This window comes from Curtobacterium sp. MCJR17_055, from assembly GCF_003224335.1.
GTDB lineage: Bacteria > Actinomycetota > Actinomycetes > Actinomycetales > Microbacteriaceae > Curtobacterium.
This window is the reverse complement of the sequence record NZ_QKLF01000001.1, coordinates 458,242-513,303: the sequence shown is the minus strand read 5'-3', so window position 1 is coordinate 513,303 and position 55,062 is coordinate 458,242. Positions and strand designations below refer to the sequence as shown.

General features: G+C 72.2%; 62 protein-coding genes and 1 tRNA gene (2 of these 63 cut by a window edge). 36 read left to right on the top strand and 27 right to left on the bottom strand.

Annotated elements, in window-relative coordinates:
* Positions 1–377: the 5' portion of a MarR family winged helix-turn-helix transcriptional regulator gene (locus DEJ16_RS02420; RefSeq protein ID WP_110823533.1), read on the bottom strand. It extends 133 nt beyond the left edge of the window; only the first 377 of its 510 coding nucleotides appear in the window; its start codon is at positions 375–377; the stop codon falls past the left edge of the window.
* 163 nt (positions 378–540) lie between these two features.
* Between DEJ16_RS02420 and DEJ16_RS02415 the strand changes: the two genes are divergently transcribed.
* The gene (locus tag DEJ16_RS02415) at positions 541–1,431 is read left to right on the top strand and encodes an alpha-E domain-containing protein (RefSeq protein ID WP_181419418.1); all 891 of its coding nucleotides are present in this window, start codon (positions 541–543) and stop codon (positions 1,429–1,431) included.
* An 80-nt stretch (positions 1,432–1,511) separates the two neighbouring features.
* Here DEJ16_RS02415 and DEJ16_RS02410 read toward each other — a convergent pair whose 3' ends face one another.
* A complete protein-coding gene (locus DEJ16_RS02410) occupies positions 1,512–2,858 on the bottom strand; it encodes an MFS transporter (protein WP_110823535.1) in 1,347 nt (448 codons plus the stop codon).
* Positions 2,855–3,319, bottom strand: a complete 465-nt coding sequence (locus DEJ16_RS02405; protein WP_110823536.1) for a MarR family winged helix-turn-helix transcriptional regulator — start codon at positions 3,317–3,319, stop codon at positions 2,855–2,857. Before DEJ16_RS02405 ends, DEJ16_RS02410 begins: the two co-directional genes overlap by 4 nt.
* A gap of 150 nt (positions 3,320–3,469) precedes the next feature.
* Here DEJ16_RS02405 and DEJ16_RS02400 point away from each other — a divergent pair, with 150 nt between their 5' ends.
* Complete coding sequence (locus DEJ16_RS02400; RefSeq protein WP_110823537.1) at positions 3,470–4,222, top strand: SDR family NAD(P)-dependent oxidoreductase; 753 nt, start codon at positions 3,470–3,472, stop codon at positions 4,220–4,222.
* A gap of 161 nt (positions 4,223–4,383) precedes the next feature.
* Here the strand turns inward: DEJ16_RS02400 and DEJ16_RS02395 are convergent, their stop codons facing one another.
* From DEJ16_RS02395 to DEJ16_RS02385, 3 genes are all read right to left on the bottom strand, one after another.
* Entirely contained in the window at positions 4,384–5,322 is a 939-nt protein-coding gene (locus DEJ16_RS02395; RefSeq protein WP_110823538.1) for an acetamidase/formamidase family protein, read from the bottom strand.
* A 248-nt stretch (positions 5,323–5,570) separates the two neighbouring features.
* Positions 5,571–5,840, bottom strand: a complete 270-nt coding sequence (locus DEJ16_RS02390; RefSeq protein ID WP_110823539.1) for a hypothetical protein — start codon at positions 5,838–5,840, stop codon at positions 5,571–5,573.
* Between the two features lie 11 nt (positions 5,841–5,851).
* Complete coding sequence (locus tag DEJ16_RS02385) at positions 5,852–6,994, bottom strand: inorganic phosphate transporter (protein ID WP_110823540.1); 1,143 nt, start codon at positions 6,992–6,994, stop codon at positions 5,852–5,854.
* Between the two features lie 78 nt (positions 6,995–7,072).
* Between DEJ16_RS02385 and DEJ16_RS02380 the strand changes: the two genes are divergently transcribed.
* The gene (locus DEJ16_RS02380; RefSeq protein WP_110823966.1) at positions 7,073–7,945 is read left to right on the top strand and encodes an alpha/beta hydrolase; all 873 of its coding nucleotides are present in this window, start codon (positions 7,073–7,075) and stop codon (positions 7,943–7,945) included.
* 36 nt (positions 7,946–7,981) lie between these two features.
* Here the strand turns inward: DEJ16_RS02380 and DEJ16_RS02375 are convergent, their stop codons facing one another.
* The gene (locus DEJ16_RS02375) at positions 7,982–9,157 is read right to left on the bottom strand and encodes a S9 family peptidase (protein ID WP_110823541.1); all 1,176 of its coding nucleotides are present in this window, start codon (positions 9,155–9,157) and stop codon (positions 7,982–7,984) included.
* Positions 9,158–9,648: 491 nt separating this feature from the next.
* Between DEJ16_RS02375 and DEJ16_RS02370 the strand changes: the two genes are divergently transcribed.
* Positions 9,649–10,698: a biotin/lipoate A/B protein ligase family protein gene (locus DEJ16_RS02370; RefSeq protein ID WP_110823542.1), complete on the top strand. Its 1,050-nt coding sequence runs from the start codon at positions 9,649–9,651 to the stop codon at positions 10,696–10,698.
* A gap of 100 nt (positions 10,699–10,798) precedes the next feature.
* Positions 10,799–11,128 carry a hypothetical protein gene (locus DEJ16_RS02365; protein ID WP_110823543.1) on the top strand — a complete coding sequence of 110 codons (330 nt, stop codon included), beginning with the start codon at positions 10,799–10,801 and terminating at the stop codon, positions 11,126–11,128.
* A 10-nt stretch (positions 11,129–11,138) separates the two neighbouring features.
* Here DEJ16_RS02365 and DEJ16_RS02360 read toward each other — a convergent pair whose 3' ends face one another.
* From DEJ16_RS02360 to DEJ16_RS02320, 9 genes are all read right to left on the bottom strand, one after another.
* On the bottom strand, positions 11,139–11,423 hold the full coding sequence (locus DEJ16_RS02360; protein WP_110823544.1) for a GNAT family N-acetyltransferase: 285 nt from the start codon (positions 11,421–11,423) through the stop codon (positions 11,139–11,141).
* 136 nt (positions 11,424–11,559) lie between these two features.
* Entirely contained in the window at positions 11,560–13,872 is a 2,313-nt protein-coding gene (locus tag DEJ16_RS02355) for an MDR family MFS transporter (protein ID WP_181419417.1), read from the bottom strand.
* 213 nt (positions 13,873–14,085) lie between these two features.
* Complete coding sequence (gene pgm / locus DEJ16_RS02350) at positions 14,086–15,705, bottom strand: phosphoglucomutase (alpha-D-glucose-1,6-bisphosphate-dependent) (RefSeq protein WP_110823545.1); 1,620 nt, start codon at positions 15,703–15,705, stop codon at positions 14,086–14,088.
* A gap of 155 nt (positions 15,706–15,860) precedes the next feature.
* The gene (locus tag DEJ16_RS02345) at positions 15,861–16,181 is read right to left on the bottom strand and encodes a hypothetical protein (RefSeq protein ID WP_110823546.1); all 321 of its coding nucleotides are present in this window, start codon (positions 16,179–16,181) and stop codon (positions 15,861–15,863) included.
* A gap of 39 nt (positions 16,182–16,220) precedes the next feature.
* On the bottom strand, positions 16,221–16,889 hold the full coding sequence (locus DEJ16_RS02340) for a bifunctional 2-polyprenyl-6-hydroxyphenol methylase/3-demethylubiquinol 3-O-methyltransferase UbiG (protein ID WP_110823547.1): 669 nt from the start codon (positions 16,887–16,889) through the stop codon (positions 16,221–16,223).
* A complete protein-coding gene (locus DEJ16_RS02335) occupies positions 16,886–17,566 on the bottom strand; it encodes a DUF2064 domain-containing protein (protein ID WP_258365761.1) in 681 nt (226 codons plus the stop codon). The genes DEJ16_RS02340 and DEJ16_RS02335 overlap by 4 nt, the downstream gene beginning before the upstream one ends.
* The gene (locus DEJ16_RS02330; RefSeq protein WP_110823548.1) at positions 17,563–18,297 is read right to left on the bottom strand and encodes a glycosyltransferase family 2 protein; all 735 of its coding nucleotides are present in this window, start codon (positions 18,295–18,297) and stop codon (positions 17,563–17,565) included. Before DEJ16_RS02330 ends, DEJ16_RS02335 begins: the two co-directional genes overlap by 4 nt.
* Before the next feature lie 309 nt (positions 18,298–18,606).
* Entirely contained in the window at positions 18,607–19,677 is a 1,071-nt protein-coding gene (locus DEJ16_RS02325; protein WP_110823549.1) for an NAD(P)-dependent oxidoreductase, read from the bottom strand.
* A complete protein-coding gene (locus tag DEJ16_RS02320) occupies positions 19,674–20,534 on the bottom strand; it encodes an MTAP family purine nucleoside phosphorylase (RefSeq protein WP_110823550.1) in 861 nt (286 codons plus the stop codon). The genes DEJ16_RS02325 and DEJ16_RS02320 overlap by 4 nt, the downstream gene beginning before the upstream one ends.
* 124 nt (positions 20,535–20,658) lie before the next feature.
* Here DEJ16_RS02320 and glp point away from each other — a divergent pair, with 124 nt between their 5' ends.
* The 7 genes from glp to DEJ16_RS02285 all read left to right on the top strand — a co-directional run bounded on the left by glp (position 20,659) and on the right by DEJ16_RS02285 (position 26,867).
* Positions 20,659–21,918, top strand: coding sequence for a gephyrin-like molybdotransferase Glp (glp, locus tag DEJ16_RS02315; RefSeq protein ID WP_258365759.1), 1,260 nt, complete (start codon positions 20,659–20,661; stop codon positions 21,916–21,918).
* Positions 21,915–22,385, top strand: coding sequence for a cyclic pyranopterin monophosphate synthase MoaC (gene moaC / locus DEJ16_RS02310; RefSeq protein WP_110823551.1), 471 nt, complete (start codon positions 21,915–21,917; stop codon positions 22,383–22,385). The genes glp and moaC overlap by 4 nt, the downstream gene beginning before the upstream one ends.
* Positions 22,382–22,900, top strand: coding sequence for a molybdenum cofactor biosynthesis protein B (locus DEJ16_RS02305; protein ID WP_110823552.1), 519 nt, complete (start codon positions 22,382–22,384; stop codon positions 22,898–22,900). Before moaC ends, DEJ16_RS02305 begins: the two co-directional genes overlap by 4 nt.
* A complete protein-coding gene (locus tag DEJ16_RS02300; RefSeq protein WP_110823553.1) occupies positions 22,897–23,334 on the top strand; it encodes a molybdenum cofactor biosynthesis protein MoaE in 438 nt (145 codons plus the stop codon). The genes DEJ16_RS02305 and DEJ16_RS02300 overlap by 4 nt, the downstream gene beginning before the upstream one ends.
* Before the next feature lie 37 nt (positions 23,335–23,371).
* Positions 23,372–24,007 (top strand): hypothetical protein, encoded by a 636-nt coding sequence (locus tag DEJ16_RS02295; protein WP_110823554.1) that lies wholly within the window; start codon positions 23,372–23,374, stop codon positions 24,005–24,007.
* Positions 24,008–24,285: 278 nt separating this feature from the next.
* Entirely contained in the window at positions 24,286–24,684 is a 399-nt protein-coding gene (locus DEJ16_RS02290) for a PLD nuclease N-terminal domain-containing protein (RefSeq protein WP_110823555.1), read from the top strand.
* A gap of 314 nt (positions 24,685–24,998) precedes the next feature.
* The gene (locus DEJ16_RS02285) at positions 24,999–26,867 is read left to right on the top strand and encodes an ABC-F family ATP-binding cassette domain-containing protein (protein WP_110823556.1); all 1,869 of its coding nucleotides are present in this window, start codon (positions 24,999–25,001) and stop codon (positions 26,865–26,867) included.
* A 30-nt stretch (positions 26,868–26,897) separates the two neighbouring features.
* Here DEJ16_RS02285 and DEJ16_RS02280 read toward each other — a convergent pair whose 3' ends face one another.
* Positions 26,898–27,392, bottom strand: a complete 495-nt coding sequence (locus DEJ16_RS02280; protein WP_110823557.1) for a MarR family winged helix-turn-helix transcriptional regulator — start codon at positions 27,390–27,392, stop codon at positions 26,898–26,900.
* Positions 27,393–27,471: 79 nt separating this feature from the next.
* Here DEJ16_RS02280 and DEJ16_RS02275 point away from each other — a divergent pair.
* Both DEJ16_RS02275 and DEJ16_RS02270 read left to right on the top strand, forming a co-directional pair.
* A tRNA-Gln gene (locus DEJ16_RS02275) sits at positions 27,472–27,543 on the top strand.
* 378 nt (positions 27,544–27,921) lie between these two features.
* Positions 27,922–28,731 (top strand): PhzF family phenazine biosynthesis protein, encoded by an 810-nt coding sequence (locus DEJ16_RS02270; protein ID WP_181419416.1) that lies wholly within the window; start codon positions 27,922–27,924, stop codon positions 28,729–28,731.
* Between the two features lie 253 nt (positions 28,732–28,984).
* On the opposite strand, the gene DEJ16_RS02265 is transcribed toward DEJ16_RS02270, so the two are convergent.
* On the bottom strand, positions 28,985–29,329 hold the full coding sequence (locus DEJ16_RS02265) for a hypothetical protein (protein WP_146236254.1): 345 nt from the start codon (positions 29,327–29,329) through the stop codon (positions 28,985–28,987).
* 28 nt (positions 29,330–29,357) lie between these two features.
* Complete coding sequence (locus DEJ16_RS02260; protein ID WP_110823560.1) at positions 29,358–29,756, bottom strand: hypothetical protein; 399 nt, start codon at positions 29,754–29,756, stop codon at positions 29,358–29,360.
* A 288-nt stretch (positions 29,757–30,044) separates the two neighbouring features.
* Between DEJ16_RS02260 and DEJ16_RS02255 the strand changes: the two genes are divergently transcribed.
* The 11 genes from DEJ16_RS02255 to DEJ16_RS02205 all read left to right on the top strand — a co-directional run bounded on the left by DEJ16_RS02255 (position 30,045) and on the right by DEJ16_RS02205 (position 40,379).
* Entirely contained in the window at positions 30,045–31,754 is a 1,710-nt protein-coding gene (locus tag DEJ16_RS02255) for an MDR family MFS transporter (protein WP_375232104.1), read from the top strand.
* Positions 31,755–31,758: 4 nt separating this feature from the next.
* Complete coding sequence (locus tag DEJ16_RS02250) at positions 31,759–32,229, top strand: MarR family winged helix-turn-helix transcriptional regulator (RefSeq protein ID WP_146232785.1); 471 nt, start codon at positions 31,759–31,761, stop codon at positions 32,227–32,229.
* A 26-nt stretch (positions 32,230–32,255) separates the two neighbouring features.
* Complete coding sequence (locus DEJ16_RS02245) at positions 32,256–32,915, top strand: TetR/AcrR family transcriptional regulator (RefSeq protein WP_146232784.1); 660 nt, start codon at positions 32,256–32,258, stop codon at positions 32,913–32,915.
* 270 nt (positions 32,916–33,185) lie between these two features.
* Positions 33,186–33,926 carry a DUF1684 domain-containing protein gene (locus tag DEJ16_RS02240; protein WP_110823563.1) on the top strand — a complete coding sequence of 247 codons (741 nt, stop codon included), beginning with the start codon at positions 33,186–33,188 and terminating at the stop codon, positions 33,924–33,926.
* A 70-nt stretch (positions 33,927–33,996) separates the two neighbouring features.
* Positions 33,997–35,499 (top strand): ABC transporter substrate-binding protein, encoded by a 1,503-nt coding sequence (locus DEJ16_RS02235; RefSeq protein WP_258365758.1) that lies wholly within the window; start codon positions 33,997–33,999, stop codon positions 35,497–35,499.
* A gap of 33 nt (positions 35,500–35,532) precedes the next feature.
* Positions 35,533–36,495, top strand: a complete 963-nt coding sequence (locus DEJ16_RS02230; protein ID WP_110823564.1) for an ABC transporter permease — start codon at positions 35,533–35,535, stop codon at positions 36,493–36,495.
* Positions 36,492–37,427, top strand: coding sequence for an ABC transporter permease (locus DEJ16_RS02225; RefSeq protein WP_110823565.1), 936 nt, complete (start codon positions 36,492–36,494; stop codon positions 37,425–37,427). The genes DEJ16_RS02230 and DEJ16_RS02225 overlap by 4 nt, the downstream gene beginning before the upstream one ends.
* A complete protein-coding gene (locus DEJ16_RS02220; RefSeq protein ID WP_110823566.1) occupies positions 37,424–38,236 on the top strand; it encodes an ABC transporter ATP-binding protein in 813 nt (270 codons plus the stop codon). Before DEJ16_RS02225 ends, DEJ16_RS02220 begins: the two co-directional genes overlap by 4 nt.
* On the top strand, positions 38,233–39,018 hold the full coding sequence (locus DEJ16_RS02215; protein WP_110823567.1) for an ABC transporter ATP-binding protein: 786 nt from the start codon (positions 38,233–38,235) through the stop codon (positions 39,016–39,018). Before DEJ16_RS02220 ends, DEJ16_RS02215 begins: the two co-directional genes overlap by 4 nt.
* Before the next feature lie 192 nt (positions 39,019–39,210).
* On the top strand, positions 39,211–39,906 hold the full coding sequence (locus DEJ16_RS02210) for a YafY family protein (protein ID WP_110823568.1): 696 nt from the start codon (positions 39,211–39,213) through the stop codon (positions 39,904–39,906).
* 98 nt (positions 39,907–40,004) lie between these two features.
* Entirely contained in the window at positions 40,005–40,379 is a 375-nt protein-coding gene (locus DEJ16_RS02205; protein ID WP_110823569.1) for a VOC family protein, read from the top strand.
* A 230-nt stretch (positions 40,380–40,609) separates the two neighbouring features.
* On the opposite strand, the gene DEJ16_RS02200 is transcribed toward DEJ16_RS02205, so the two are convergent.
* From DEJ16_RS02200 to DEJ16_RS02180, 5 genes are all read right to left on the bottom strand, one after another.
* Complete coding sequence (locus DEJ16_RS02200) at positions 40,610–40,834, bottom strand: cold-shock protein (protein WP_220032676.1); 225 nt, start codon at positions 40,832–40,834, stop codon at positions 40,610–40,612.
* 53 nt (positions 40,835–40,887) lie between these two features.
* Positions 40,888–41,010, bottom strand: coding sequence for a hypothetical protein (locus DEJ16_RS15900; RefSeq protein ID WP_258365756.1), 123 nt, complete (start codon positions 41,008–41,010; stop codon positions 40,888–40,890).
* A gap of 273 nt (positions 41,011–41,283) precedes the next feature.
* Positions 41,284–42,999 (bottom strand): discoidin domain-containing protein, encoded by a 1,716-nt coding sequence (locus DEJ16_RS02190; RefSeq protein ID WP_110823571.1) that lies wholly within the window; start codon positions 42,997–42,999, stop codon positions 41,284–41,286.
* A 127-nt stretch (positions 43,000–43,126) separates the two neighbouring features.
* Complete coding sequence (locus DEJ16_RS02185) at positions 43,127–43,444, bottom strand: hypothetical protein (protein ID WP_146232782.1); 318 nt, start codon at positions 43,442–43,444, stop codon at positions 43,127–43,129.
* Positions 43,441–43,953, bottom strand: a complete 513-nt coding sequence (locus DEJ16_RS02180; protein ID WP_110823573.1) for a DUF427 domain-containing protein — start codon at positions 43,951–43,953, stop codon at positions 43,441–43,443. Before DEJ16_RS02180 ends, DEJ16_RS02185 begins: the two co-directional genes overlap by 4 nt.
* A 167-nt stretch (positions 43,954–44,120) precedes the next feature.
* On the opposite strand from DEJ16_RS02180, the gene DEJ16_RS02175 reads away from it, so the two are divergent.
* Positions 44,121–46,001, top strand: a complete 1,881-nt coding sequence (locus DEJ16_RS02175) for a family 43 glycosylhydrolase (RefSeq protein WP_110823574.1) — start codon at positions 44,121–44,123, stop codon at positions 45,999–46,001.
* A 19-nt stretch (positions 46,002–46,020) separates the two neighbouring features.
* Here DEJ16_RS02175 and DEJ16_RS02170 read toward each other — a convergent pair whose 3' ends face one another.
* From DEJ16_RS02170 to DEJ16_RS02160, 3 genes are all read right to left on the bottom strand, one after another.
* Positions 46,021–46,848, bottom strand: coding sequence for a DNA-formamidopyrimidine glycosylase family protein (locus DEJ16_RS02170; protein ID WP_110823575.1), 828 nt, complete (start codon positions 46,846–46,848; stop codon positions 46,021–46,023).
* Between the two features lie 110 nt (positions 46,849–46,958).
* Positions 46,959–48,569, bottom strand: coding sequence for a GMC family oxidoreductase (locus DEJ16_RS02165; protein ID WP_258365755.1), 1,611 nt, complete (start codon positions 48,567–48,569; stop codon positions 46,959–46,961).
* Positions 48,545–49,891, bottom strand: a complete 1,347-nt coding sequence (locus tag DEJ16_RS02160) for an alpha/beta fold hydrolase (protein ID WP_110823576.1) — start codon at positions 49,889–49,891, stop codon at positions 48,545–48,547. The genes DEJ16_RS02165 and DEJ16_RS02160 overlap by 25 nt, the downstream gene beginning before the upstream one ends.
* 274 nt (positions 49,892–50,165) lie before the next feature.
* Here DEJ16_RS02160 and DEJ16_RS02155 point away from each other — a divergent pair, with 274 nt between their 5' ends.
* The 10 genes from DEJ16_RS02155 to DEJ16_RS02110 form a co-directional block, all read left to right on the top strand.
* Positions 50,166–50,615, top strand: a complete 450-nt coding sequence (locus tag DEJ16_RS02155) for an Asp23/Gls24 family envelope stress response protein (RefSeq protein ID WP_110823577.1) — start codon at positions 50,166–50,168, stop codon at positions 50,613–50,615.
* Positions 50,612–50,803, top strand: a complete 192-nt coding sequence (locus DEJ16_RS02150) for a DUF2273 domain-containing protein (RefSeq protein WP_110823578.1) — start codon at positions 50,612–50,614, stop codon at positions 50,801–50,803. The genes DEJ16_RS02155 and DEJ16_RS02150 overlap by 4 nt, the downstream gene beginning before the upstream one ends.
* Entirely contained in the window at positions 50,800–51,117 is a 318-nt protein-coding gene (locus DEJ16_RS02145; protein WP_110823579.1) for a hypothetical protein, read from the top strand. The genes DEJ16_RS02150 and DEJ16_RS02145 overlap by 4 nt, the downstream gene beginning before the upstream one ends.
* Before the next feature lie 11 nt (positions 51,118–51,128).
* The gene (locus tag DEJ16_RS02140) at positions 51,129–51,704 is read left to right on the top strand and encodes a DUF6286 domain-containing protein (RefSeq protein WP_110823580.1); all 576 of its coding nucleotides are present in this window, start codon (positions 51,129–51,131) and stop codon (positions 51,702–51,704) included.
* Positions 51,701–52,264 (top strand): hypothetical protein, encoded by a 564-nt coding sequence (locus DEJ16_RS02135; protein WP_110823581.1) that lies wholly within the window; start codon positions 51,701–51,703, stop codon positions 52,262–52,264. The genes DEJ16_RS02140 and DEJ16_RS02135 overlap by 4 nt, the downstream gene beginning before the upstream one ends.
* A gap of 356 nt (positions 52,265–52,620) precedes the next feature.
* On the top strand, positions 52,621–52,890 hold the full coding sequence (locus tag DEJ16_RS02130) for a GlsB/YeaQ/YmgE family stress response membrane protein (RefSeq protein ID WP_110823582.1): 270 nt from the start codon (positions 52,621–52,623) through the stop codon (positions 52,888–52,890).
* Positions 52,891–53,003: 113 nt separating this feature from the next.
* Positions 53,004–53,969, top strand: coding sequence for a helix-turn-helix domain-containing protein (locus DEJ16_RS02125; RefSeq protein WP_110823583.1), 966 nt, complete (start codon positions 53,004–53,006; stop codon positions 53,967–53,969).
* A gap of 216 nt (positions 53,970–54,185) precedes the next feature.
* Positions 54,186–54,353: a hypothetical protein gene (locus tag DEJ16_RS15640; RefSeq protein WP_181419415.1), complete on the top strand. Its 168-nt coding sequence runs from the start codon at positions 54,186–54,188 to the stop codon at positions 54,351–54,353.
* A 109-nt stretch (positions 54,354–54,462) separates the two neighbouring features.
* A complete protein-coding gene (locus DEJ16_RS15635) occupies positions 54,463–54,723 on the top strand; it encodes a hypothetical protein (RefSeq protein ID WP_110823585.1) in 261 nt (86 codons plus the stop codon).
* Positions 54,724–54,810: 87 nt separating this feature from the next.
* Positions 54,811–55,062 carry the 5' end (the start) of an AraC family transcriptional regulator gene (locus DEJ16_RS02110; protein ID WP_110823586.1) on the top strand. The gene runs 954 nt beyond the window's last position, so only the first 252 of its 1,206 coding nucleotides appear in the window; its start codon is at positions 54,811–54,813; its stop codon lies off the right edge, out of view.

The following is a 55,062-nucleotide window of genomic DNA, read 5'->3' as shown; positions in this document are numbered from 1 at the left end:
ACGGCCAGGGCCCGACGCATCGAGCGACCCGTGGCGGTGAGGATGACCCCACGCCGGTCGGCCGGGTCAGCGTGCCGTTCGACGTGACCGGAACGGACGAGCCGGTCCACCAGCGCCGACGTCGACGCCGCGGTGATGCCGAGGCGCTCCGCGAGTTCCTTCGAGTTGACGGTCCGGCCGGACGTCTCGGCGTCGACGAGCACCCGCAGGGCCATCAACGCGTTCTCACCGATCCCGAGTTCCTCACGCACACGACGCTGGGCGGAGCTCTCGGCAGTGCGGTACCGACGCAGCGCGTTCAGCACGTCCACCGCGTCGACCCGGGAGTCCTCGCCGTACCAGAAACCCGGGGCTGCTGTCGTCACCTCGGAAGTCATGGGATCAATGCTAGACGGTCTAGTTAGTTTGTCTAGCGAGCGCGTCACATGCACGTCCACCGTCCAGGGAACGAAGCGAGCGACGGTCTGCAACACTCGGGACGTCATCCCGAAACACCCCGGCAACGCGCGGTCAGTAGGTTCGCCGCATGCAGGAGTCGCCGTGCTGAACCGACTCGCGCGGAGCGTCCACAGCGTCGGGGGCGCGGTCGAGCGGACGGACGTCGTCGCGCGTCTGCTGGACGTGCACCTCGCGCGCCGGGACCCCGCGGCCGAGACGGGCTCGATCGGCCGGAGCCTCCGCGGCGTCGTCGGCGCCACCGTGCCGGAGGACGCGGACCTCGGTCCGGACGCGACCCTGGAGGCCCTGGCGCTCGACCGCCACGAACCGGCCTCCATCGCCGCTGCGGTGGCGGTCGCCCGGGACGACGCGCGTCGTGCGCGTGACGTCGTCTCCACCGAGCTGTGGGACTGCCTCAACACGACGCGGTCGCGGCTGCCGCGCAAGATCGCGGGGGAGCGGGCGCACGAGTTCCTCGGCTGGGTCCGCGAACGGAGCGCCCTCGCGGTCGGGGTCGTCGACGGGGACGCCAGTCGCGACGAGGTGTGGGAGTTCTTCACCCTCGGTCGCTCGCTCACCCGGTTGACGGTGACCGCGCGGATGCTCGCGTCCGACCTCCTCGACCCGGCCTCGGCGGCGTCGTGGACGACCGCGCTGCGTGCCTGCGGTGCGGGGGAGGCGTTCCACCGCGAGCACCGGCGCGGCACGACGTCCTCGGAGGCGGCCACGTTCCTGCTCCTCGACGCGCACAGCCCGCGCTCGCTCCTCTTCCTCACCCGCCGCAGCGAGGAGTGCCTCGACGACCTCGTCGGCGTGCACCTGGCGGCCGAGGTCCGGGCGTTCGGCGATGCCCGCGCCGAGCTCGAGACCCTGACGCCGGACACCGCGGTCGACGCCGCCCGGTCCGCCGGAGCGCGGCTCGCGCTGGCCGCGGAGACGGTGACGGCGGCGCTGGACGCCCGCGTGTTCGCCGCACCCGAACCGGTCGGCTGACACCGGGCCGGACCGGGCCGGACCGGGCCGGACCGGGCCGGGCCAATCCGGGCCAGGGCCAGGGCCAGGGCCAGGTCAGGTCAGACGGCGCTCGACCGGTCCGCCACCACCTCGTCGTGCTCGAGGTCCCGGCGCACGGCCGCTCGGCTCGCCCGCGTCCCGACCACCGGTGTCGACCGCGTGACGGCGAGGTGCAGACGTGCGTCGGCGTCGTACCGCAGCCGGAGGTGCTGGGACCGGACGAGCCACAGGACGGCGATGGCGAGCGCGACGAAGCCCGCGAGCGCGCCCACGACGATCGCCCACCGCGGTCCCCAGGCGTCGGCGACGGCACCGACGACGGGAGCGCCGACGGGGGTGCCGCCGACGAAGATCGCCATGTAGAGCGCCATCACGCGGCCCCGCATGGCCGGGGTCGTGGTGGTCTGCACGAGGGCGTTCGCCGTGGTCATGAAGGTCAGGGCTGCGAGGCCGACGAAGGCGAGCAGGACCGCGAAGACCCAGTAGGTCGGGGCGAGGGCGGCCGCGGTGCAGGCGAGGCCGAACCCGCCGGCGGCGAGGACCAGCGTGCGCATCCGGGGAGCGTCGCGTCGTGCCGCGAGCAGGGCGCCGAGCACCGAGCCGACCGCCATCACCGAGTTGAGCAGCCCGAAGTCACCCGCACCCCGGTGGAACTCCACCCGCGCCATCGTCGAGGTGAAGATGGGGAAGTTCACGCCGAAGGTGCCGACCACGAAGACCATGGCGAGCACGACGAGGATGTCCGGCCGGGTGCGGACGTACCGGAACCCCGCGACGAGCTGCCCCTTCCCGCGGGCGGCCCGCGGGCGGTCGGCGAGCTGCCGTGGGTCGACGAAGCGCAGGGCCACGAGCACCGCGAGGAACGACCCCGCGTTGATGACGAACACCCACCCGGAGCCGATCGCCGCGATGAGGACCCCCGCGACCGCCGGGCCGACGAGCCGGGCGGCGTTGAACGACGCCGAGTTCAGCGCGACGGCGTTCGACACGTTCTCGCCCGTCACGACGTCGGACACGAACGCCTGTCGGACCGGGGTGTCGAACGCCGCGACGACACCGAGTGCGAGGGCGAAGCCGTACAGGGTCCACAGCGTCGCGGTGTCGGTGAGGACCATCACGGCCAGTCCGAGCCCGAGCAGTCCCATCAGGCCCTGGGTCACCATGAGCATGCGACGCCGGTCGAAACGGTCCGCGACCAACCCGGTCCAGGGCAGCAGGAGCAGTTGCGGACCGAACTGCAGCGCCATCGTGACGCCGACCGCGACGGCGTCGTCGTCGGTCAGCTGGGTGAGGACGATCCAGTCCTGGGCGGTGCGCTGCATCCAGGTGCCGATGTTCGACACGAGGGCGCCGGCGAACCAGATGCGGTAGTTGCGTCCCGAGAGGGACCGGAACACGGCGCTCACCGGGCGGCGAGCTTCCGCATGACGTCCGTGGCGGCGGCGAGGGTCCGTCGTTCCGCCGCGGTGAGGGCCGTGAGCCGGGGACTGAGCCAGTCGTCACGACGCTGCCGGGTCTCGGCGACCAGCTCTGCGCCGGCCGGGGTCGGGCAGAGCAGCACCTTGCGTCGGTCGTCCCCGTGGTCGTCCTTCGTCAGCAGGCCGCGACCGATGAGGACGTCCACGGTCTTCGTCATCGACGGGGGCGTGACGCCCTCGGCCCGGCTGAGGTCGGCGAGCGTCATCGGCCCGTCGCGGTGCAGCAGGGCGAGGGCGGAGAACTGGGCGTCGGTGACGGACGTGTCGGCCTTCTGCGCGCGGAGCGTGCGCGAGAGCCGGTTCACGGCCACACGGACGTCGGTCGCGAGTGCGGCGTGCGGAGCGGGTCGGCGACGCGCGGTGGTCGGGAGCGGGTCGGTGGCGGTCACGGATCGTCAGCCTACCTCATTAGTTCAGCGAACGAACCAGTTGGGCCGCCTCACCCCGCTGTCTCTGACCGCCAGGCGTACGATGGGCATCTGGACAACAGGTGTTGCCCAGATGAGACGGGCCGGAAGGCACCAGGAGGAGCAGGACGCATGAACGGGTTCGAGGGCAAGGTCGCCATCGTCACCGGAGGTGGCAGCGGGATCGGCGAGTCGATCGCGAAGGAGCTCGCGGCAGCGGGGGCCTCCGTCGTCGTGACGGACATCAAGCAGGAGGCGGCCGAGCGCGTCGTCGCCGAGATCGAGCAGGCCGGTGGCACCGCGGCCGCCGTCGCCGCGAACTCGGCCCTCGCCGCCGACAACGAACGTGCCGTGCAGTTCGCCGTCGACACCTACGGCGCACTGCACCTCGCCGTGAACAACGCCGGCATCGGTGCTGCCCCGCAGCCCATCGGCGAGTACGACGTCGAGGCGTGGGACCGCGTCCGCGCCGTCGACCTGGACGGGGTCTTCTACGGCCTCCGCTACGAGATCCCCGCGATCCTCGAGTCGGGCGGCGGCGCCGTCGTCAACATGTCGTCGGTCCTCGGCTCGGTCGGCATCGCGAACAACGCGGCCTACGTGGCGTCGAAGCACGCACTCGTCGGGCTCACGAAGGTCGCGGCGCTCGAGTACACCGCGAAGGGCGTCCGCACCAACGCCGTCGGCCCGGGCTTCATCGACACCCCGCTGGTCCGGTCCTCGCTGAGCGCCGACGAGCTCGCCGGCCTCGAGTCCCTGCACGCCGCCGGACGGCTCGGCACCGACACCGAGGTCGCCGCGCTCGTCCTCTTCCTGCTGAGCGACCAGGCGTCGTTCATCAGCGGCAGCTACCACCTGGTGGACGGCGGCTACTCCGCGCACTGACCGTCCGTGCACTGACCCTCACGCACCCGCCTCCGTGCACCGACCCTCCGTGCGGTCGCGCGGGCGGCCTCGAGCCGGTGCGCGTGCACCGGCCGGCGGACCGGCTGGGAGGCCCGATCGTCGTGAGCAGACCTGCTCACGACCGTCGGGCCTCCCGTCCGTCAGCGGGTCTGCGTGAGGATCGCGTCGTGTGCGAGCAGTGCGTGCACGCCCCACGTCCGGTTGGCGATCTGCGTGATGCGCATGCTCACCGCGACGCTCGCCATCGCGAGCGCCTCGGCGCGGCCGATGCCGTGCTCCGCCGCGATCCAGTCGATCATCCGGTCGAGGGCCGTCGTCGTCGCCGCGTTGAGGTCCGCGTCGAAGCCGAACGTGATGCGCCCGGCCGGGGTGTCGGCGTGGATGCCCGCGACCGGCGCCGTGTCGAGCAGGGACAGCGTCATCGTCGTCGTCATGCCGCACTCGACGGCCGTGCCGGAGACCTCGCCGTCGCCCTGGGCGGCGTGCCCGTCCCCGACCGTCAGCAGCGCGTCGGGCACCGTCACCGGCAGGTACAGCGTGGCGCCGGCGACGAGCTCGCGGCAGTCGATGTTCCCGCCACCGACGGCCCGGGGCGGGGTGGTCACATGCTCGCCGGTGGCCTCCGGCGGAACGCCGACGACGCCGAGGAACGGGGCGGTCCGGACGCCGAGTCCGAGCTGGTTGGAGGCGGTCCCCGCCGACGCGTCGATGTCCCAGAGGAGCGGCCCTCGCGTCGACGGGTCGGCGAGCCCGAGCGCTCGGTTCAGCGGGGTGTCCACCCCACCGGAACCGGTGTAGCCCCAGTCGTCCGGGACGAGGTCGTCGAACCGGACCGCCAGCACCTGCCCGGGACGGGCGCCCGCGACCGCGATCGGCCCGAGCAGGCAGTGGCCTCGTCGCGGACTGATGAGGGTCGGCACGTCGACGCCCGGTGCCGGCAGACGCTCGGTGTAGCCGGCGGCGTCGAGCGTGTGGACGGTGACGGTGTCGCCGGGCTCGACCGTCAGCACGGGCCGGCGTTCGGCGGTGAACACGTCGACGGCGGTGTCCGCGGTGGTCGCGATGCGGTGGTGGGTCACTCGGCGATCCTGCCAGGCCGCACCTGGCGGCGCCGTGGGGCGGGCCTCCCGGCCGGGCGCGGGACGTGGGCCGCGGGCGGGGTGGGCGTGCCTGCGAGGCGGGTCTGCCTGCCCAGCCTGTGAGACGGGCCTGCCTGGGAGACGGGCCCGTCTCCGGGTGACGCCGCACGACGGACGAGACGCCGCCGGAACCGGCGGCGTCTCGGGTGCGAGGTGGTGTCTCGAGCAGACGGTGGCGTCTCGAACGGTCAGTGGAACTGGGGGATCGTCAGCCAGATCCCGTACAGGACGGCTGCGCCGCAGAGCGCGAAGCAGACGCCGGCACCGAGGGACGCCATGCGCGGTGTCGAGCCCGAGCGCGGGGTCTCCTCGGCGTACTGGGTGCGCTCGCCGCCGACGTCGGCGGGTTGACCGGTGCCGAGCAGGCGCAGGCCGAGCGTGTAGAGCAGCACGACGCCGACGGCGGCCACGAAGCCCACCCCCGCGACGGTGCCGATCGCTCCGAAGTCGATGTCCATCTGGTCCTCCCTCAGTTCCCGGCGGCCACGGACTCGCGCTCCGGGGCGCCCTCGCGCACGTCGTCCGCACCGATCGGCTTGCGGCGGGCGAGGACGGCGAACGTGAGCCCGCCGACCAGGGCCAGCACCGCCACGACGACCAGCCCGATGGTGGAGCTCGACGCGATCCACGTCGCCAGACCGCCCACCACCGCGGCGGACGGCAGCGTGATCACCCAGGCCACGACGATCTTGCCGACGACACCCCAGTGCACGTCGGCCAGCTTCTTGCCGAGGCCCGAACCGATGACCGAGCCGCTCGTCACGTGCGTCGTCGAGAGGGCGAAGCCGAGGTGCGAGGACACGAGGATCGTCGCGGCCGAGCTGGTCTCCGCCGCGAACCCCTGCGGGGACTGCACGTCCGAGATCCGCTTGCCGACGGTCTTCATGATCCGCCAGCCGCCCATGTACGTGCCGAGGGCGATCGCGAGCCCGCAGGTCAGGACCACCCAGAGCTCCGGGGCGGTCCCCGCGCCCTGGTAGCCCGCCGCGATGAGGGTCAGGGTGATGACGCCCATGGTCTTCTGCGCGTCGTTCGTCCCGTGGGCGAGCGACACCAGGGAGGCGGACACCGTCTGGCCGTGCCGGAACCCGGTGGCGGCGCCGTGCGTGGTCGCGTTCTTCGTGATCGTGTAGGCCAGGTAGGTCGCGACGAGGGCGATCACCCCGGCGATGACCGGGGAGAGCAGCGCCGGGAGCACGACCTTGGAGACGACCGTGGCCCAGTCGACCGAGTCCAGCCCGGCACCGATCACCGACGCCCCGATGAGCCCGCCGAACAGGGCGTGGGTGGACGACGACGGCAGGCCGGAGTACCACGTGGCGAGGTTCCAGAGCACGGCGCCGACGAGCCCCGCGAAGACCATCGTCGGGGTGATGTGGATGCCGTCCTCTCCTTCGCGGATGAGGCCCTGTGACACGGTCTTCGCCACCTCGGTGGAGAGGAACGCACCGACGAGGTTCAGCACGGCGGAGATGAGGACGGCGGTGCGGGGCTTGAGAGCACCCGTGGCCACCGAGGTGGCCATGGCGTTCGCGGTGTCGTGGAACCCGTTCGTGAAGTCGAACACGAGGGCCACCACGATCACCAGCACGACGGTGACGAGGACGTCCATGCGCGGAACGCTAGGCCGGTACCCGAAGGTGCGCGTGAACGACGGATGAACAGGTGCGACGTCTGCCAGGATGACGCCGTGCCCACCTTCTCCGCTGCCCGAGGTGACTCCTCGTTCACCGACGCACACGGCGTCGAGATCGTCTACTCGACCTGGCGTGCGGGCAGGGCGAAGGGCATCGTGCAGATCGCGCACGGCGTCGGGGAGCACGCGCTGCGCTACGAGCCGCTCGCCCAGGACCTCGTGCGCGCCGGCTGGACCGTGCACGCGACCGACCACCGCGGCCACGGCCGGACCGGTCTCGGACAGTGGGACGGCGACCACGGGAAGCTCGGACGCCTGGGCCCGGGTGGACTGCGGGCGGCGATCGCGGCGGTCGAGCAGATGACGACCGTGGCGATGGACGGCGACCCCGGGCTGCCCGTCGTGCTGCTCGGACACTCGTGGGGGTCGCTCATGGCCCAGCGGATCGTGAACACCTCGTCGGAGCGGTACGCGGGCGTCGTGCTGTCGGCGACCGCGCTCCGGTTGCCCGGGTTCATGAACGGCGGGGACCTCAACCGGCGGCACGCGGCGTCCGGTCCGACGAAGCACGAGTGGCTCACCCGGGACCGGGCGGTCATCGACGCCGTCGGGGTCGACCCGCTCGCGGTCGAGGCCGACGTGCTCGGGTTGTTCGGGCTGCCGGACACCCTCCGGCTGCTCGGGGTCCCGCGCCGGGCGATCCCGCACGACCTGCCGATGCTGCTGCAGGTCGGCTCCGAGGACTCGCTCGGCGGGCCCCGGTCCGTCGAGCTGCTCGCGCGGGCGTACCGGCGGCGTGGTCAGCTCTCCGACGTCACGGTGCGCGTGTACGAGGGGGCGCGGCACGAGGTCTACAACGAGACGAACCGTGACGAGGTGGTCGCGGACCTCGTCGCGTGGCTCGACCGGGCAGTCGACCGCAGCTGACCGGCGAGGCCGACGCCTCGGTCGGAGGACGCCGTGTCAGCTGGCGGTGCCGCCGTGCTCCGTGGACACGGCCGCGTCCACATCCGCCGACCGTGCCGCCACGCGTGCGAGGAACCGGCGCACCGACCCGTGGAACAGGTCCGGGTCCCGGTTCATCTCCGAGCCGTGCGGACAGGACGCGACCTCCACCAGGGTCGCCGCCGGTCCCGCCGCCGCGACGAAGCGCCGCGAGGCGTCGATCGGCACGTCCCGGTCGCCGACGCTGTGGATCACGAGCAGCGGGACCCCGACCGGCGGCCGCGGTCGCATCCGTCCGAGGGGGATCGGCGTCCGCATGCCGGCGAGCCGGGAGAGTCCCGGCAGCGTGAGCGCACCGGCGCCGAGCACGCCGAGGAACCCCGGGAAGCCGGCCTTCACCGCGCCCCACCGGAGCGCGGTGAACCAGTCGAGGGCCGGACACACCAGGACCATCGCGTCCACGCGGTCCCGGAGTGCGGAGTCGCTCGCCGCGTGCATCGCGATCGTCGCCCCCATCGACCACCCGACGAGGACGAGCCGCTCCGCACCGTGGTCGACGGCGTACCGCATCGCGGCGTCGAGGTCGTGCCACTCGTCGGAGCCGAACGTCGCCGGCAGTCCACGGTCGTCCTCGACATCGCCGCGGTACCCGATCACGAGCGAGGTCATGCCGGCGTCGAGGGTGTCGGGGACGCCACGGAGGACGGCGGTCCGGCTGGAGTGGATGCCGTGCACGTGGATCGCCCACGTCGTCGCCCCGGGAACGGGGAAGAGCCAGGCCGGTCGGTCCGAGCCGTCCGCCGTGATCGTGACCTGGGCGGAGTCGGGCGACACGGCTGTCGGCTCGTCGAGGAGGTACCCCGTCCAGAGCAGCTCGTCACCCGGGGCCGGCAGCGTCGCGGGGGCGTCGAGCACCGCGCGGCACACCCGCTCGCCGTCGTCGGTGCGGACGTCACCGAGCAGGACGCTGTGCTCGTCGTCCCCGAAGTACACCCGGTACACGCCCGGGCACCGGGTCTGCTCGTCGGCCGGCACGGTGACGCCCGCGGGACCCACGTCGAGGACGGTCACGGTCCGCTTCGGACGCGGATGGACGGCCTTGCGGGCGACCACGACACCCGCTGCGGTCGATGCCGCGAGCCCCACGGCGGCCGCTCCCGCCACAGCACGGACCACGACGCCGGTCATGCCCATGCGCGGACCCCGCCGCCACGTCCAACGCCCGGTCCGACGTCGCCCGGTTCGATGTGGTGCGGTCCGACGTCGTGCGGTCCGACGTCGTGCGGTCCTGTGCCGTGCTGTCCGGCGCTGCCCTGGCTGCCGCTGCCTTGGCTGCCGCTGTCCTGTCTGACCACACGACGACCCTATTCGGGAACCAGCGACCGACCCGCGACCTGTGGATGAACACACCCACCGACGGAGAAGACCCCGGCCTGTTGGGGGGGAACAGACCGGGGCCGGACCACTCGACCCATTGGGGGGAACGGATCGAGTGGCGACGCCCGAGGCTCGAGGGGGGTCGCACCCCAGGCGTGGTGACGACGCTACGCCCGCACACGCACAGCGGCAACTCGGTTCGTTTTCAGGTGATCGGGTCGCACTGCGGGCGACGGACGCCGTTCCCGGCCGCCGGACGGGAGGCCCGCTGCGGGGCCGCCACGGGCCTCCCGGAATAGGGTGGCGACATGCACGGTGAGTACAAGGTCCCCGGAGGCAAGCTCGTCGTCGTCGACCTGGAGGTCGTCGACGGCAAGATCGACCAGTTCCGCCTGGCCGGTGACTTCTTCCTGGAACCGGACGACGCGCTCCCGCTCATCGACCAGGCGGTGGACGGGCTCCGTGCCGACACCGACGCGGCCGGCATCGCCGCCGCGGTCCGCCACGCGCTGCCGGAGGACGCCGTCCTGCTCGGCTTCACGCCCGAGTCCGTCGGGGTCGCGGTACGGCGGGCGCTCTCGCGCGCCTCCTCGTGGCGGGACTACGAGTGGCAGGTCGTCCACGAGGGGCCGATCAGCCCGAACGAGCACCTCGCGCTCGACCAGGTCCTCACCGAGGAGGTCGGGGCCGGACGCCGCGGGCCGACGCTGCGCATCTGGGAGTGGGACCAGCCCGCGGTCGTCATCGGGTCCTTCCAATCGCTCAAGAACGAGGTCGACCCGGCCGGCGCTGAGAAGTACGGCGTGCAGGTCGTGCGGCGGATCTCGGGCGGCGGTGCGATGTTCATGGACGCGGGCGCGATCATCTCGTACTCGCTGTACGTCCCGACCGACCTCGTGCAGGGCATGACGTTCGCCGACTCCTACGCGTACCTGGACGAGTGGGTGATCGAGGCGCTGAAGTCCCTGGGCATCGAGGCGTACTACCAGCCGCTCAACGACATCACCTCGACCAAGGGGAAGATCGGCGGGGCCGCACAGAAGCGCCTCGGCACCGGGTCGCTCCTCCACCACGCCACCATGAGCTACGACATGGACGGCGAGAAGATGGTGGAGGTCCTCCGCATCGGCCGCGAGAAGATGAGCGACAAGGGGACGACGAGCGCTGCGAAGCGGGTCGACCCGCTGCGCTCGCAAACCGGTCTGACCCGCGCGGAGATCATCGACCGGCTCATCGGCACGTTCACGAAGCTCTACGGCGCGACCGAGGGGCACGTCACCAACGCCGAGCGGCAGCGGGCGCAGGAGCTCGTCGAGACGAAGTTCTCGACGCGGGAGTGGCTCGAGCGCGTGCCCTGAGCGCCGACTCCCGGGGTCCGGCCGTCGCCGTCGGTGCGGATCGCGAGGATCAGCCGCGCGGCGGATGTCCTCCGTCGATCGGCCACGTAGCGTCACTCCCGTGAACTGGTTGATCTTCCTGGGGGCGGTGGCCGTCGCGGCCGTCGTGATGTGGATCGCCGACCGTCTGGGCTGGATCGACCTGTCGAACAAGGCCACGCGCGGGGGCGGATCCGGCGGTGCGGTCGGGATGCTGGACGAGGTGTTCGCCCCGACGCGGCACGAGACGCAGACCGAGTACGAACGGCAGGCGCGGTTGCCGCGGGAGGCGCCGACGCCGTCCCGTCACGACCACGACCTGCTGAGCGGGTCGGTGCTCATCCGGGTGCCCGCCGTCGGGGCACACTCGGCTGGTGCGCACCGGGCCGGTACGCACGACCGCCAGTACTGACGGGAACGCGTCAGCGAGCCGTGAGCTCCTGGTAGTCCGGGTGCCGCTCGACCCAGGCCGCGACGTAGCTGCACTGGGCGACGACACGTCGGTCGGAGTTCGCGCGGACGTCGTCGAGTGCGTTCTGGACGAGCATCGACGCGTGGCCGCCGCCGCGGTGTTCGGGGTCGACCTCGGTGTGCACGAAGCGGATCTCGTCGCCGTCGACCTCGTAGGCCGCCAGCCCGATCACCTCGCCGTCCTCGACGAGGGAGTACTGGTTCTTGTCGGTGTCGTTGCGCACGTCGAGACTCATCGTCCGGACGTTACCCCGGTCGGCCCGGAGTCGGCACGGAGTCGTCCCGGTGCGGGCGCGGAACGTGACGAGGGCGGGTCCGCGCGGCGGTGTCCCGTCGCTCGGACCCGCCCTCGTCCGGGGCTACTCGGCGCAGCTACTCGGCGCTGTGGCGACCGTGCGGGTGGTCGTCGTGGCCCGACGGTGTCGCCGGAGCCGTGCCGGCAGCGTGGGCGCCGTGCTGCGTCCGGATCGCGCCGGTCAGCGTCGGAGGCTCGTCCACCGGGGTCGACGCCGCGTGCGCTCCGTGCGTCGTCGCCGCCGGCAGGACGTCGGGGGAGGTGGGCACGACCGCCGTCGAGCCGGTGTCGGGGGAGACGAGCGAACCCGACCCCGCGGCGGCCTGCTGTGCGTCGACGGTCAGGCGGTCGTCGTCGGCGCTCTTCCGTGCGGCGTCGGCCTGCTCCTGCAGGGCCGAGGTCTTCCGGAGCGGCGGCACGCGGAAGAACCACGTGAGGACGAACGCCACGAGGACGACGGCCAGACCCACCCAGTAGACGGTCACGGCGGAGTCGCTGAACCCGACCAGGAACGGACGGCTCAGTCGCGGGTCGGCGCCGTTGAGGAAGGACGTGTCGTTGGTGGACGACGTGGTCGACGACGTCCCGCCCTTCCCGTCGCGGAGCTGGTCGACGAGCTCCGGCGCCACCGCGTCGACGACGTCACGACGCTGGTCGGCGTCGGAGTAGTCGACCTGCAGCGTGCCGTCGACGACCTCGGCGTTCGCCTTCGCGGCGGCGGCCCGCAGTGCCTGCTGCTCGGCGGCACCCTTCGCGTCGTCGACCTGCTGGGCGATGACCGTGTCGGCGGCCGCGGCGGGGACCCGTCCGGCGGCGACCTGCTGCTGGACGGCCGCGGTGACCCGCTCCGTGACGGCCTGGTCCGCCGCGCGCTTGGCCTGTACGGCGCCCTGGTCGAGACCGTCCTGCACGTTCCGCTTGACCGGCGTGACGATCGGGTCCCAGATCTGGTCCATCACGCCCGCGTTCTGCTCGGCGTTCGCCACGGCCGGGTTGAGCGCCGCGTTCAGGGCGCTCTTGAGGTCGGACTCGTTCTGGAGCGCCCCGGAGATGTTGGTCGGCATCAGGCTGAACAGCACCGAGAGCAGCACGGCGGTGCCCATCGTGCCGCCGATCTGTCGGAAGAACGTCGCGGCGCTGGTGGCGACACCGATGTCCCGCGGACTCACCGAGTTCTGCGCCGCGAGGGTCAGCGTCTGCATGAGCTGTCCGAGCCCGAGGCCGATGAGGAACATCCCGGTCATGAGGAACCACAGCGGGCGGTCCGCGGTCAGGAACGTCAGGACCGTGTAGCCGACGGCGGTGAAGGCCGTGCCGGTGACCGGGAAGATGCGGTACTTGCCGGTGCGCGAGACGATCTGTCCCGATGCGATCGAGGAGATCATCAGGCCGAGGACCATGGGCAGCATCGCGAAGCCGGACTCGGTCGGGGTGACCCCCTTGACGATCTGCAGGTACAGCGGGATGGTCAGCATCGCGCCGAACATGCCGAAGCCGATGAGCACGGACAGGACGGCTGCCATCGAGAACACGTGCGAGCCGAAGAGCTTCAGCGGCAGGATCGCGTCGTCGCCCATCGCACGCTCGACGATGACGAACGCGATGAGCCCGAGTGCGCCGATGCCGTAGCAGGCGAAGGCGCCGGGGGAGTCCCAGCCCCAGTCGCGGCCCTGTTCGGCGATGAGCAGCAGCGGCACGAGGGTGACGATGACGAGGCTGGCACCCCACCAGTCGATGCGCGGCTTCCGGCGCTCGCCGAAGTTGGGCAGGTGCAGGAACGTCAAGACCATGAACAGCGCGATGACGCCGATCGGGACGTTGATGAGGAACACCCACCGCCAGCCGTCGACGAACAGCAGGTCGTCGGCGCCGGCGAAGACACCGCCGACCAGTGGCCCGATGACGGAGGAGATGCCGAACACGGCGAGGAAGTAGCCCTGGTACTTGGCGCGCTCACGCGGCGCGAGCATGTCGCCCATGATCGCCAGCGGCAGCGACATCAGGCCACCGGCGCCGAGGCCCTGCAGCGCACGGAAGCCGGCGAGCATGAGCATGGACGTCGAGAACGAGGCCGCGAGCGAGCCGATGATGAAGATGCCGATGGCCGTGATGAACAGCGGTCGCCGACCGAACAGGTCGGAGAGCTTGCCGTAGATCGGCGTCGTGATCGTCGAGGCGATCAGGTACCCGGTCGTCACCCACGCCTGCTGGTCGAGCCCGTGCAGGTCGTCGCCGATGGTGCGGATGGCCGTGCCGACGATCGTCTGGTCGAGGGCGCCGAGGAACATGCCGGCCATGAGGCCGTAGATCACCAGGAGGATCTGGCGGTGGTTCATCACGGCGTTCGACGCCGTGGTGGGGGCCGCGGGTGCGGTCGCGGTCTGTGTCATGTGCGGGACTCCCGAGGACTTTGCGCTGCGTGCAAAGTTACAACCGCCGCACGCACGGCGTGCTCCGGCGGGGCGTTCCTGTGGGGATCGGCAGCCGTCCACAGCCCGACGTGCGGCTGGACTGGAGGCCCGCATCGCGCGGTCGCCGAGGACCCGCACCAGGGGCCCGGCGCGCACGGCAGGGGTCAGCCGTGCACGGAACGACGGCCGGTGTCAGGCCCCCAGCGCGGCGTCGACGATCTCCTTGGCCTCGCGCTGCACCTGCTCGAGGTGTTCCTGCCCGACGAAGCTCTCGGCGTAGATCTTGTAGACGTCCTCGGTGCCCGACGGGCGGGCGGCGAACCACGCCTTGTCGGTGACGACCTTCACGCCGCCGACGGCCGCGTCGTTGCCCGGTGCCTTCGACAGCTTGGCGGTGATCGGGTCGCCGGCCAGGGTCTCGGCCTGGATGGCGTCGCCGTCGAGCTTGCCGAGGCGCGCCTTCTGCTCCTTCGAGGCGGCGGCGTCGACCCGCTGGTAGACCGGGGCGCCGAACCGTTCGGTCAGCTCGGCGTACAGCTGCGACGGCGTCTTGCCCGTCACGGCGACGATCTCGGACGCCAGGAGCGCCAGGATGATGCCGTCCTTGTCCGTCGTCCACGCGGTGCCGTCCTTGCGGAGGAACGAGGCCCCGGCGGACTCCTCACCGCCGAAGGCCACCGAGCCGTCGATCAGGCCGGGGACGAACCACTTGAACCCGACCGGGACCTCCCACAGGCGACGGCCGAGGGACTCCGCGACGCGGTCGATGATGCTCGACGACACCAGGGTCTTGCCGATGGCCGCGTCCTCGCGCCACTGCGGGCGGTGCGCGTACAGGTACTCGATCGCGACGGCGAGGTAGTGGTTCGGGTTCATCAGCCCGCCGTCCGGCGTGACGATGCCGTGCCGGTCGGAGTCGGCGTCGTTGCCGGTCAGGACGTCGAAGTCGTCCTTCCGCGCGACCACGGACGCCATGGCGGAGGGGCTCGACGGGTCCATCCGGATCTTCCCGTCCCAGTCGAGCGTCATGAACGACCAGGTCGGGTCGACGTCCGGGTTCACGACGGTGAGGTCGAGTCCGTAGTGGTCGCGGATGAGGTTCCAGTACGGCAGCGACGCGCCACCGAGCGGGTCGGCACCGATCTTCACCCCGGCGCGCTTGATCGCGTCGATGTCGATGATGTTCTCGAGGTCCGCGACGTAGTTGTGCAGGAAGTCGTAGCCGTCGTGGGTGGCGTGCTCGGCGCGCTGCACCTCGGCGTTGCCGCCGGCGATGATCGCGTTCGCCCGGTCCGCGATCCACGTCGTCGCGTCGCTGTCGGCCGGGCCGCCGTGCGGCGGGTTGTACTTGAAGCCGCCGTCACGCGGCGGGTTGTGGCTCGGCGTGATGACGATGCCGTCGGCGGTGTCGTCGTGGCCGGCCGTGTTGTAGGCGATGATCGCGTGGCTCAGCGCGGGTGTCGGCACGTAGCCGTTGTCGGCGTCGGCGAGGACGTGCACGCCGTTCGCGGCGAGGACCTCGAGCGCGGTCCGCTCGGCCGGGCCGGAGAGCGCGTGCGTGTCACGGCCGATGAAGAGCGGGCCGTCGATGCCCTGCGCGGTGCGGTACTCGACGATCGCCTGCGTGATGGCGGCGATGTGCGTGTCGTTGAACGCTGTGTCGAGCGACGAGCCCCGGTGGCCGGAGGTGCCGAAGACGACCTTCTGCTCGGGGTTCGTGACGTCCGGGACCCGGTCGTAGTACGCGGCGATGAGGGCGTCGAGGTCGACGAGGTCGTCTGCGGTCGCTGGGGTGCCGGCACGGTCGTTCATGTGCCCATCCTGGCATCCGACGGGTGGACGCGTTCAGGGTCACCGCTGGACGAGCAGGACGGCCGCCTGCCGGACGAGGAGCGAGCGGCCGCCTTCCCGGACGAAGGGGGGCGTCAGGGAGTGCGACCGCTCGCGGTCTGGGGGAGTGGTGCGGGTCAGGCGGTGCGGAACGACCCCGTGGCCGTCCGGACCGAGCCGGTGACGGTGCGGGTGCTCGCGGTGACCGTGCTCGGTCGACGGGACCGCGTGTCCACGAAGCGGCCGAGGCGGCCCACGGCGACGCCGGTGTAGCTCCCGATCGTGTCGGTCCGGGCGTCCGCGGACGAGGTGTACGTGCCGTGCTCGTCGCGCTGCCGGAGCCCGCTCACGAAGGTCCCGCCGAGGGGGAAGGTGTTCATGGTGGTCTCCTCGCTGTCGTGCCGAGGTGTCACGTCCGTCGAGTCGACGTCCGCGACGCCGTCGACTGCTGCGACCACTCTACGTCCTTCTCTTGCATGATGCAAAAGAAGGACGGCTCAGGCGACGAGCTCGCAGAAGTGCCGACCGCCGTCCGTCCAACTCTGACGGGCGGTGAGCCCCGCGGCGGCGGCGTGTGCACGGAGTGCTGGCAGGCCGACCTCGGCCCACGGGAAGGCCGAGCTGGCGTGGCCGTCCGCGTCCGTCACCGTGGCCGTGTAGGTGCGGTCGGCGTCGGCGTCGCGGTTCGTCTCGACCACCACGCGGCCGCCCGTCCGGACGATCTGCGCGGCGCGGGACAGGAGCGCGACCGGGTCGCCGCCGATGCCGATGTTCCCGTCGATGATGAGCGCGGTGTCCCACCGGCCCTCGTCCGGCACCGGGTCGAAGACCGATCCCTGGACCGCGCGACCGCCGGAGCGCTGGGCGATCGCCACGGCCTCGGCCGAGACGTCCACGCCGAGCGCGGGCAGACCCATCCGGAGCGCGGCGACGAGCATCCGGCCCGGTCCGCACCCGAGGTCGATCACGGGGCCGTCGGCACCCTCGAGGAGCGACACGTCGACCCGGTCCGCGGCGGCACTCCAGCGGCCGACGTCCATCGTGACGACCTCGCCGGGGCGGGCGGGGTCCGTCAGACGCAGTCGACCGTCGGACCGCAGGGCGCGGGCGTAGGGCTCGTCGCCGCCGGCCCCGAAGGCCTGGACGGTGCTGGTCGTGTCGGTCATCGGACACCTCCGGAGGTGGTCGTGGACTCCGCGGCCAGGGCCGCGGCGAACCGCGTTGCGGGCGCGAGAGCCGCGACGCGCTCGGCGTCGGGCAGCGTGTCGACGTCGAGCAGCTCGGCCAGGAGGCCCGGCTCGAGTCCGGCGGTCCGCAGGCGTGCGAGCTGCACGGCCCCGGTGTCGTCCTGCGACATCGGCACGCCGCGCAGCAGGTCGCCGGTCGGCTCGCGCAAGTACAGCGACCAGAACCCGCCGTCCTCCGCCGGACCGAACCACGCGTCCCGCTCGGGACCGGCGAACACCGGGGCGAGCGCGTCGGCGGACACCTGCGGGGTGTCCATGCCGACCAACAGGAGCGGCTCGTCCACGGTGTCGAACAGGAACCCGAGGCGCTCGTCGAGCCCGCCACCGGGCTGGTGGACGACGTCGAAGCCCTCGGCACCCTCGGGCAGGACGTCGCCGTCGAAGAACAGGACCCGGCGGGCGGCGGGGAGCGCGGAGACCGTCGCGAGGGTGTCGGCGAGGCTCGCGGCGGCGACCCGTGCGGCGCCCTCGGGGGAGAGTGCCGGGGTCAGGCGCGTCTTGACCTTGCCCGGCAGGCACTCCTTCGCGACGACCGCGACCGTGATGCCCACGGGCCCGTCGGTGCCGGGTCCGCCCGTGGTGCGCGCGGCCGTCACGAGCGGGCCTCGGCGGCGACGCGCTGGCGGACCGACACGGGCGCGGCGGAGCGGGTCCGGGCCTCCCGGCGGTACGCACGGAGCAGGCGGGACATGTCCTTGACGGCGTTGACCGTCCCGCGGAGCGTCCCGGTGACCTTGCTGTCGCCGATGCGCTGCGCGTACCCGATGTCCGACTCGTCGACGCGCCACCCGGCGGCGTGGGCGGCGAGGACCATCTCGAGCGGGTAGCCGCTGCGGCGGTCGCGGAGGTCGAGGGCGACGAGGTCCTCGCGGTGCATCACGCGCATCGGGCCGAGGTCGTGCAGTCGGTAGCCGGTCGCACGTCGCATGAGGACGGCGAGCACGCGGTTCGCGAAGCGTGCGTGCGGGGCCCAGGCGCCGCGGCTCGTCGGGACACGGCGGCCGAGGGCGAGGTCGACCCGACCGTCCGCGACCCGCTGCACGAGGGCGGGGAGCTCGGCGGGGTCCATCGACGCGTCGGCGTCGCAGAAGGCGACGTAGTCGGCGGTCGCTGCTGCCACACCGGCGGCGCAGGCGGAGCCGAACCCGCGGACCGGTTCCGTCACGACGAGGGCGCCGTGCGCGCGGGCGACGTCCGCCGAGCCGTCGGTCGAACCGTTGTCGACGACGATCGCCCGGTAGCCCTCGGGGAGCCGACCGATCACCTGCGGCAGGGCGTCCGCCTCGTCGAGGCAGGGGAGGATCACGTCGACGCTCATGGAGACCATTCGGTGCCCTCCGTCGGATCGACTGGTCGAGCTGTCGTCCTCGGGGTGCGGTCCGGCGTCGGGGTCGGCGGCGGGGTGTTGCGTCATGCACACGAGCAAACACGATCCCGGCTGTCGGGGGACAGTGAACGCGTCCCCGACGGCCGTTCTGCGCACCGTCCGCGGTGTGCCGATGCGCGGCGGACCGCGCTGTGGTGCGACCGCGCCCACCCGGAGGGGGTGGGAGCCGGGAGGCCCGTGGCGGGGCCGCCACGCGCCTCCCGGCCCTGTTCGGGGGACAGGACGGCGCCGCAGCGCGGGAGCCCGGACCTAGCGCACGGCCGCCCGGAGCGGCGCGGTCGCGAACTCCCGCATGCCGCGGGTGAAGTCGACCTGCGCGCGCCAGCCGAGCTCGTCCGCGATCCGCGAGGACGACGCCGTCACGTGCCGCACGTCACCCAGGCGGTACTCACCGGTCACGACCGGTTGCGGACCGTCCGGACCGGCGATCGCGGCGGCCATCTCGCCGATGGTGTGCACCGTGCCCGAACCGACGTTGAAGGCGCGGAACGACTCGGACGGCGCGGAGCCGGTCGCGTCGATCGCGGCGAGGTTCGCTCCCGCGACGTCGTCGACGTGCACGAAGTCGCGGCGCTGTGCCCCGTCCTCGAAGACGCGCGGCGCCTCGCCCCGCGCCAGCGCCGAGCGGAACAGGGACGCGACCCCGGCGTACGGCGTGTTCGCCGGCATGCCCGGGCCGTAGACGTTGTGGTAACGGAGGGCGACGGCGCGGCCGCCCGTGGCGCGGGACCACGACGAGGCGAGCTGCTCCTGCGCGACCTTCGTCTGGGCGTACACGTTCCGCGGGTCCAGTGCGGCGGACTCGTCGATCAGCCCGGGTCGGAGCGGCCGACCATCGGGGCCGATCGGGTCGAAGCGGCCGGCGTCCAGGTCCTCGCGGCGGCGGGCCGGCGGGCGCATCGGGTCGCCGTCGGCGGTGCTGTACGCACCCTCACCGTAGACGACCATCGAACTCGCGACCACGAGCCGGTCGATGTCGAGACGGTCCATCGCGGCGAGCACGTGCGCGGTGCCGGCGTCGTTGCTCGAGACGTAGTCGGGCGCGTCCTGGAAGTCGACACCGAGGCCGACCTTCGCCGCCTGGTGGCAGACGACGTCGACGTCCTGCAGCGCGGCGTCGAGGGCGGCACGGTCACGGACGTCGCCGTGCACGAGCTCGATCCCCGCGGTCCGGTGCGCGGTGACGACGGCCTCCGGGTCGCCGTGCACGTCGGTGCGGAGGGAGTCGAGGACGCGGACCTCGTGTCCCGCCGCCAGGGCCTGCCGGACGATCGCGGAGCCGATGAACCCGGCGCCGCCGGTCACGAGCAGCCGGGTCACGGGCGGAGGTCCATCACGCGGGCGCTGGCGCTCGCCGGGACGAGTTCGCGCGGCGTGTAGTCCTCGGGGACCGCGGCGACGATCGAGCCGATGGCGCGGACGATGACCTCGTTCGCGCGGGCCAGACGGTCCATGACGGCCTGGTGCGTGACCGGCGCCTCGGTGTTGGTCGTGGCGTCGGTGCTCGTCGTCTCGTCGGTCACCGGGGCCAGGCCCGCGTCGGCGTCGGTCACGAACGACAGGTTCACCGTGCCGATGCCGAGCTCCGCGGCCAGCGGGACCTCGGGCGTCATCGTCATGTTGATCGTGTGGCCGCCGGCCTCGCGCATCCAGACGGACTCGGCGCGGCTCGAGAACCGCGGGCCCTGGATGACGACGCACGTGCCGGTCGGGCGGAAGGGCACGTCGAGCGCCGCGACGGCGTCGATCGCCGCGCGCCGGAGCACCGGGTCGAAGGGGTCGGCGAAGGAGAGGTGCTGGACCTCGTCCTCGAAGTAGGTGTCGGCCCGGCCCCAGGTCCGGTCGATGAGCTGGTCCGTCACGACGAAGGTCCCGGGGGCGTAGTCCGGGTGCAGGCCGCCGACGGCGCTCGAGGACACGACGGCGCGGACGCCCAGGGAGCGCAGTGCCCACAGGTTCGCGCGGTGCTCGATGCGGTGGGGCGCGACGGAGTGGGCCCGGCCGTGGCGGGTGAGGAAGGCGACCCGGCGGCCGGACATCGTGCCGATGCTGATCGGGCTGGAGGTCGGGCCGAACGGCGTCGGGACGTCGACCTCGTCCGCGGTGCCGGGTTCGAACAGTTCGTACAGGCCCGAGCCGCCGATCACGCCGATCGTCGTCGTCTTCTCGTTCTCCACAGGTCCTCCGGTCGTCCTCGGCGCTGGTCGGCGCCGTCGTTACGCTACAGATGCGGGCCAGGAGCGGCCCGCGTGTGGTGCCGTCGTCCTGTCGGCGCCACGTCACGACCATTCGGAGGCGCGCGTGCGAACGATCGGTCAGCACCGGGACGCGGTCCAGGCGCTCGTGGGACCGGCCCTGCCGACCGCGGGGTCGTCGCTGCCGCCGGAGTCGTCGTCGGTCGTCGCGCTGGCCGTGGAGTCCGGAGCAGGCCACGGGTACCGCGTGCTCGCCACCACCGTGCTCGCGCCGACGCCCCTGCCGGCCTTCGACAACAGCCAGATGGACGGGTTCGCCGTCCGCGCCGCCGACGCCGGTACGACCGTCCGGGTGGGCGCACCCATCCCGGCCGGGGTCGTGCCCCCGCCGCTCGGCGCGGGCACCGCGGCCCCGATCATGACCGGAGCGCGGATCCCGGACGGGGCGGACGCCGTCTTCCCGGTCGAGTCCACGCCCGCCCGGTCCTTCCCCGCCGCTCTGCAGTCCGACGACGTGCCGGTGCCGCCCGACCTCGCCTCGGGGGCCTTCGTGCGTGTCGCCGGCTCCGACCTGGCCGCGGGTGCTCCGATCGCCCGGGCCGGGCAACCCCTCACCCCGGCCGTGCTCGGTGCGCTGGCAGGCGCCGGCGTGACGACGGTCGACGTGGTCCGGCGCCCGCGGGTGCTCGTCGTGTCGACCGGCAGCGAACTGCTCGACCCCGGGTCGACGGCCGACACCGACCTGCGCGCCGGGGCCGCCATCGGCGACGCGAACGGGGTCGCACTCTCCGCCGCGCTCGCCGAGGTCGGGGTCGACACGCGGCGGGTCCGGGTCCCCGACGACCCCGACCGGTTCCTCGGCGCCCTCGACGACGCCGTGGGCGACTGGGCCGACGTCGTGCTCACCACCGGGGGGATCAGCGCGGGGGCGTACGAGGTCGTCCGGCAGGCCCTCGGACCCCGCGGGCTCGTCGTGACCCCGGTCACGATGCAGCCGGGCGGGCCGCAGGCGCTCGGATCGGTCCCGGTCGCCGGCCGAACGGTCCCGGTGGTCGCCTTCCCCGGCAATCCGGTCTCGGCGCTCGTCTCGTTCGAGGTGTTCCTCCGCCCGGTCCTCGCCCGCGCCGTCGGGCTGCCGGAGCACCGTCCGACCGCGGAGCTGCCGGCGGCCGAGCCCACGACCTCGCCCGCGGGCAAGCACCAGGTCCGTCGCGGGACCGTCGTCGACGGCCGCGTGCACTTCGTCGGGGGCCCGAGTTCGCACCTGCTCTGGCACTACGCCGAAGCCACCCACCTCGTCCACGTCCCCGTCGGCGTCGCCAGCGTCGAGCCGGGCGACTCCCTGACCGTCTGGAGCATCCGATGACCGACCTGTCCCACGTCCGCGCCGACGGCAGCGCCCACATGGTCGACGTCTCCGAGAAGGACGTGACCGCCCGGGCCGCGACCGCCACCGCGACGCTCGTCACCCGACCCGACGTCGTCGCACGCATCCTGGACGGCTCGTTGCCGAAGGGCGAGGTCATCGGTACCGCCCGCATCGCGGCGATCATGGCCGTCAAGAAGACCTCGGACCTCATCCCGCTCTGCCACCCGCTGCCGATCGCCGGCGTCGAGGTCGACATCTCCGGCGCCGACGACCGAGTCGTCGTCGAGGTGTCCGTGCGGACGACCTCACGCACGGGCGTCGAGATGGAGGCCCTGACCGGTGCGAGCGTCGCCGCGCTCACCGTCTACGACATGGTGAAGGCGGTCGACAAGACGGCCTCGATCACCGACGTCCGCGTACTCGAGAAGCGCGGCGGCCGCTCCGGCGACTGGAGTGCCCGATGAACGACACGGCCGTCCCGGACCGAGGACGGGCCTCCGTCGTCGTGGTGTCGACCTCGGCCGCCACGGACCCGGCCCTCGACCGCACCGGGCCGGTCATCGCCGACTGGCTGCGGGACCGCGGTTTCGCCGTCGGTGACCCGGTGATCGTCGCCGACCGTGGTCCCGTCGCCGACACCCTCGCCGCTGCCGTCGCCGGTGGCGCACGGGTCGTCATCACGACGGGCGGGACCGGCGTCACGCCGACCGACCGCACCCCGGAGGCCGTCGCACCCCTGCTCGACCTGGAACTGCCCGGCATCGTCGAGGAGATCCGCCGGCGGGGACTGGCCGGAGCCGGACCGACCGCGCTCCTCAGCCGTGGCGTCGCCGGCATCGTCGGGGGCGGCACGTTCGTCGTCACGCTGCCGGGGTCCCGTGGCGGGGTGGCGGACGGCCTGGCCGTGCTCGACGGCCTGCTCGACCACCTGCTCGCTCAGCTGCACGGTGACGGTCACGCTCCCCGGAGCGCCTCGTGAGTGCCGGAGCCGCGGACCGCGTGGTCGTCGCGGACGTCGTCGACCGCGACATCACGGTGGACGAGGTCTCGCGGGTCGTCGCCTCCGACCACGACGGCGCGGTCGTCACCTTCGCGGGGGTCGTCCGCGACCACGACGGCGGGAAGGGCGTCACCGCGCTCGACTACGAACGGCACCCGAGCGCCGGCGAGGTCATCGCCGAGGTCGCCCGGACCATCGCGGAGCAGCACCCGGAGGTCCGCGTCGCCGTGCTGCACCGCGTCGGGGCACTCGGCATCGGGGACGTGGCGCTCGCCGCGGCGGTGGCGTCGGGGCACCGCGCCGAGGCGTTCGCGGCGTGCGGGGCGCTCGTCGACCTCGTCAAGGAACAGGTGCCGATCTGGAAGCACCAGCGCTTCACCGACGGGACGGACGAGTGGGTCGCAGCGCTCTGATGACGGCGGTGCGCGCAGTGGTGTTCGATCGGGAGTCGTGAGCATCGACGGCCTGGTGGCCCGACGGTGGGCCGCAGCGGACGAGGACGCCGAACGCGTGCTCGCCCACGAGCAGTCGCTCCTCCGGGTGACGCCGTGGACGAAGTGGAGTCTCGGACTCGGCCTGGCGGCGCTCCTGGCCGCGATCGCCGGCTTCGTCCTGCTGCCGCGGGGAGAGGACGACGTGGCGCACTTCGTCGTCGGGATGGTCCTCGTCGGAGCGGCTGTCGCGTCCGTCGTCGTCCGCCTGGTCGTCGCCGCGCGCAGTCGACGGGTCGTCGGGACCGCGTTCCCGACGGTGACGACGGTCCTGTCCGCGCGGGAGCGGCACGCCGTCGCTCGTGCCGTGGACGGGAGAGTCCGCGCACCGGAGGACCGACTCCGGATCGTCCGCGCGGCTGCCGTACTCCGTGCCGCTCCCCACCGGATCGAAGAGATGACCTGGTACTCGGCGTTGTTGGCCGCCCTCGCCGTCGGGAGCTCGACCGCGGCCCCGGCCGGCGGCGCACTGTACGGCGTCGCGGCCGTCCTCTCGGCAGGAGCTGCGGTGTACGCCGGACTCGACGTCGCCCGGGTCCGACGAGCGCTGCGGTCGTCGCCGACGCCGTGGGAAGCAGCCGTCACGCACCCCTGACCCGTGCGGCAGGCGGCGCCGGGTCGGCTCGGCCGGGCCGGCTGCGCTGGGCCGCTGGCGCCGGGCCGGCTCCGCAGGCCTGGCCGCGGTGAGCTGGCTGTGTCGGGCCGGCTGCGCTGGGCTGGCCACGCTGGACCGCCGCGTCCGGCCGCGAAACCGACAGAAGGCCGCCGGACTTCCGCAGTGGTCTGTCGGTTCCGCGCAGGAGTCGGCCCGCGGCACCGCCCCGTGAACACGGGCGTAGCGCCGCCGCCTCGAGACTCCCTAGTATCCGGACCATGGGAATCCTGCTGTCCGGCGTGAGCGTCGTCCTGCTCGTGTTCGCCCTCATCGACATCATCACGCGCCCCGACAGCGAGGTCCGCGGCCTGCCGAAGGTCGCCTGGATCATCCTCGTGATCCTGTTGCCGTTCGTCGGCAGCATCGTGTGGTTCGCGATCGGCCACGACTGGAGCGCCGGCCCCCGGAGCCACGGCCGGTACGTCGAACCGAAGCGCCACGAGGACGGGTACGCCACCCTCGGCGCCGCCAAGGTCGCACACGGGGACAAGCGGATCTCCGGCACGGAGCAGGAACTCGCCGAGCTCGAACGGGAGATCGAGTACTGGGAGGCCCAGGCGCGCCTAAAGCGGGCGAAGGAAGCCGCCGGCGAGGGCGACCCGAGCCCCGCGAGCTGAGTCGAGCCTCCAGGACGGACCCGGCGCCGCGCGGACCCGCACGACGAACTCCTGACCGAACCACGGGCGTCCGCGGTTCGGACCGGATGCCGCTGGCCGGATCCGGACCGCGCCGCCGAGCCCGGCCGACAGCTCGCCGCCGCGCCTCCGGACCCGAGCCCCCGGCCGCCGCGCTGCCCGGCCTCTGGTCGCCATGCCGCTCCGGCCTCCGGCCTCCGGACCCGAGCCCCCGGCCCGCCGCCGATCCCGGCCGACAGCTCGTCGCCACGCCGCCCGCGGCGCGGCGCGCCCCCGCGCCCGCCTACCCTGGTCAGGTGGCTCATCTCCTCGGCGCCGAGAACGTGCATCTCGAGTTCCCCACCCGTGTCGTCTTCGACAGCGTGACCATCGGCCTCGACGAGGGCGACCGGATCGGCGTCGTCGGGCGCAACGGCGACGGCAAGTCGACGCTGCTCGCCCTCCTCGCGCAGCGGCTCGAGCCGGACACCGGCCGGGTGACGCACCGTCGCGGCGTGACGATCGGGTACCTCGACCAGCGCGACGTCCTGCCCGAGGGCATGACGGTCGGGCAGGTCGTCGTCGGTGACCTCGCCGAGCACGAGTGGGCGGGCGACCCGAAGATCCGCGACGTCATCGGCGGCCTGGTGTCGGACATCCCGTGGGACGAGACCGTCGACGAACTGTCCGGTGGGCAGCGTCGGCGGGTGGCCCTGGCGCGCCTGCTGGTCGGCGACTGGGACGTGCTGTTCCTCGACGAGCCGACGAACCACCTGGACGTCGAGGGCATCCAGTGGCTCGCCGAGCACATCAACCGCCGCTGGTCGTCGAACCAGGGCGGGATGGTCGTCGTGACCCACGACCGGTGGTTCCTCGACGCGGTGTCGACCGACACGTGGGAGGTGCACGACGGCGTCGTCGAGCCCTTCGAGGGCGGCTACGCGGCGTACATCCTGCAGCGCGTCGAACGTGACCGGCAGGCGGCGTCGAGCGAGCAGCGCCGGCAGAACCTGGCGCGCAAGGAGCTCGCCTGGCTCCGCCGCGGTGCCCCGGCGCGGACGAGCAAGCCGAAGTTCCGCATCGACGCGGCCAACGCCCTCATCGACGACGTCCCACCGATCCGCGACACCGTCGCCCTGTCCCAGACGGCGACGGCGCGCCTGGGCAAGGACGTCGTCGACCTCATCGACGCGGGCGTCTCGTTCGACGGCACGATGATCATCGAGGGCGTCGAGTGGCGCATCGCCCCGGGGGAGCGCACCGGCATCCTCGGCCCGAACGGCGCCGGCAAGTCGACGTTGCTCAACCTCGTCTCCGGGAAGCTCCAGCCGACCACGGGCCGGGTGAAGACGGGCAAGACCGTGCAGATCGCGGTACTCGACCAGCAACTCGCCGACCTGCAGCAGTTCGCCGAGGACCGCGTCCGCGAGGTCGTCGCCCGCAAGAAGACGAGCTACGTCGCCGACGGCAAGGAGATGACGCCGTCGCAGTTGCTCGAGCGCCTCGGCTTCACGTCCGAGCAGCTGTCGACGCCGGTCAAGGACCTGTCCGGTGGGCAGAAGCGCCGCCTGCAGCTCATGCTCATCCTGCTCGACGAGCCGAACGTCCTGATCCTCGACGAGCCCACGAACGACCTCGACACCGACATGCTCGCGGCGATGGAGGACCTGCTCGACACCTGGCCCGGCACCCTCCTCGTCGTCAGCCACGACCGGTACCTGCTGGAGCGCGTCACCGACCAGCAGTACGCCGTCCTCGGCGGGCACCTGCGGCACCTGCCGGGCGGTGTCGACGAGTACATGCGCCTGCGCGCCTCCGGCAGCGGCGGTACGACGGCGTCGGCGGCTGCCGCCGCATCGGCCGGGAGGCCCGACACCGCCGGTGCGTCCGCGGTCGCCGCCGCCTCGGGGCTGCGTCCGGCAGCGGGGACCAGTGCGGCTCCGGCCGTTGCGCCGACCCTGTCCGGTTCGGAGCGCCGCACCGTCGAGAAGGAGATGTCGGCCCTCGACCGTCGGATCGCCAAGCTCGGGGACGACCGGAAGAAGCTGCTCGACTCGTTCGCGACGCACGACCAATCCGACTACGAGGGGCTCGGGAAGCTGCAGGGGCGGCTCGCCGACCTCGATGCCGAGGTGGAGCAGCTCGAGGAGCGGTGGCTCGAGGTGGCGGAGCAGCTCGGGGTCTAGCCCGGGCTCCAACGGCAGTGCCGGTCGGCGTCAGTCACCGAGACCGAGGATGAGGCGCCGCAGCAGGCCCGCGAGCTGGTCCTGCTCACCCGCGGACAGACCGGCGAGGATGTCCCGCTCGGCTTGCAGCAGGTCGGCGATGGCCGCGTCGACGGCAGCGCGACCGGCGTCGGTGAGCGTCACCAGGACACCGCGACCGTCACGGGGATCCGTCCGGCGGGCGACGAGCCCGCGGGCGGCGAGGCGGTCCACCCGGTTCGTCATCGTGCCGCTCGTCACCAGGGTCTGCTGGAGCAGCGCCTTGGGACTCAACTCGTACGGGTCGCCCGCGCGCCGGAGCGCCGACAGGACGTCGAACTCCCACGGCTCCGTCCCGCCCGCCTCGAACGCCTGACGTCGGGCGCGGTCCAGGTGCCGGGCGAGCCGGTCGACCCGCGACAGCACGTCGAGCGGGGCGAAGTCCAGGTCCGGGCGCTTCCGCCCCCACGCCGCGACGATCCGGTCGACCTCGTCCTCTGGCGGCATCCGTCCATCATGGCGTGGATCGGCGGCGCACGACCAGTGTCGGGCACATGGGAAGATGGTCGGGCTCCTCCGGGGGCGTTCCGCCTTGGTGTAATGGCAGCACGACGGCCTTTGGTGCCGTTAGGTCCGGGTTCGAATCCTGGAGGCGGAGCTCGGGACCGATCGGCCCATCAACGGAGACGGTTGGGCGTGTTCCTTCCGGAGCGTCTCTGGCCGTGCGCGGACCTCCTGTCGCACCTTCAGCACAGCGCCGAGGAGAGGAGGAGCGCTGGCCGGGGTCGGTGAACGACGCCGACAGCCTCCTTCACGGACGCAAGATGTCCCGTACCCGGATCCAGGGCAGGGGCATCGTCTCGGGGCGCTGCGTGTCAGCGCTGAGCGGCTGGGCACCGGCGAGCACATGCGGCCGTGCGTCGACAGCGCGGGCTCGGGAAGGTCACAACCAGCGAGTACCGACGCCACCGACCTCTCTCGCGAGACGCTCGACGAGCGGAGCTGTTAGGAACGACACATGGCTGTCCGGCACGAGATGCTCACCGTCTTCACCGAGGGAGAGGCCGGCGGGAACCGGGTCCCGGTGGTGCTCGAGGCGGACACGTTCACCGACCAGCAGATGCAGGAGCTCGCGGAGGAGACGGGGCTGGAGTCCGCGTTCCTGTCGTCTTCGGACACACCGGCCGTCGGACGGCTGCGCTACTGGGTACCGAACCACGAGATGAGCATGTGCGGCCATGCCAGCATCGGAACCGCATGGTTGCTGAACCGCCGTGGCCATGCCCAACCCGACGACGGATACGTTTTCGCAACCGCTGCAGGCTTGGTCCGGGCGGGAGCGACCACGGACGGTGGGTGGTTCCAGCAGTCTCTGCAGCAGATCGACCCGGTCGACCCGAGCCCGGCGCTCGCCGCGCTGGGCCTCACTCCGGACGACCTCGTCGGAACGTCGTCGAATGCTGCTGCGCCGCGGACGAAGACGCTCCTACCGTTACGCAACACCGCGGTACTGCGCGGACTTCGACCGCACGCAGCCGCCGTCGAACGCGCATGCACCGAGATGGGGTCGACGGGCTTGTATCCCTACGCGGTCATCACGGAGGGGCAAGTGGAAGCGCGGCAGTTCCCGCGGGCATCTGGATACCTGGAGGACCCCGCCACCGGGATCGCAGCCGCCGCACTCTTCTTCGCCCTGGCCGCGAGCGGTGAACTGCCGCGCGGAGTCGTGCAGGTGCGGCAGGGCGTCGCTATGGGTCGGCCCTCACTGATCACCGTCGAAGCCGGCGGACAGTCTCACCACCAGCCGCGCACATGTCGGGTGTCCGGAGCCGTCCGGTTCGCGTGACCGCCGATCAGCCGAGCGGAGCACCGAGGAAGTACCCGTGCACGCTCCGGGAGCTGCGGCGGGCGGATGCGGTCCTGAAGCCGGCGTCGGCCGGCTCCGGTCGGCGACCGCCCCGCGAACCTGATGCAACGGGCGTTCACCGCGTCCGGTTCTCCACGGATGCGGTGGAGACGAACGTCCGTCGCGTCGATCCTGCTCGACACGGATCGTCTCCTGCTGCCTCGTGGCGATCGGCGCTCGCCGAGCAACTCGGTCACTCTGCCGAGGAATGCGGGCGGGCGCTCATGTCATGGGCGCGCGCGTCTGCCTCGGTCTCGTAGATCTCGCCCCAGGCGATGCTCGCGGGCATGGCGTCGCCACGCAGGTCCACGTCGGGCAAACAGATCTGCACGAAGTGCGGGAAGGCGGGGAACGACCACAGGTCCTCGTCCTCGAACCGACTCCAGAGCAACAACTCGCCGATGCCGAGCGGGTGGCCGAGTTCCTGACCGTTCACCGGCGGATCGCAGCTGACCATCAGCGCGTGGTGACCGTTCGGGAGCTCGATCGGTCGTTCCACCTCGCACCGGAAGACGGACGAGAACCGCTTGCTGTCCATGGACGAGAGGAAGAAGACTCCTCGCATCTCAGAAGTCCGGATCCACGTCATCGACGCAGGGGGTCGGCGTGTGCGGGCGCTTGGTCATCGACTGCACCTCCGCGTCCGCCTCGGTTGCGTAGAGCTCGCCCCACGCGATGCTGGTCGGCATGCGAGTCGTCGGGATGATGACGTCGGGGACACAGATCTGCACGAACTGCGGGAAGGTCGGGAAAGTCCACAAGTCGTCCCCCTCGAAACGGCTCCAGAGGAGGAGTCGAGCGATTCCCTCGGGAAAGCCGAGGTCCTGGCCGAGCGCTGGCGGGTCACAACTGACGACGAGAGCGTGGTGGCCGTTGGGGAGTTCGACTCTCGACTCCAGCTCGCACCGGAACACGGAATCGAATCGGTCGTCTTCCATCGATGAGAGGTAGTAGGTCGGTTCCACTTCAGAACTCCGGGTTGCTCCGCTGACGTCGTCGACACGGATCGACACCGTCCCGTTTCGGTGTGCTTCCCAGAGCCTGCCAGGCAGCCGGGTGGCGGTCAAAGGGCCGGCGCCGGGACGCTGGTGCAGGAGTCGGTCCAGCTGTGCACGGACATCGTGGCGGGCGCTGACGCAGCGGATGGTGTGCTCCGCCGGTGGTCCTTGGTTGACAACGAGCAATCAAACAACGATAGTTGACCGTCGTCAATCAATTGGGTGCAGCGCGGCATCCCTCGTCCTGGAGTCACGATGTCCCGTCCCGATGCCGCAGCAGCACAGCTGCACCCGACCGAACCGGCGGCCATGTCCCACCGACAGGTCCTCGAAGCACTCTCCGGGCTCCTGCTCGGCATGTTCGTCGCGATCCTCGCGTCGACCGTCGTCAGCACGTCCCTGCCGAAGATCATCGGTGACCTCGGCGGCGGCGAGAGCGCCTACACGTGGGTCGTCACCTCGACGCTCCTCGCCACGACCGTCTCGACGCCGGTCTGGGGCAAGCTCGCCGACCTCTTCAACCGCAAGCTGCTCATCCAGCTCTCGCTCGTGATCTTCGTCCTCGGCTCTGCGCTCGCGGGGTTCTCGGAGAACCCCGGCACGCTCATCACGTTCCGAGTCGTGCAGGGTCTCGGCGCCGGTGGCCTCACCGCGCTCAGCCAGATCATCCTGGCCGACATCATCAGCCCGCGTGAGCGCGGCCGGTACGGCGGCTACTTCGGCGCGGTGATGGCCGTCGGCACCGTCGGCGGCCCGCTGTTCGGCGGACTGCTGACCGACACGCTCGGGTGGCGCTGGAACTTCTTCGTCGGCGTGCCCTTCGCGGTCGCGGCGATCATCCTGCTGCAGGTCACCCTGAAGCTCCGGACCCTCCCGGAGCGCAAGGTCTCCATCGACTACCTCGGCATCGCGACCATCGCCGGCGGCGTCTCGCTCCTGCTCATCTGGGTCACCCTCGCCGGCAAGAACTTCGACTGGGTCTCGCCCACCTCGTTCGTGATGGTGATCGGTGCGGCCGTCCTGCTCGCGGCCACCGTGTTCATCGAGCTCCGCGCGGAGGAGCCGATCATCCCGATGACGCTCTTCCGGAGCCGCACGTTCACGATGGCGGTCATCGGTTCCATCGCCGTCGGCATCGCGATGTTCGGCGCCACCGTCTACCTGGCGCAGTACATGCAGCTCGCCCGTGGTGCCACCCCGACGCAGTCCGGCTTGCTGACGATCCCGATGATCGCCGGTCTGCTCATCGCCTCGACCGTCGGTGGTGCCCTGGTGACCAGGACAGGCAAGTGGAAGCCGATCATGCTCATCGGTTCGGTCGCCCTCGTCGTCGGACTCGGTCTCATGGGGACGATCGCGTACGACACGCAGTACGTCGTCGTCGCGGTCTACATGTTCGTCATGGGGAGCGGCGTCGGACTCGTCATGCAGAACCTCGTCCTGGTGGTGCAGAACACGACCGAACCGAGGAACATCGGCGCTGCCTCCTCCGGCGTCGCGTTCTTCCGCTCCCTGGGCGGCGCGATCGGCGTCTCGGTCCTCGGAACGGTCCTCGGGACCCGCGTGGCGGACGCCATCAGCGACAAGCAGGACGCCCTGACGAGGGCGATCGCCGCGCTCGGCGAGAAGGGCGCCGCCGTCGCGAAGGAGCTGTCGTCCGGCAGCATCCCCGCCGTCAGCTCGCTCCCGAAGGGCGTACGCCAGATCATCGAGTCGGCGTACGGCCAGGGCGTCGCCGAGATCTTCCTCATCGCCGCCCCTATCGCGGTCCTGCTCGTCCTGGCGATCGCCTTCATGCCGAACGTGCCGCTCACCACGAAGACCGTCGCCGAGCGCTCGACCGACGCTGGACCGGTCGCCGGTGCTGCCGAGGACTTCGCCGGGGTCGGCACCGTGACCGGGTCCAACCCGACGATCCAGTCGGCGGACTCCCAGGACGGCGGCGAGCGGCGTGCCCGACACTGATGTGATGACCGACGCGGCCACGAACCCCCTGCGGACGTCCGCCGAGGACCTGGCGCTCGACGCGACCGAACGCGCGATCGCCGGCGTCGAACGGCAGTTCCTGGCGTTGGCCGGCTCGACCCGGCGCACGATGCGCGAGCAGGCCGCTCAGATGGAGCTGCAGCCGGCCGGCTACCGGGTCCTCCTCGAGGTCGTGGTCAACGGCAGCACCGGAGCGGGCGAACTCGCGGAGGCGCTCGGGTACGACAAGACCGCCCTCAGTCGTCAACTCAGCGCGCTCGAGGCGCTCGGGTTCGTCACGCGGGAACGCCACGCGGTCGATCGCCGTGCGGTCGTCGTCCGTGCCACGCCCGACGCCGTCGAGCGGGTCCAGCGCATCCGGGCCAGTGCCCGCTCAGCCTTCCGCGAGCGGCTCGTGACCTGGCCGCGCACGGATCTCGAGGACCTCGCACGACTGCTCGCTGCGCTGTCGTGACCCCCCGCGGTGAAGGAGACGGAACGGTGGGGGAGGCCGCTGCGCTGGACGGCGAACCGGCCCCGGCGCCGGTCGGACTGCGTGAACGCAAGCGGGAGGAGACGCGCCGTCGGATCATCCTGGCAGCGCGTGTCGGGAGCCTCGACGCCGGCATCGACGGTCTGACGATCGACGCCATCGCGCGTGAGGCCGACATCTCGCCACGGTCGTTCTTCAACTACTTCCCGAACAAGGAAGCGGCGATCGCCGGGGTGATCCCAGGGACAGCGCGTGCGCTGACCGCGGACGAGTTGGACCAGCTCCCCGCCGACGTCGTCGACGCCGTGGTGGCCATCGTCGTCGCCGTCCTCGGCCGTCAGGTCGACAGCACGAACACGGACCTGCGTCGCGAGGTGTTCGTCCGGTTCCCGGAGCTCCTCGACGAGTTCCGGCCGTTCTGGAAGGCGTCCGTGCGGACCGCAGCCGTGTCCGTCACCGACCTCCTCCTCCGCCGCGGGTCGACCGCGGAGAGCAGCGCCGTCGTCGCGCCGGTGCTCGTCGCGATGTGTGTCTCGGTGGTGCGGACCATGCTCGCCCGCGGCGAACTCGACAGCGTCGAGTTGGCGCACGGGGTCCGCCCGATCGCCGACGCGATCCGTTCGACCGCCGAGGTCGTCACCGGCGGACCTCGGGGCCGGACGTCCTGACGCCGGGAGGCGCCGCGGGCTGAGCCCGTGGAACTCCAGCCGGCCGCCCCGGACGCTGCCTCCCCACGGCGGTGATGCGGGTGCGGATCCCGCTCGGGTCTCCGACGCGGAAGGGCCCCCACCCTGATATTCTACGCACCGAGCGGTCGGGGCGGTACTGGGACGCGTGGTCCCCGTCCTCCCCGTTCCGTCGACGTGACGACGTGCAGTGTTGCCCCGTGTGACGACCGCATGGGAATACCGAACGCCACTCTGCGATTCTCGTCCCCGATGAGCATCACCGACCCCGACACGACGCACGACGCCCCCGCCTCCTGGGACGCCTGGCGCGCAGCCCGCCGCGAGCGGGTCACCGGCGCGCAGGGCGACCTGGCGCTGATCCGCACCGAGTGGCTCCCGATCGGCCAGGAGCCCGACCTCGAGGCGGCGCTCGCCGACCAGCCGGCGACGGTCACCGCGACCCGTGTGCGTCGGACCGACCTGGACACCGGCGAGCCGCAGCACGGCTACCGCCTGTGGGACGCCGAGTCCCCGGCGATCCGCTCCTACGTCGACACCCCGGTGTTCCCGTACGACCCCTCATGGCGGATCACCGCGCACTTCACGCCCGCCGAGCCCGGCCGGACGATCCCGTACGAGCACCTCCGCGACGCCGCCGGTGCGACCCGTGACCTCGTCGTCCCCGGGGACATCACGGCGTCGATCGGCGACCGCGAGTACACGCTCAGCGCCTTCGACGACGACGGCACCCTGCTGCTCGTCTTCGGCGACCCGACGAACCGCAGCACCGACGAGTCCGAGCGCACCTACGGCACCGGCCGCTTCCTGTTCGTCGAGCGCCCGGCGGGGTCCTCGACGGGCGAGGAGTCCGACGTCGTCCTCGACTTCAACCAGGCGTTCGTACCGCCGTGCGGGTTCAGCGACCAGTACAACTGCCCGCTCCCGCCGTTCCAGAACCGACTGCACGTGCCCGTCCACGCGGGCGAGCGCCACGTCGCACACCGCGCCTGACGCGTCCCGCGGCCGTCGGCCGCACAGCCACACCCTGCCTCCACACACCCCCCGAAGCACCAGGAGTCCCGTGAAGACCCGAATCGTCGCGCTCGCCGCGTCCGGCATCGCCCTCAGCCTCGCCCTCGCCGGCTGCTCGTCCTCCGGCGGCGGCGGATCGTCGTCGGGCGGGAACGCCACCGTGGCGATCGGCTCGCTCTACGAGCCGACGAACCTGTCGAACGTCGACGGCGGCGGCCAGGGCGTCAACGAGGCGTTCCAGGACAACGTCTACGAGGGGCTGTTCCGCCTCGGGGACGACGGCAAGGTGACGCCGCTGCTCGCGAAGTCGTACGACACGTCCTCGGACGGGCTCACGTACACGTTCACGCTCCGGAAGGGCGTGCAGTTCCACAGTGGCGCCGAGCTCACCAGCGCCGACGTGAAGAGCTCCATCGAGCGCGTCACCGCCGAGGACTCGCAGTCCTCCCGCAAGTCGAGCCTGGCCGTCGTGGAGTCGATCGAGACCCCCGACGACGAGACCGTCGTGGTGCACCTGTCGCAGCGGTCGATCTCGTTCGTCTACAACCTGTCCTACGTCTGGATCGTCCCCGCGGGGGAGACGAAGCTCAAGACCGAGGAGGACGGCACCGGGCCGTACACGCTCGACACCTGGAAGCGCGGCTCGTCGATCACGCTCGAGCCCTTCGCCGACTACTGGGGTGAGAAGCCCGCGAACGGCGGGGTCGAGTTCGACTACTTCACCAGCGCCTCCACGCTGTCGAACGCGCTCGCCAGCGGTCAGGTCGACGTCATCACGAGCATCCAGTCACCCGACGCCCTGTCCCGGTTCACCGCGGACGAGTCGAAGTACACGGTCAGCGAGGGCGACTCCACGACCAAGGAACTCCTGGCGTTCAACGACGCGGAGGGCCCCTTCACCGACGTGAAGCTCCGCCAGGCGATCTCGGCGGCCATCGACCGGAAGGCCCTGCTGAAGGCGATCTGGGGCGACTACGGCACCGTGAACGGCTCGATGGTGCCGCCGACCGACCCCTGGTACGAGGACCTGACGAGCGTCAACGCGTACGACCCCGCCAAGGCGAAGGACCTGCTCGCCGAGTCGGGCCACGCCGACGGGTTCTCCTTCACGCTCGACACCCCGTCGTACGACCCGCACCCGGCCGTCGCGCAGTACCTGCAGAGCGCGCTGAAGAAGGTCGGCGTGACCGTCGACATCAACACGATCAGCGCCGACGAGTGGTACACGAAGGTGTACCAGCAGCACGACTTCGAGGCGACGCTGCAGGAGCACGTCAACGACCGCGACGTCGTCTTCTACGGCAACCCGGACTTCTACTTCGGGTACGACAACAAGGCGGTCCAGAAGGACATCACGGACGCCGAGCAGGCTCCGTCCGAGGACCAGCAGACGGACCTGCTCCGGAAGGCGAACGAGCAGATCGTGCGGGACGCCGCGAGCGCGTGGCTGTACCTGTACCCGCAGATCGTCGTGTCGGACAAGGACGTCACGGGATACTGGAAGAACGGGCTGAACTCGCAGTTCCCCGTCTCCGACATCGCCGTCTCCTAGTACCGACCGACCAGGCAGGATCCGCACCCCCGCATGACCGCGTACGTCCTCCGCCGCCTCGGCATCCTCGTGCTCTCGCTCGCGGTCGCCCTGGTGGTGGTGTTCGCGCTCCTGCGGATCCTGCCCGGCGACCCGGCCAACGCGCTCCTCGCCGCGAACGCGACGCCGGACCAGATCGCGGCGGCCCGGCGGGAGGTCGGCTCCGACCTCCCGCTGGCGCAGCAGTTCGTGCAGTGGATCGGCCAGATGCTGCACCTCGACCTCGGCACGTCGTTCACGAGCGGGCTCCCGGTGCTACCCGACCTCGCCCAGCGCCTGGTCGTCACCGTGCCGCTCACCCTCATCGCGTTCGGCATCGCCGTCGTCGTGGCCTGCGTCGTCGGGTTCGTCGCCGCTGCCCGTGCCGACCGCTGGTACGGCGTGCTGCTCTCCGGGGTGACGCAGCTCGGCATCGCGGTCCCGGTGTTCTGGATCGGCATCCTGCTCGTGCAGGTGGTGTCGCTGCAGTGGGGTCTGCTGCCGTCGAGCGGCTTCCCGCGTGACGACTGGACGTACCCGGGCGACGCGCTGGAGTCCCTCGCGCTGCCGATCATCACCGTCGCGGTCGTGATGACGGCCTCGATCGCCCGGTACGTGCGGAGCGCTGTGCTCGACGTCCTCGGTGCCGACCACATCCGCACGGCTCGGGCACTCGGCGCGTCGACCGCCTCGGCGTTCCTCCGGCACGGCGTCCGGTCGGCGGTCGTCCCGGTGATCGCGGTGCTCGGCATCGAACTCGCGTCGACCTTCCTCGGCGCGGTCGTCGTCGAGAGTGTCTTCGCCCTGCCCGGCCTCGGCAGCATGCTCATCACCGGCATCGAGCAGCACGATTACCCGAGCATCCAGGGCGTCCTGCTCGTCTCCACCGTCGCGGTGCTCGTCATCGGCTTCGTCGCCGACGTCGTGCAGCGCATCGTCGACCCGCGCCTGCGCACGAGCGTCTCGGGGAACCGATGAGCGCCCGCCGGTCGGTGTCCCTGACCACGGGCATCGTGCTCGTCGGTCTGGTCGTCGTCGCCGCGGTCGTCTCGCTCGTCTGGCTGCCGTACTCGCTCTACGACACCTCGGGCGGCCGACTCACCCCGCCGGGAGCCGCGCACTGGCTCGGCACCGACACGCTCGGGCGTGACCTCGCGACGCAGCTCCTCATCGGCGCCCGCATCGCGCTCGCGACCGGCCTCGGCGCCGTCCTGGTCGGTGGTGTCCTCGGCACCGCCATCGGGCTGGCCGCGGCCTTCGCCCGGCCCTGGCTCGACGACACGCTCTCCGCCGTGCTCGACATCGTGATCGCCTTCCCGACGCTGCTCGTCGCGATGCTGCTCGTCGCTGCGCGCGGTGCGTCGCTCGGGACCGCGATCGTCGCCATCGGCCTCGTCATGGCCGCCGTCGTCGCCCGGCTCGTCCGGATCCTGGCCCGACGGGTGCTCCGCCATGACTACGTCACCGCGGCGCGGACCTCCGGCACGACCTGGCCGCGGATCGTCACCCAGCACGTGCTCCCGAACATCTGGCCGACCCTCGCGGTCAACCTCGCGCTGCAGTTCGGGCTCGCGGTCCTCGCCGAGGCGAGCCTGTCGTACCTGGGCCTCGGTGCGCCGCCGCCGAACGCGTCCTGGGGGCGGATGCTCCAGGACGCCCAACAGACCGCGTTCGAGGCACCCGCCGGCGTCCTCGCGCCGGGCCTCGCGCTCGTCGTCCTCGTCATCGGTGCGAACCTGCTGGCGGACGGGCTCCGTGACGTCGCGGACCCGACCCGTCGCGGACGGCGAGCCGCGCGCGGTGCCGCCCCGGGCCTCCCGGCCGGTGCGCCGGTCGCCGGTGACGGCGTCGGCACCGCCATCGGACCGGTCGCGTCCGCCACCGACGACCCGGACGGGAGGCCCGCATGACGTCCGCCATCGAGGTCACCGACCTCCGCATCACCACCGCTGACGGCACCCCGCTCGTCGACGGCGTCTCGTTCTCCGTGGACGTCGGCGACCGCCTCGGCATCGTCGGTGAGTCCGGCAGCGGCAAGTCGCTCACCGCGCTCGCGGTCATGGGGTTGCTGCCGACGGGGCTGACCGCCACCGGCTCGGTCCGCGTCGGTGACGTCGAGGTCATCGGCGCACGCGAGCGCAGCCTGCGCGACGTCCGCGGTTCGATCGTCGCCCCCGTCTTCCAGGAGCCGATGACCGCCCTCGACCCGCTCATGCGCGCCGGCGACCAGATCGCCGAGCCGCTCCGGCGGCACCGCGGACTCCGCGGGGAGGCCCTGCGCGCCGCGGTGCGCGAGGCGATCGCCGACGTCGCCCTCGCCGATCCGGAGCGCGTCGCCGGGTCGTTCCCGTGGGAGCTGTCCGGCGGTCAGCGGCAGCGCGTCGCCATCGCGATGGCACTCGCGTGCCGGCCGCGGGTCCTCATCGCGGACGAGCCGACCACGGCGCTCGACGTCACGGTGCAGGCGCAGGTGCTCGACCTCCTCGACCGCGCCGTGACCGAGCGGGGGATGGGGCTGCTGTTCATCAGCCACGACCTGCCGGTGGTCGCACGGACCGTGGACCGGGTGCTCGTGCTCGAACACGGTCGTGCCGTCGAGCAGGGACCCGTCCGGGACGTCATCGCCGCACCCACCCACCCGTACACGCAGCGGCTCGTCGGCAGTGCCCGGACGCTGCATGACGCCCTCGACGCCGGCCGACGCGGAGGTGCGCGATGACCGCGCTGCTCGAGCTGTCGGACGTGACGTTCCGGTACCCCGGCCGTGGCACGCGCCGCACGGGGGGCACGGGCCTGGCGCTCGACGGCGTCTCGTTCGCCGTGCAGCCCGGTGAGCACCTCGGCATCGTGGGGGAGTCCGGCGCTGGCAAGACCACCGTGCTCCGGATGCTCCTCGGGCTCGCGGCGCCGGACAGCGGCTCCGTGTCGTTCGACGGCGCGCCCCTCGACCTCGGCGACCGGGCCGCACTCCGTCGGTTCCGCACCGCCGTGCAGCCGGTGTTCCAGGACCCGTACTCGTCGCTCGACCCCCGCCAACGCATCGACCGCATCGTGGGGGAGCCGCTGCGTTCCCTCGGGGTGGCGTCCGGGTCGGAGGCGTCCGACCGTGTCGCCGCCGCGCTGCGGGACGTCGGGCTCGGTGCCGATGCCGGTCGTCGGTACCCGCACGAGTTCTCGGGCGGACAGCGGCAGCGCATCGCGATCGCCCGCGCCGTGGTGTCCGGTCCCCGGGTGCTGGTGGCCGACGAGCCGGTGAGCGCGCTCGACCTGACGACCCGGGTCGCCGTCCTCGAGCTGTTCGAGCGGCTCGCCGAGGAGCACGGCATGACGATCGTGCTCGTCTCGCACGACCTCGCGGTGGTCGCACGCCTCTGCGCGGCGACCGTGGTCCTCCGCGGCGGTCGGGTCGAGGAGCAGGGCGACACGGGTGCGGTCCTGGCGTCGCCGCGGTCGGACTACACGCGGGCGCTGCTCGACGCGGTGCCGCGGCTGCCGCGCTGAGGCAGTGTGCCCGGGCGTCGACGAGCACCGCCGACGTGTCGGGCAGTGGTCGGCGATCTCCCGACTCCGCGCTGCCGTCGCGGGCGACGTGCAGCGCCCGGCCGCCGTGCGTCCAGCCGGGTGGAGACCTGCTCACCAGAACGGTGTGGTCGTGCGACGCGCGGCAGATGCGATGTGTCGGATGATGGGTCGGTGAACCGGACCGATCGTCTCTACGGCCTCGTGGAAGAACTGCGGGCCGTGTCGCCGCGTCCGCGGAGCGCGCGTCGTCTCGCAGAACGCTTCGAGGTGTCCGTGCGGACGATCGAGCGGGACCTCGCTGCGTTGCAGCAGTCGGGCCTGCCGATCTGGGCGGAGCCCGGCCGGACCGGTGGGTACGTCATCGACGCGTCAGCAACGCTCGGCCCGGCGGGGTTCACGCTGGACGAAGCCCTCGCGGTGCTGATCGGGCTCGGCTCGCTCCGCCACAGCCCGTTCCGGCAGGCCGCACAGACCGCCGCCCGGAAGATGCTCGCGGTCATGCCGGACCGGGACGCCGCACGTGCCACCGCCTTCGCATCCCGGATGCACTTCCTGGAGAGCGAGGACGACGCGGTCGTGCCGACCGAGTTCGCCGAGGCGCTCCGTGCGGATCGCGTCGTGCAGCTGCGCTACCAGGACGCCGGCGGTGCGGAGTCCGTGCGTGACGTCGAACCGTTGGGGTCGATCGAGAAGGACGGGCAGTGGTACCTGATCGCCTGGTGCCGGCTGCGCGACGGCGTGCGGGCGTTCCGTGGAGACCGCATGCTCTCGGTCCGCGTCACCGACGAGCGGCCCCCGACGCGGGCGCTCCGCGCTGAGGACCTCGCGATCCAGTACGGAGGACTCCGCTCGGTCGTCGACGACTGATCGGCAGCCGACGTCTTCCGCGGAACACCGACAGGACGGTGTCGCGACGACCCGTGATGCTGATGCTCCAACCTCACCAGCGCCTCTGAAGGAGCCCCATGTCGTTCGCATCCATCCGCATCGTCACCGACGACCTCGACGGTCTCGTCGCGTTCTACGAGCGGGTCACCGGCCAGCAGGCCGAGCGCCCCGCCCCGGTCTTCGCGCAGTTCGTCGGCCCCGGCGCGAGCCTCGCGATCGCGAGCACCGCGACCGTCGCCGTGCTCAGCGGCGCTCTCACTCCTGCGACGAACCGATCGGTGTTCATCGAGTTCGAAGTCGCTGACGTCGACGGCGCTTTCGCCGAGCTCGGGCCCACGAGCGAGGACGTCGTCCTCGAACCGACCACGATGCCCTGGGGCAACCGCTCCGCACTGGTCCGTGATCCCGACGGCAACGTCGTCAACCTGTTCAGCAGGCCGACCACCGACTAGGCGCAGAGGTGCAGGCAACCGCAGTGAGGGAACCTTCGTGCGACTGACGGAACGCAACCAGACGGTCGTTCTGACGTGCGCCCTCGATCAATGGGTTCTCATGACGCGTGCCTGTTGCACCGGCCGGTAGCTACATCGCTCGTTTCGGCCACCGTTCGACTACCGCACCGCTCCCGATCGAGACGACCCCCGATCGGGAGCTGCTTCACGGACTGAGCGGTGGCTGGCTGTCAGATGATCGTGACGTTGTGAGCGCGGAAGAAGTAGCCGTCCTGCCCTCGCGGGTAGGGCTCCACCTCGAACCGGACACGCTGTCCAGCTCGAAGCGTGTGGTAGCCGGTCATGTCCACGTCTGCGAAGTGCGCGAACACCTCCGACTCGACCTCGGCCGAACGGAGAGCGCCCCACCCGTCCTCGTCACTCCACCAGACACACACGCCATCGACGATCTGCACCAGCGCACGCTACCGCGCGACGTCGTTCGACAGTCGATCCTGGATCGGTGCGGTCACTCCAGGAGCGACTGCACCGCGTTCCACAGGTCGTGCTGCTGTCCCCCGGAGAACCAGGCACCAGTCCGCTTGTAGCGGTAGGCCCGGTCGCCCGCCCCGGCCCACCCAGACCCGTGCACGTGACCCACGGGACTCCCGTCCGCTCGAGTCACGTCCCACTCCGACGGTGAGCCGCTCGGAGACCCGTCGCGCGTCACGACGTAGTGGTGTCCGGCGTCCGTCTCGACCTCGAACCGTTGATGGTGATCGAGGTCGGCGTCGCGATCCTGTTCCCGGCCGTCGATCGTCACCCTCGCGATGTTCGCCTGCACGTCCACCATCCTGCACGGCATCGGCAGGATGAACCGTTCGATCGACTGTCCAGCCGCCGACGTCCTCCCGCCTGCCCAGGCTCAGCGCACCCGCACCGTCACGGTCTCGATGCCCGCGTTGCCGTGCCCGTCCATCGCGTACACCGCGAGCTTCCAGTTGCCGGCAGTCGTCGGTGCCGTGATGCGCAGCGTCCCGTCGCCCGTGGTCGTCACCGGCGTCGGCCGGAGCGCCCCGTTGCCGTCGATCCACCGGCTCGTCACCGACACCCGGTAGGTCAGGTTGTCGCCGTCCGGGTCGACCGCCGGAGCGGTCACGGTCACCGTCGACCCGGGTGCGACACCCGTCGAGGGCGAGGCGGCGATGCGCTGGATGACGGGCGGCCGGTTGCCGGTCACCGGCCCGCCGTAGGCCTGCTGCACCGCGTAGTACGACAGGCGCTTGAGGCCGCCGGTGCGGAGGTTCAGCCAGACGCCCTGCTCGTCGTCCTCCACGCCGTAGTGGAACATCGTGGCGCCGAGGGCGACCCCGGGAGCGGCGGTCACGGCCTTCCACGCGTCGGTGTACGAGCGCGCTGCTGTGGTGTCGCTCGGCTGCTGCGGGACACCGTTCGCGTCCGCGGGGACCTCCCACGACCCGGCCGGCCCGGTCTCGGTGACCAGGTACGGCTTCGTGTAGCCGCCGTCCCGCCACTTCTGCTGCACCCAGCCGATGCCGCCGTAGGTGTTCACCGCGTAGAGGTCGAGGCTCGGGGTGTACTGCCGGTAGAAGTCCCAGGCCTCGGTCGTCGCGTCGGTCGACGTCACGGGGTGCGCCGGGTCCGCGGCATGGATCGCCTTCGCGACCTGTTCGACGTACTTTGCGTAGGCGACGCGCTGCGCCTCGCCCTGGCCGAGCATGACCTCGTTGCCGACGTCCCACATGAGGAGTCCGCGGTGGTCGCGGTAGCTCGTGACGGTCTTCGTGATGCTCGCGAGCGTGTTCGACTTGTACGCGGAGTCGTTCACGTAGTCGACGTCCTGGTTCAACCAGAGGCCGGCGACGACGCGGATGCCGTGTGCCTGGGCGGCGTCGAACAGCTGACGGGAGGACGCGTCGGTGCCCCACGTCCGGACCGTGTTCACGCCCATGCCGGCGATGTCCGCCATGTACGACGACGCCTCGGCGGCCGGGGGACCGTACGTCACGCCCTTGACGAGCCAGGGCTTGCCGTCCACGGTCAGCTGCCACTTCCCCTGCGAGCCGGTGACCCGCACCCCCGCGGCTGGGGACGGTGCCGGCGTGGTCGGCGTCACCGGGGTCCCCGTCACCTGGAACTCCCACAGCGAGTAGCCGTGGACGGTGCCGCGCTGCACGCCGAGCATCCGGACGTACCGGCCCGTCCCGGACACGGCCTTCCGGACGACCCCGCCCTTGCCGGCGGTCACGTTCGAGACGGTGGTCCAGGTCTTCGCGTCGGCCGACACCTGCAGCTTGTAGGCCTTCGCGTACGCGACCTCCCACCGCAGGGTGATGCTCGAGATCGTCGCCGTGCGGCCCAGGTCGACGCGCAACCACTGCGCGTCGGTCCGCGCACTCGCCCACCGTGTCGCGGTGTTCCCGTCCACCGCCTTCGCGGCCGACCGCGAACTCGAGTCGGTCGACGACGCGACGGCCGGCCGCCCGGTCGACAGGACGGACGGTGCGGCGCTGGCGGCCGGTGTCCGCAGCGCCACGAGCAGGGCGGCGAGCAGGACGACCGCGAGCACCGCCGCGGCCAGTCGGACGGTCGTGGTGACGGTGCTGCTGACGGCGCGCATCGAGATCCTCCGGTCGTGTCCGGGCAACGCTACGGAGCGTCGACGTCACCGGTCAACGGCTCGGAGTCGCCCCAGTCCGAGGGGCCGGAAGGGGACCTGCGCGAGCGGCACCGTCCGCGCCGACGCCTCAGCTCCGGACGACCTCGAGCCTCCCCGGCCCGATCGGCACCACCCCGGCGCGGTAGTCGATCCGGCCGCCGGTCGCCGTGGCGGCATCGACCCGCACCGCGGCCGCGCCGAACCGCCAACCCCGGTTGATGCAGTACACGCCGAACTCGACGACGCCCTCGTCCGGCAGCACCCAGGTGCCGGAGCCCCACTGCGCGGGGTGCCCGACGCCGTCGACGGTGACGGTCGGTCGCGCGCCCCAGGCGAACCAGGGCTTGCGCAGTCGGAGTTCGACCCGGCGGCGGGTGGTGCCCGAGGGCGACGGAGCCGGTGTCACCACCCGAGCGTCCCGGGTTCGCCCTTGAACGGCCCGACGATGTCCGCGGTGATCCAGCCGCCGTAGAAGTCGCCCGCCTGCGCCTGCACGCGTTCGCCGGCGACCTCGCACGAGTCCATCCGCGACGGGTAGACGGCGACGTGGTCACGCAGCTCGCCGTACCCCTGCCACGGGGACCGGTACGTCCAGGCACCCCGCGGCACGACCTCGTCGCCGCCGTGCACGTCGAAGTACGTCGCACTGCCCTTGAACTCGCACATGCTCGAGCCACTCGTCGGCACGAGCGCGCCGGGGGCGAAGTCCGCGATCGGCAGGTAGTAGACCGGCGGGTGGCTCGTCTCGAGGACGCGGAGGGCCGCCGTGGTGTCGGCGATGACCTGCCCGCCCAGGCGCACGACGACACGGGCGCCGGTGCGCTCGACGCGCGGTGGCCGCGGGTACTCCCAGACCGACTCCTGACCGGGTCCGGGCTGCACGGGAACGGGGTGGCCGGGGCTGCGTCGCGTCATGCTCCCGTTGTACCCGCCGGTGGTCGCCGGACTGGAGGCGCGTCACCAGCTGGCACCGGGCCTCCCGTCCGGGACGCGGGGGCGACGGCGACGCACCCCTGGCCACAGGACCGTGGCAGGGCTACGCTCGCGGGCACACCACCTCCTCAACGACGAGAGGCTGTCCCGTGCGCCGAACCATCGCGATCACCCTCGCGGCCGTGACCATCGTCGGGGCCCAGGCCCTGGCCGGGCCCGCGACCGCCGCTCCACCCGCCGCTCCCGCACCACCCGCCACCGCCCGCCACCACGCCCCGGCGGCGACGCACCAGAACCCGATGGCCCTGCGCCTCCCGGACGGCGAGACGGCCGCGAGCTGCGCCGACCCGACCGCCCTGCACGGGGTCGGGCGCGACCGGAACTGGTACCTGTACTGCACGACCGACGCGACCTCGGAGACGGAGACGACCCCGGACGGCGCACTCGTGCAGCACAGTGTCCCGACGTACCGGTCGACGGACCTGACGAACTGGACGTACGTCGGCGACGCCTTCGACACGAAGCCGGCCTGGGTCGGCGAGGCGAACGGCATCTGGGCCCCGGACGTCGTGTACCGCGCTGGATCGCGGGGGAAGCCGGGGACCTGGTTCCTGTACTACACGGCGTCGGACACCCCCTCGGCGACCGGTCCGACCGGCGGCGGGTCCGCGATCGGGGTCGCGACGAGCAGCAGCCCGACCGGACCGTGGACGGACTCCGGCGGACCCGTCGTCGCGCCGCAGACCGCGCCGAACGGTGACGGCTTCCGGTGGTCGTTCGACCCCGAGGTCATCACCGACTCCGGCCGGACCTACCTGTACTTCGGCAGCTACTTCGGCGGCGTGCACGTGCGGCAGCTCACGGCCGACGGCCTGCGTTCGCGTCCGGAGACCGAACGCCAGATCGCGATCGACAACCGGTACGAGGGGTCGTACCTGATGCGGCACGGCGGCTGGTGGTACTACATGGGCTCCGCGACGAACTGCTGCAACGGATCGCTCACCGGGTACGGCGTCTTCGTCGCCCGCTCGAAGAGCCCGCTCGGGCCGTTCCGCGACCGCGACGGCGTCGCGATCACGGACACCCGGGTGGGAGGCTCGCCCCTCCTCGCGCAGAACGGCAACCGCTGGGTGGGCACCGGCCACAACACGGTCGTCACCGACTTCGCCGATCAGGACTGGATGATCTACCACGCGGTCGACCGGACCGACCCGTACTACGCCGGGCAGACCGGGTACACGAAGCGCCCGGCGCTCATCGACCCGATCGACTGGGTCGGCGGCTGGCCCGTGGTGCGCGGGGGAGCAGGACCCTCCGACTCCGTGGAGCCCGCCCCGGCGGCACAGCCCGGGCAGCGCTCCGCGTACCGGCCGCGCCTCGCCCCGGTCGACGTCCCGGCGCGGACGATCCGGTCACTGTCCACCGGGTTCGACGGCACCGCGCTGCCGCCGACGCTCACGTGGACCCGGCAGCCGGACAGTGCCACGTACGGGGTCTCCGGCGGCGCCTTCCGCTGGCAGACCCAGGACGCCGACCTGCACCCGCCGCAGACGCCGCTCGCCTCGGTGCTGACCGAAGCGGCACCCGCCGAGGACTACGTCGTGGAGACCCGGGTGCGGATGGACACCCCGGCGACCGGTGACTCCTTCAACTACCGGCAGGGCGGACTCGTCGTGTACGGCGACGACGGGAACTACGTCCGACTGGTGTCGAACTCCATCTTCAACACCCGGCAGACCGAGTTCGGCAAGCAGGTCAGCGGTCAGCCGGACGGTGCGCCGAGCTACGGCAACATGGTCGTCGGGCCGGTCGGGGACGCCACCACGCTCCGGATCGTGCACCGCGTCGTCGACGGGGAGCACCGCTACACGGCGTACACGAGCATCGACGGCCGCCACTTTGCGCGGGGTGGCACCTGGACGGCCGACCTCGGGTCGACGCCGCGCATCGGGCTCATCTCGCTCGGTGGTGCCGGATCGACGAGCACGTTCGAGCACCTGCGGGTGAGCACCGTCCGGTCGACGCGGTAGGGCGCACGAGGAGGAGCGGTCAGGGGTCGGCGGGTCGTCGGCCGGACGGGCTCGGTGGCGGCTGACACCGCGGGCACCACCAGAGCCGTCGGGCCGGCGAGCCGACGACCTCCACGTCGTCCCGGGCGGCCACCGTCGTGCCGCAGCGCAGACACCGCCGCCCGGCTCGGCCGACCACCCAGTGCCGTTCGCCCCGTCGGAGCAGACCCGTGGTGACTTGGTACGCCTCCGGCACGGTCGCCGAGTGGTGCAGCATCCGCCGGGCCGTCGCGACCAGGGCATCGGCGTCGACGTCCCCGACGGGCCGGTCGGGGTGCAGGCCGCGGACGAAGCCGAGTTCGTTCACCCAGAGGTTGCCGAGTCCGGCCACCCGTCGCTGGTCGAGCAGGACGCTCCGGACGGTGGCGTCCGGCTCGGCGGTCAGGCGCCGGACGGCCTCGGCCGCGTCGAAGTCCTCGTGCAGCAGGTCCGGCCCGAGGTGCCCGACCACCGCGTGCTCGTCCACGGTGTCGACCAGGTCCACCACGGGGAGGTCGATGCCCCAGACGACCCGGCCGTCCTCGAGCCCGAGACGCACGCGAGCCCGCTGCGCCACGGTCGGAGGCAGCCGGCGACCCGGGGACGTGACGGTCCACGAGCCCTGCATGCGCATGTGGGTGTGCAGGGTCGTCCCGTCGTCGAACCGGGTGAGCAGGTGCTTGCCGTGCGTCGCGTGCGCGAGGACCCGACGCCCGGCGAGACGTCGACCCGCGGCCCCGCCGCCACGCAGCTCGCCGCTGACGACGCGCGCCCCGTCGACCTGCCGCAGGCGGGCGGCGAGCCGGTGGACGGAGTCACCCTCGGGCATGCGCCGACGCTACGACCGCCCACCGACACGCCCGCTGCCGGGGCCCGGACGGGAGGCACGGGGAGACCTGGCCACGGGCCTCCCGTCCGACGGGTGGTGGGCCGGACCGCTCAGGCGGCGGCGACCAGCCCCTCCGCGCGGTCGTCGGCAGCGTCCGCGCGGAGCATGCGGTCGGCCGTCCGGAGGGACAGCGCCATGATCGTGAGCGCGGGGTTCGCGATCACCGCGCTCGGGAAGACCGAGTTGTCCGCGATCCAGAGGTTCGGGACGTCCCACGACCGACCGGCCGCGTCGACCACCGACGCGCCGGGGTCGGTGCCCATCCGGGCGGTGCCGATCGTGTGCGCGGTGCGCTCGAGCACGCGGACGTCCTGCCCGCCCGCGGCCTCGATGATCGCGGTCATGGTGCGGACGGCGTGGCGCCGGATGGCCTCCTCGTTCGAGCCGGGCGTGAACGTGATCGTCGCCTTCCGGATCCCGTGCTCGTCGACCTCGTCGCCGAGGACGAGTCGGTTGTCGTCGTACGGCAGGCACTCGGCGTTGATGCCGACACCGGCCATGTGCGGGTAGTCCCGCATCGCCCGCACCAGGGCCGCGCCGCGGAGCCCGCCCCCGCGCACGAGCGACGTGGCGAACGTCAGCGGCTGCACGCCGAGGCTCTGGATCAGGTACCCACCGGCGAAGTCGGCGTCGGCCGGGCGGACGAAGTCCTCGGTGATGATCGAGGACGGGTAGCCGCGGTAGGACCGCATCGACTCGTCGAACCGGGCCCAGACCTGCGTGGCACCGTGCGCGGTGAAGTTCCGGCCGACCTGACCGCTGCTGTTCGCGATCCCGGTGTGCAGGAGCAGGCGGGGCGTCTCGACCCCGCCGGCCGCCAGGACGAGGGCACGGGTGCGCTGACGGTGTTCGCGACCGTGCTGCCGGTAGACGACGGCCTCGACCTCGCCCCGGGCGTCGAGCTCGATGCCGTGCACGAGCGCTTCGGCGCGGATCTCCGCACCGAAGGCGACGGCGGCCGGCAGGTACGTCGTGTCCATCGAGACCTTCGCGCCGTTCCGGCAGCCCTGGTGGCAGGAGCCGCACGAGACGCAGGCGTGGCGGAGGCCGTGGTGCTCCTGGTGCCGGTCCTCGGTGGTGAGCGCGACGGGGGCGTCCGTCGCGGTGATCCCGACGGCTGCGGTGCCGCGCATCATCATGTCCGACGAGGCGTTCCGGCCCGGCGGGCGCATCGCGTACCGACGTGCGGGGTCCCACGGGTAGTGCTCGGGGCCGGCGACTCCCACGTCGTGCTCGACCTGCTCGATGTAGCGGACGAGCTCGGCGTGGTCGACCGGCCAGTCCACGCCCTCGCCGGTGTCCGACCGCAGGTGCAGGTCGTGCGCGCTCGGCCGCGGTGTGAAGGCACCCCAGTGCAGCGTCGACCCGCCGACACCGGTGCCGCTGTTGTTCGGACCGAAGGCGGTCGGGGCACCGCCGCCGCTGATCCGCTCCTCCATCCAGTTGATGTCCGCCGGTGCCTCGACCTCGTCGGGCAGGTGGTCGCCGGGCTCGGTGTTCCGGCCGGCCTCGAGCGCGACGGCCCGCAGGCCGGCACGGGCCAGGCTCGCGAGGAGCGGTGCGCCGCCCGCACCGGTGCCGACGACGACCACGTCGACGACCTCGTCCTCGCCGTACCGGCGCTGGTGGTCGAGTCTCATCGTGTCGCTCCCGGTTCCCATGCTTCGCGTTGTCCGGCTCCCAGCAGCTGGAAGCCCTGCTTGCGCACGCCGTCCCCGCCGTTGGCGAAGCCGTCGTAGTCGATCGCGCCCATCGTCGCGGGGTGGGCGAGCCACTGCTTGACGAGGTCGACCCCGGCGTCCTCGGACCACGCCCGCAACTGCCCGGCGTCGAGGACCCCACCGGCGGGCGAGTACGTGCCCTCGTCCACGGCGTCGAGGACCTCGGCGAGGTGCTCGTCGGACACCGCGGCCTCCGGGGCGAGGACGTCGAGTGCCGCCCGGTACGCGTCCGGATCGGCGGGCATGCCCTCGGTCCGCCAGCCGTCACCTGCCCCGGCGGCGAGCTGGGCGTCGACGCGCAGCGCGAGGTCGATCGCCCGGTCCGCGGCCTGCGGCACGACCACCCGGGCGACGGCGCGCAGGGTGTCGAGCTGCTGCGGGGTCAGTGCACGTGGTTCCGCCGCCGGGTCGTCGGGGAGCGCGCGCTCCGCGAGCACCCCGCGGGTCCGGGCGCTCACCCGCGGCGATGCGACGACACGGGCGGAGTCGGTCGGGACGGTCGGCCCGTGGTCGACGCGTCGGGTCCAGAACGACCGGATCCGGTCGGCGACCGCGTCCGGCTGTTCCCAGGGCAGGAGGTGCGCGGCGTCCGGCACGACGTCGAACTCGCCCCGGGTCCAGTGCGGGAGGGTCAGTCGACGTTGGGCGTCGGGGCCGAGGTCACCGTCGTCCGCGCCGGCGAGCACGAGGGCCGGCACCGGACTCGGCGCGATCGTGTCGGACCAGTCCTCGCGACTGCCGCGCAGCAGCCACGCCCTCCAGGCTGCCGGATCGGCCCGCTGCACGTCGTGCACGGCCATCGCGGACTCGTGCGGGGGCAGCTGGCCCGCGGTGTTCGCGTCCACGAACGCGGCGGCCTCGTCCGGCCCGATCTCGTGGTCGGCGGCCCAGTCGAGCATGGTCTGCCGACGTCCCTCGTCCATCGGCTCGGGGGAGAGGGGCGACGCCGCCAGGAGCACGACCGCCCGCAGTCCGAACAGGCCGTTCGCGCCGCTCATCGTGCGGCCGGCGACGACCGCGGCGACCTTGCCGCCCATCGAGTGCCCGATCAGCGCCCACTCGGTGGCGCCGCTGGTCCCGATCGCACGCTCGACGAGCACGGCCATCTCCTCGACGGTGGTGCCGCTCGCGGCCGGACTCGTGCCGAAGCCGGGCAGGTCGATGCCGACGAGGTCGAGGGTGCCGTGCAGGCGGGTCCGCAACGCGGCGAACTCCTCGGAACTCGACCCGAGGGCGTGGAGGCAGAACGCGGTCGCCGTCATGGGTCGTTCCTACCGTCGGGGGAGCCGGTGTCCACAGCGCCGTGTACCCCGAGCGGGTACGACCCTCGGTCTCGATCGGTGCCACTCCGCGCATCGGCTGAGCCGCAATCGGAAGCATGCGACCGTCGGGGTACAGGTCGATGCGTGTGGACCGGCCGATCCTGGGACCGACCTGGAAGTCGCGCGGCTTCCGTGACGAACGTCCTCCCCAGCCCGTCTCATCCGTGAACAGCACCCGTTGGGAACGTCCGGCGGGCCATCGGAAGGAGACACCATGACCGACACCACCACGACCACCGTTGCGACCACGTCGACGGGCAGCTCGGCGCTCACGTCCACGTCCACCGGGAAGACCGTCGTCGACGACACCGTCGTCGCGAAGGTCGTCGGCATCGCAGCCCGCGACGTCCCCGGCGTGCACTCGCTCGGCAACGGAGCCGCCCGCGCCATCGGTGCCATCCGCGGTGCGATCGGGCAGCGTGACCTCAGCCAGGGCGTCAAGGTCGAGGTCGGCGAGAAGCAGGTCGCCGCCGACATCACCATCGTCGCCGAGTACCCGGTGCCCCTGCAGCAGGTCGCCGAGGACGTGCGTTCCGCGGTCTCCCGCGCGCTCGAGGAGATCGTCGGCATGGAGGTCGCCGAGGTCAACGTCACGATCCAGGACGTCTTCATCCCCGGTGACGACGACGAGGACGAGGACAAGAAGGAGCCGCGCGTCGCATGAGCGCCACACTGACCGGCGCCCTGATCGGCGCCCTCCTGGCAGTCGCAGCACTGCAGTTCGGCTTCTGGGGCTTCGTCCTCGTCGCCGTGTTCGCCGCCCTGGGTGCGCTCGTCGCGGCACTCGCAACCGGACGCGTCGACCGAGCCGCGCTGACCGACGTGCTGACCGGACGCCGGAGCTCCCGGTGACGGACGGCCCGCGCACGGTGCCGGGCCGCGTCGAGATCACCACCCGTGCCCTCACCTCGTGTGCGCGCGCCGTCGCCGCCGAGCGGCTCGGGGCACCCACGAAGCGGGTGCGGGTGGACCTCGGCGACGCCTCCGGGGCACTGGCCATGGACATCACCGGCCCGATCGCCGCTGGCACGGACCTCGTCGAGCGCACCACGTCCGCCGCCGCTGAGATCCGGAGCCGCGTGAGCGCCCTCACCGGTCGTCGGGTCGGCGCGGCCCGCATCGAGTTGACCGGGATCGTGCGCGAGCGCGACGTCCGGGTCCGGTAGGAGAGGACGCCATGAGCAACAATCCCGTCGAACGTCGGCTCCGTCGCCGGAGCGTGTACCGGTCCCGGTCGACCGCCGTGTCCGTGGCGCTGGTGGTGCTCGTGCTGGTCGCGGCGTGGATCGGCACCGAGTCGGTGCTCCGTGCGATCGGAGCGCCGCCGCTCCTGGCCGACCCGCAGACGGCGGTCGACGCCGCACTCGCACCGGACGCGGCCTTCGTGACGATGATCGAGGTCATCGCCGCGGTGCTCCTCGTCGCGGGGATCGTCCTCGTGGTCCTGGCACTCAAGCCCGGCCGCCAGCACCGATCGGTCGTGGCGCACGACCGCGGCGCCGTCGTCATCGACTCGTCGATCGTCGCCTCGACCGCCCGGAACGCCGCCGGTCGTGCCGCGGGTGTCCCCGACGGGCACACCACCGCGAGTGCCCGCGGCCTCCGCACCGAGGTGTCCGTGGTACCGATGTCCGGCATCCCGGTGGACTCCACAGCCGTCGAGCACGCTGTCGCTGAACGGCTCGGACAGCTCGACGAGCGGTTCGGCCGCCACGTCACCGTCCGCGTCAGCGAGAAGGGCTCCCTGTCATGACATCGAGCAACCGCACCATCAACCGGGTGATCCTGTTCGTGCTCGGCCTCGTCTCGGTCGTCGTCGGACTCGCGATGGGTGCCGGAGTCCTGCCCGCCGTCCGGGACGCACTGCGGCCGTACGTGACCATCCCCGACCGCGTCGAGGTCCCCGCGGCCTCGCTGTGGGTCGTGGCGGCGGCCTGCCTCGTCGTGGTCGTGCTCGCGCTCGTCTGGGTCCTCACCCGCGGGCGGGGCGGCACCGCGATCGCCGTCCGCGAGTCGGTCGGTGACGACGAGGTCACGGTGAACGTCGCCCTCGTCCGTGACGTCATCGACCACGAGCTGGCCGGCGTGCGCGACGTCGTCTCCTCGAAGGTCGACGTCTACACGGTGCGGAAGCACCGCGCTGCACGGCTCCGCGTCGCGGTCCGCCGTGGCGGGGACGCCGTGACGGTCCTCGAGGCCGTGGACGCGGCGGTCGACACCCTCGACCGCACCCTCGGCCGGCAGCTGCCGGTCCTGGTGCACCTCTCCGGAGGCACACGACCCGCCGTCTCGAAGGTCCAGCGCGTCGTCTGACGGCCCGTACGGACCTCCTGGGTCCTGCACATGCTCCGGATAACGCATCACCGACTGTGTAGTGTGCCTAACTACTGAACGGGGAGCATGGTGGAGCGGTACACGCACCACCACGGAAGGACCGGTCTGATGCACTCGACACCCTCGAGTTCCACCTTCGTCGACGGGGACACCCCGACCGAGGCCATCGACATGACGGCTCTGTTCGCGGAGCAGTCGCGTGACGGCCTGCTCGACACCATCTGACCGGCACCCTCCGGTCCCGGGAGCGTCGATCTCGACCGCTCCGTCGCCCTCCGGGTGACACCCCTGCACCACAACGGCACCTCGCGGTGCCAGTCTCGAAAGGCACTCCCATGAGCTTCCTCGGCTTCATCCTCCTCGGCCTCATCGCCGGCGCCATCGCCAAGCTGATCCTCCCCGGTCGTCAGGGCGGCGGCTGGCTCGCCACGCTCGTGCTCGGTGTCATCGGCGCCCTCATCGGTGGCTGGCTCGGTGGCCTCATCTTCGACGTGGGCTACGACGGCTTCTTCAGCATCCAGTCCTGGATCATCGCGATCCTCGGCGCGCTGATCGTCCTCGTCATCTGGGGTGCGATCACCGGTCGCCGCCGTTCCCGCGCCTGACCCTGCCGGAGCCCGGCACATCGCCGGCACCACGACGAGCCCCGCACCTCCTGGTGCGGGGCTCTTCTGTGTCACGGGCGCGATGTCGGAGGTCGTCGGCATCCTGGAGGTGCATGGACTCCGTCGAACAACCCCTGGTGCACATCGACCGCCGCGGTTCCGCCGTCGACGAGGCGGTCGCGTTCTACGAGCGCGTCTACTCGAGCCGGGACATCTCCATCGGGCGGGCCGCCGCCGAGGGGTTCTCGTGGCGCTACCGCCTCGTCGGGGACGACGCGGTGACCGTCGGGACGTCCTCGGTGGCGGCGCGTCGCTGGGGCACGATCGAGCCCGGGGACGACTACGTCCTGGCCTGGGCGTCCGCGCCGGGCATCCGGCTCGACACGGCTTCGTCGGACCCTGTCGAGATGCAGCCCGGCGTGCCGGTCATTTACCCCGCCGGGCGGGCGTTCGCCTTCGATGCCGTGCCGACCGCGCAGCACGTCATCCGGTTCGACCGCACTTTCCTGGAGTCCGTCGCCGCCGCACGACAGGGCGACCTGCCGGCCCCGCTGCAGTTCGCGCGACAGCCGGACCCGGAAGCCCTCCGACGGCTCAAGGCCGTGGTGTCCCGGGCCGCCGGTGCCCTGCTCGACCCGATGACGGCCCGCGACCGCCGGGCCGCGCTCGACACGGCGGTCGCCGAGGCGGTCGTGCTCGCGTTCGACGCCGTGCCGGTCCCACCCTCCCGGCTCCTGGACGGCGGACCCGCGACGATGCGGACCGCCCAGGAGTGGATGGTCGCGAACGCCCGGCGGCCGATCACCATCACCGACGTCAGCGAGGCGGCCGGGGTGGCGGTGCGGTCCCTGCAGGCCTCCTTCCGACGGCACACCGGTGCCTCGCCGATGCACTTCCTGCGACAGGTCCGCCTGCACCGGGTGCGTGCGGAGCTCGCCGCCGCCGATGCGAGCACCACCACCGTCGCGCAGGTCGCCCTCGGGTGGGGTGTCGGGCACCTCGGACGGTTCTCCGGCACCTACGCGGCCACGTTCGGCGAGCCGCCGTCGGCAACGCTCCGCCGTCGTCCCGGCGTCTGACCGACCGGTTCGGGAGCGGCCGACCCGGGCAGGGCGAGGGGACCCGTCCCGAGCACGCGCGGACCCGCAGGGCCTCGGCGATGCGCACAGCGGACACCGTGTCCGGACGGCGTACTCGCGGGTGCCCGGCGGTTGGTCCGGCCGGGCGGACGCGGGATGCTGGTCCGTGCGCCTCCGAACCCCTCGGGACCAGCGCACCAGCAGGAAGAGCGCACCGTGAACGAGCGCATCCGTCCCTCCCTCCACGACCTCCGCCGCCAGCCCGACGAGTGGCACCGCCGCGGTCTGAGCCACCCCGACGAGATCGACGCGATGGTCTCGCGCCGGACGTCCGGGTCGACGCCCGCCGAACCCACCTACGCCGACTTCTTCACCGGCGTCTGACCCGGGACGCCGCCGGGGCACCGCCCGCTCCCGGCGCCGCCCGGCGCGCGTGCTCCCGGCGCGCGTGCTCCCGGCGCCGCACCCGGCGCGCGTGCGTAGGCTCGGCGTCATGTCCGACTTCACCGCCGACCAGGCCGCCGTCGTCCGCATCGAACGCGCCGAGGAGGGCCGCTGGGACCTCACCATCGTGAGCGACAGCGGCGTCCCGATGGGGCACGGCGTGCACCTCTTCGACCACACGCAGGACGACGGGGTCGACGAACTCGCAGCCGCCGCGGACTTCGTCGGCGGCTACGGGTTCCGGTTCGACGGCGAGGCCGTGCAGCAGGACGGGCCGGACGCGTTCTGGGCGCCGCTCTTCCGGAGCTGACGGGTCGCGCCCGGACCGGCGCCGCCCGGACCGGCCCTCCGCGGACGACGGTCACGGTCCGCGTTCCCCGGATGGGATGATGTCGCGGTGCCACCGATCGACGACGACAACGGGTTCCGCCGACAGCGGTTCACGGACGCCGGGGGAGCGGACTACACGGCGATCTTCCGGTCCGAGTACTCCGGTCGGGACCTCGTCGGGGCGACCGCGACGGTCACGGACGCGTTCGCGACCGAGGGCACGCGGTACGAGTACTCGCTGATCGGCGACGCCGACCTGACGCTCCGCACGATGAACGCGCACGGCGGCCGTCGTGGTGGCGTGATCGGTCCGCGGGAC

Excerpts from the sequence above, each read along its gene's own strand:
- DEJ16_RS02400 (WP_110823537.1), top strand. The coding sequence starts at position 3,470 with ATGAACGGGTTCGAGGGCAAGGTCGCCATCGTCACCGGAGGTGGCAGC.
- DEJ16_RS02390 (WP_110823539.1), bottom strand. The coding sequence starts at position 5,840 with ATGGACATCGACTTCGGAGCGATCGGCACCGTCGCGGGGGTGGGCTTC.
- DEJ16_RS02385 (WP_110823540.1), bottom strand. The coding sequence starts at position 6,994 with ATGGACGTCCTCGTCACCGTCGTGCTGGTGATCGTGGTGGCCCTCGTG.
- DEJ16_RS02375 (WP_110823541.1), bottom strand. The coding sequence starts at position 9,157 with ATGGGCATGACCGGCGTCGTGGTCCGTGCTGTGGCGGGAGCGGCCGCC.
- DEJ16_RS02370 (WP_110823542.1), top strand. The coding sequence starts at position 9,649 with ATGCACGGTGAGTACAAGGTCCCCGGAGGCAAGCTCGTCGTCGTCGAC.
- DEJ16_RS02360 (WP_110823544.1), bottom strand. The coding sequence starts at position 11,423 with ATGAGTCTCGACGTGCGCAACGACACCGACAAGAACCAGTACTCCCTC.
- DEJ16_RS02355 (WP_181419417.1), bottom strand. The coding sequence starts at position 13,872 with ATGACACAGACCGCGACCGCACCCGCGGCCCCCACCACGGCGTCGAAC.
- pgm (WP_110823545.1), bottom strand. The coding sequence starts at position 15,705 with ATGAACGACCGTGCCGGCACCCCAGCGACCGCAGACGACCTCGTCGAC.
- DEJ16_RS02340 (WP_110823547.1), bottom strand. The coding sequence starts at position 16,889 with ATGACCGACACGACCAGCACCGTCCAGGCCTTCGGGGCCGGCGGCGAC.
- DEJ16_RS02330 (WP_110823548.1), bottom strand. The coding sequence starts at position 18,297 with ATGGTCTCCATGAGCGTCGACGTGATCCTCCCCTGCCTCGACGAGGCG.
- moaC (WP_110823551.1), top strand. The coding sequence starts at position 21,915 with ATGACCGACCTGTCCCACGTCCGCGCCGACGGCAGCGCCCACATGGTC.
- DEJ16_RS02305 (WP_110823552.1), top strand. The coding sequence starts at position 22,382 with ATGAACGACACGGCCGTCCCGGACCGAGGACGGGCCTCCGTCGTCGTG.
- DEJ16_RS02290 (WP_110823555.1), top strand. The coding sequence starts at position 24,286 with ATGGGAATCCTGCTGTCCGGCGTGAGCGTCGTCCTGCTCGTGTTCGCC.
- DEJ16_RS02280 (WP_110823557.1), bottom strand. The coding sequence starts at position 27,392 with ATGCCGCCAGAGGACGAGGTCGACCGGATCGTCGCGGCGTGGGGGCGG.
- DEJ16_RS02270 (WP_181419416.1), top strand. The coding sequence starts at position 27,922 with ATGCTCACCGTCTTCACCGAGGGAGAGGCCGGCGGGAACCGGGTCCCG.
- DEJ16_RS02265 (WP_146236254.1), bottom strand. The coding sequence starts at position 29,329 with ATGGACAGCAAGCGGTTCTCGTCCGTCTTCCGGTGCGAGGTGGAACGA.
- DEJ16_RS02255 (WP_375232104.1), top strand. The coding sequence starts at position 30,045 with ATGTCCCGTCCCGATGCCGCAGCAGCACAGCTGCACCCGACCGAACCG.
- DEJ16_RS02250 (WP_146232785.1), top strand. The coding sequence starts at position 31,759 with ATGACCGACGCGGCCACGAACCCCCTGCGGACGTCCGCCGAGGACCTG.
- DEJ16_RS02240 (WP_110823563.1), top strand. The coding sequence starts at position 33,186 with ATGAGCATCACCGACCCCGACACGACGCACGACGCCCCCGCCTCCTGG.
- DEJ16_RS02230 (WP_110823564.1), top strand. The coding sequence starts at position 35,533 with ATGACCGCGTACGTCCTCCGCCGCCTCGGCATCCTCGTGCTCTCGCTC.
- DEJ16_RS02225 (WP_110823565.1), top strand. The coding sequence starts at position 36,492 with ATGAGCGCCCGCCGGTCGGTGTCCCTGACCACGGGCATCGTGCTCGTC.
- DEJ16_RS02220 (WP_110823566.1), top strand. The coding sequence starts at position 37,424 with ATGACGTCCGCCATCGAGGTCACCGACCTCCGCATCACCACCGCTGAC.
- DEJ16_RS02215 (WP_110823567.1), top strand. The coding sequence starts at position 38,233 with ATGACCGCGCTGCTCGAGCTGTCGGACGTGACGTTCCGGTACCCCGGC.
- DEJ16_RS02205 (WP_110823569.1), top strand. The coding sequence starts at position 40,005 with ATGTCGTTCGCATCCATCCGCATCGTCACCGACGACCTCGACGGTCTC.
- DEJ16_RS02190 (WP_110823571.1), bottom strand. The coding sequence starts at position 42,999 with ATGCGCGCCGTCAGCAGCACCGTCACCACGACCGTCCGACTGGCCGCG.
- DEJ16_RS02180 (WP_110823573.1), bottom strand. The coding sequence starts at position 43,953 with ATGACGCGACGCAGCCCCGGCCACCCCGTTCCCGTGCAGCCCGGACCC.
- DEJ16_RS02170 (WP_110823575.1), bottom strand. The coding sequence starts at position 46,848 with ATGCCCGAGGGTGACTCCGTCCACCGGCTCGCCGCCCGCCTGCGGCAG.
- DEJ16_RS02165 (WP_258365755.1), bottom strand. The coding sequence starts at position 48,569 with ATGGGAACCGGGAGCGACACGATGAGACTCGACCACCAGCGCCGGTAC.
- DEJ16_RS02160 (WP_110823576.1), bottom strand. The coding sequence starts at position 49,891 with ATGACGGCGACCGCGTTCTGCCTCCACGCCCTCGGGTCGAGTTCCGAG.
- DEJ16_RS02155 (WP_110823577.1), top strand. The coding sequence starts at position 50,166 with ATGACCGACACCACCACGACCACCGTTGCGACCACGTCGACGGGCAGC.
- DEJ16_RS02150 (WP_110823578.1), top strand. The coding sequence starts at position 50,612 with ATGAGCGCCACACTGACCGGCGCCCTGATCGGCGCCCTCCTGGCAGTC.
- DEJ16_RS02140 (WP_110823580.1), top strand. The coding sequence starts at position 51,129 with ATGAGCAACAATCCCGTCGAACGTCGGCTCCGTCGCCGGAGCGTGTAC.
- DEJ16_RS02135 (WP_110823581.1), top strand. The coding sequence starts at position 51,701 with ATGACATCGAGCAACCGCACCATCAACCGGGTGATCCTGTTCGTGCTC.
- DEJ16_RS02130 (WP_110823582.1), top strand. The coding sequence starts at position 52,621 with ATGAGCTTCCTCGGCTTCATCCTCCTCGGCCTCATCGCCGGCGCCATC.
- DEJ16_RS02125 (WP_110823583.1), top strand. The coding sequence starts at position 53,004 with ATGGACTCCGTCGAACAACCCCTGGTGCACATCGACCGCCGCGGTTCC.
- DEJ16_RS15635 (WP_110823585.1), top strand. The coding sequence starts at position 54,463 with ATGTCCGACTTCACCGCCGACCAGGCCGCCGTCGTCCGCATCGAACGC.